Source organism: Klebsiella grimontii (assembly GCF_042137965.1).
Lineage (GTDB): Bacteria > Pseudomonadota > Gammaproteobacteria > Enterobacterales > Enterobacteriaceae > Klebsiella > Klebsiella grimontii.
Genome location: NZ_CP169721.1, coordinates 3,186,921 through 3,244,591 on the forward strand (window position 1 = coordinate 3,186,921; position 57,671 = coordinate 3,244,591).

A 57,671-nucleotide genomic window follows, 5' to 3' on the forward strand; every position below is an offset into this window, starting at 1 on the left:
TGGAAAGCGCAGCCGTAGCCCTAACCACCCCGCTGCCGCCGTCAGCAGCAGCGTGAGCGGTAGCTGCCAGCTTACCGGAGGAAACCAGGCGACCTGCTGAGTCATCTCCTGCGCTTCACCGCCGAGCGCGACGCGAACGACGAGCGCCGCCGCCCCCGCAACAAACAGCACCCGCAGATACTGCATCAGCGCCACCAGCCGGACATCGGCGCCGTACTCCTGGGCCATAATCACCATCGCCGAGGCGCCGCCCGGCGAGCTCCCCCACGCCCCGGTGGCGCCGGGCAGGTCGCTGTAGCGCACCAGCAGCCATCCCGCCAGCGCGCTGATAGCGAGTGTAGAAAAGAGAATCAACAGCACCAGCGCCCAGTTCGCCAGCAGAACGCCGAAAATGGATGGCGTCAGGCTGCGGGCGATCATGCAGCCGATAATCGCCTGGGCGGCAATAAAAAAGGGACGGGGTACGCGAATTTCCGCGCCGCGCAGGCTGAGGATGATTCCGGCAATCATCGGCCCCAGCAGCAGCGCGGCGGGAAGGTGAAACCAGAACAATACAAAAGAGAGCGCGCTGGAGAGTACCAGCAGTTTCATCCATTGAAAAAAATCACTACGCCAGATCCGCATGCGTATTCCTGCCAAAAAGAGGGTAAAGACGAAGTATATACAGAATCATTCTACACCTGGACCCCGCCCTTTTCTGGAAATACCAACCGCCTGCCCGGGCAGACGGTTGGTGAGCATTACTCGTCGCCTTTTTTCTGGCTCAGGCCATATTCGCGCAGCTTATTGGCGATCGCGGTGTGCGAGACGCCAAGACGCTTAGCCAGTTTACGCGTGCTGGGGAAGCTGCGATAAAGCTGGGTGAGCACCGAGCGTTCGAAACGGCGGGTAATATCATCCAGAGACCCCTCCATCGCTTCTTCGCCAACCGCCAGCGACGAGACGTCATGATCCGGCAGCAGGATATCCTGAGGACGCAGCTCAAACCCGTCCAGCTGAGTCAGCGCGCGATAGATCGCGTTTTTCAGCTGACGCACGTTGCCCGGCCAGCTGTAGCGCGTCAGCACGCTATTTAAATCGGCTGAGAGTTTCGGCCGCGGAATGCCCTGCTCATCGGCAAAGCGCGCCACGAACAGTTCGGTCAGCGGCATGATGTCCTGCGGGCAGTCGCGCAGCGGCGGCAGATACAGCGTCAGCACATTCAGGCGATAATAGAGATCTTCGCGGAACAGCCCCTTTTGCACCAGCTCCACCAGGTTTTTCTGGGTCGCGCAGATCACCCGCACATCAACGTGGACCTCATGATCTTCACCGACGCGGCGGAAGGTGCCGTCGTTGAGGAAGCGCAGCAGTTTGGTCTGCATGCGCGGCGACATTTCGCCAATTTCATCCAGCAAAACCGAGCCGCCGTTAGCTTGCTCGAAGAAGCCCTTTTTCCCCTGGATGGCGTCGCCGAACAGCTCGCTTTCCACCGCGTCTTCCGGGATGGAGCCGCAGTTCAGCGCCAGATAAGGTTTCCCTGCGCGCGGACTCGCCAGGTGGCAGGCGTGGGCCAGCAAATCTTTCCCTGTGCCGGTATCCCCGACGATTAGCAGCGGCGCGCTGAGCATGGCCAGCTTGCGGGCCTGCTCGACGACATGGCGCATTTTCGGACCAACGGCGAGGATCTGGCTAAAGGCGCTGGTATCCTGAATGGTCATGGTTTGCAGCTGGCGCCCCATGCGGACCGTCGAACGCAGCATCGCTACCGCGCCGGTTAGCACCTTCTCGCCGTGCTCGCCTTCCAGGTAGACCGGGGTGATCTCCAGCAGAAAGTTCTGCCCGTTGACCACCACGTGTTCCGCATGCGACTCCTGAGGATCGTTTTCCAGCCAGCGCTGGACGTTAAAATCGGTAATCAGCTGCGCGACCGGATGGCTGCGCAGCTTATCCTGACTCTGGCCAAACAGCTGGCAGCTGGCCGGGTTAGCCAGTTCGACTTTTCCTTTGGTATCCAGAGACAGCACCGGTTCCGGCATCGCCACCAGCAGCGCGCTGAGCGCCAGGTGCTCCCGCTCTGACGGCATCCACGCCACGGTGCGCACGTCGGTGACGCCGGCGATACGACGAATTTCCGCCATCAGGCTGCTGAAGCTAGCGAACTCCAGCTCGGCGAAATTGAGATAAATTCGGCCAATAGGGTCAATGTCGATACCCCGCAGGTCGATACCGCGCAGCACCAGTAAATCGAGTAATTCACGAGTCAGACCAAGACGGTCTTCACAAAAGACTTCAAGACGCATAGGAGTTTTCACCCTAAAGAGGCCAATGACGGATGAATAATAGGACAGTTATGTGCTGGCGTGAAGCCAGCTGTCAACAATTATTGACAGTATGGCGGAAAAATGGCCTTTCTGCCGTAAAGTTATGCGCTACAGGGAGAATTCCCGGCTTGCGGCGCGAACGCCTTAGCCGGGCTACCAACTTATCAGGGCAACCGGCCGTAGCCCGGCTAAGCGTAGCGCGAGCCGGGAATGCCCAAAAACGCTATTTCTGCGGCGCGTTTTTGCTCTTCTGCAGGGTATCTTTTAGCTGACCGATCAGCTCGCGACGAAAATCCCCCAGCCGCGGTTTATCGTCGGCGATCCACGGCAGCGGGCGGCAGAGTTCCATCGCCTTAATACCCAGCCGCGCGGTCAGCAGCCCGGCGCCAATCCCCTGCGCCGCGCGCGCCGATAGCCTGGCCGCCAGATCCTGCGACATCCAGTCCATCCCGACTTCCCGCACCAGCTCGCTGGCGCCGGCAAAAGCGATATTCAGCAGCACCAGACGGAACAGGCGCAGGCGGCTGTAGTAGCCCAGCTCAATACCGTAGAGGGTGGCGATGCGGTTGATCAGCCGTAAATTGCGCCAGGCGATAAACGCCATATCCACCAGCGCCAGCGGACTGACGGCGATCATCAGCGTCGACTCCGCCGCCGAACGGCTGATTTCACGCCGCGCCTGCGCATCCAGTACTGGCTGTACGATCTGCGCGTACAGGCTCACCACTTCACGATCGTTCTGCGTTTCGTGGATTGCCGCATACCAGCGCTGCAGGGCCGGGTGGGATTGATCGAGCCCCGCCTGCAGGGCCAGCTTCTCGCAAAAGGCGCGCCCTTTGCCGACCGCATGGCTGTGCATCAGATCCCGCGCCTCATCGCGCTCGTGGGCACGCTGGCGTAGCCGCCACAGCCGGCGCCACTCGGTGGCCACCGAACCGACGCCCGCGCCGACGATCAAGGCGCCGGCAGCGCAGCCGCCGAGGGCGATCCAGTCCTGCGTTTGCCAGGCGGTCATCGTCCACTGCACGCCCTGCGCCACCACGCTGACGCCAAAGATAGCCAGCCCGGCGCTAACCATTTTTCGCCACAGGCTGCGCTTAGGCCGCAGCGCTGACTCCACTACCGCTTCCGCCGCCCCCTCTTCTTCTTGCAGAACGTCAAGCCGCGCGGGAGCGAATTTCGCCGCGTCGGCGCCGTCAAACGCGCGCGCGGACTTGAGAGTTTGCGCCTTTTCCTCCTCCAGCGGGCCGTCGAAATCGATACGCGGTTTTAAGGGTTCGGTCATCGCAATTTATCTCCGATCAAAAATTCCAGCGCCGCGTCGAGGCGAATATGCGGCAGCGGTTTATCAACGTCCATCACCTGAGGGCGGAAGTTTTCAAACTGAAAGCCCTGCTGTTCCCAGAAGGCCTGGCCCGGCAGACGGGCGGGCACCTCGCCGGGGTAGACGGTCAGCGGCTGGCCGTCGCTCAGCCTGTGGCCTCGCAGCGCAGGGATCTTTTCGCCGTTCACCTCAATAAGCCCGCTCTGCGTCGCCTGAATCGACGCCAGCCCCAGGCAATCCATACTGATGCCTTCAAACGCCGCGTTCTGCCAGGCGTCCTGTATCAGTTGCTGCAGCAGCGACACCATATTGCTGTGCTGATCGACGGTCACGTGATCGGCTTTAGTCGCGGCGAACAGCAGCTTATCGATAACCGGTGAGAACAGGCGACGAAACAGCGTGCGCTGGCCATAGTGAAAACTTTGCATCAGCTGCGTCAGCGCCAGGCGCATATCGTTAAACGCCTGCGGCCCGCTGTTCAACGGCTGCAGGCAGTCCACCAGCACGATTTGCCGATCGAAGCGCAGGAAATGATCTTTATAGAAGCCCTTTACCACTTTCTCGCAGTAGTATTTAAAACGCTCGCGCAGCATTCCGGCATTGGTCTGTTTGTCCGCCTGCGCCAGCTTAGCCTCGCCGGCGGCATCCACATCCGGCCAGGGAAAGAACTGCAGCGCCGGGGCGCCGGCCATTTCACCGGGCAGCACAAAGCGCCCTGGCTGAATAAAGTGCATCCCTTCGCGCTTACAGGTGTGCAGATAGTCGGTCCACGCCGCGGCGATCTCCGCCAGACGGGTTTCATCGGCGGGCGCCAGCGGATCCAGACCTTCGCATAGCTGTCGCCAGCGCGCCGACCACTCCGCCCTCTGCCCCTGCAGTAGTCCGGTCATCTGCCGTGACCAGGTCAGATAGTCCTGGGCCAGCATCGGCAGATCCAGCAGCCACTCGCCGGGATAATCGACAATCTCCAGATACAGAGTTGAGGTCTCTTTAAAATGGCGCAGCAGCGAATCGTTAGAGCGATAGCGCAGAGCAAGGCGGATTTCGCTGACGCCGCGGGTGGGCGTCGGCCAGACCGGCGGCTGACCGTAGAGCTGGGCCAGCCCTTCATCATAGGTGAAGCGCGGAATACCAAAATCCCGCTGCGGTACGCGCTTGACGCCCAGCAGGCGCTCTTCTCTGGCCGCGCTAAGCAGCGGTAGCCGCGCGCCGGCGTGAATATTCAGCAGTTGATTGACCAGCGCGGTGATAAAGGCGGTCTTGCCGCTGCGGCTAAGGCCGGTGACGGCCAGACGAAGATGCCGATCAACCCCACGGTTGATCAGCGCGTTAAATTCTGTTTTGAGTCGCTTCATCGCCATCCTGTTGAGCCTGAAGAACGAGGGAAATAGACATGAGGGCTAAAGAGATAATTATCAATAGATTGCATTAGCCCCGCAGCGACGGGGCCAACGATTATTTGCTGGCGCTTTTCGGCCTGGCTATCTCACTGAGGCCGCCGGCGTTAACCACCTGCGTGTAGCCCATTTTGCTCAGCAGCTGCTGAGCCTGGCCCGATTGCCGGCCAACGTTGCAATAAACGTGAATGGTGTCGTTTTTATCCGGTACTTCCGCCGCAATCCGCGTTTTTAAATCCGCCAGCGGGATATTCACCGCCCCGACGACGTGCTCTTTTTGATACTGCTGCGGGACGCGGACATCGATCCAGTGCTCTGCCGCGAAGGCGGGTAAGGCCATCGCCAGCGCTAAACCCAGAAGGAGTTTTCGCATGTTATCATCCTGATAGTGTGAGTGTTTAGGCACTCATAACATACGCCATCCGCGACGTTTAGAAAACCGCTGCGCCGCCCGGCTGAGCATGGGTTCCAGAACAAGCATCAGCAGCATTTTCAGCGGCCGACGCGCGACGGATTTTACCGCCCAGCCAGCGACGCCCGCCGGGCCGTAGCGCAGCGCGGTGAGCAGCACCAGTTTGCCTGCGATTTTCAGACCCGGTTTGACTTTTTGTCCGGCCTGCTGCCATTTCATGTTCATCATTAACCTCAACTTTCAGTTATAGCTGGCGGAAACGACTGCGCAGCGAAAAGGTATCAGAGGTGACGTAGCGCTCCATTTCGCGCAGACGACGCTCCCCCGCTGCCAGTTCTTTATCCGCGGCGGCCAACAGCTCTCCGCAGCTCGGCGTTTTTTCACCATACAGCTCGCTTTCCGGCATCGGATCCAGCGCAAACGAGAGAATGATGTAGGCCACCACCACAAACAGGAACAGGCCAAAAATCATTGCCAGTACGGTAATCAGGCGCACCAGCTTTACCGGCACGTCCAGATACTGCGCGATACCGGCGCAAACCCCTTTCACCATGCCCTGCTGCGGAATGCGCCACAGTTTTTTACTCAGATCCAGTCCGCCCATTATTTCTCTCTCCAGTTCGGGTGCTCAGCGTCAAGAATCGCCTCCAGCGCCTGAATACGCTCGCGCATGCGCTTCGCGTCATCGGTCAGCTGCAGCAGGCGCTGCTGTTCATTCTGCGATAGGCTGCCGCTGGCGGTACGGTTGTTGTAGTGCAGCCAGAGCCAGACCGGCAACACAAACAGCACAAACAACGTCAAAGGGATGGCGAGAAAAAGCATGCTCATATGAACTCCTTGCAGATGGCGGCGGCACGTCTTGGTGCCGCCCGAATACGATTACTGATTATTTTGATTCATTTTGGCTTTTAACGCCGCCAGCTGCTCGCTGATTTCATCGTCCGCTTTCAGATCGGCGAACTGCTGATCCAACGACTTATCTTTGCCGAAGCGGTGGCTTTCCGCTTCTGCTTCCATATGGTCGATACGACGTTCAAATGATTCAAAACGCGCCATCGCCTCGTCAATCTTGCCGCTGTCCAGCTGACGACGAACGTCGCGGGAGGAGCTTGCGGCCTGATGACGCAGCATCAGCGCCTGCTGGCGGGCGCGGGTTTCGCTGAGTTTGTTTTCCAGCTCGCCAATCTCTTTTTTCATCCGCGCCAGCGTTTCATCAACTAGCTGCGCTTCGTTTTCCAGGCTGCCGATAAGGTCGGTCAGCTTTTGCTTTTCAATCAGCGCCGCACGGGCCAGATCCTCTTTCTCTTTGCGCAGCGCCAGTTCGGCTTTTTCCTGCCATTCCGCCTGCTGGGCAACGGCCTGTTCAATACGACGGCTCAGCTGTTTCTTTTCAGCCAACGCTCGCGCGGAGGTCGAACGCACTTCAACCAGCGTGTCTTCCATCTCCTGAATCATCAGTCGAACCAGCTTCTGCGGATCTTCCGCTTTCTCCAGCAGGGAGTTGATGTTGGCGTTCACGATGTCGGCAAAACGAGAAAAAATACCCATAATTTCAATCCTCATAGTTCTGGTGTCAGGCACCGGCCTGTGCCATGACTAATACAATTGTCGTGCCAAGTTTTTATCTTATTGATTTTAATGGAAGTGGTTGTTATCTGGCCAGCGCATTGCTAAAGTGACCTGGTGAATCACACTACTAAATGGCGAAATTCATCATGGCGGATTACAAGGACAACCTGCTCGGCGAGGCCAATAGCTTTCTTGAGGTGCTTGAGCAGGTCTCAAGACTGGCGCCGCTCGATAAACCGGTGCTGGTGATTGGCGAGCGCGGAACCGGCAAGGAGCTGATCGCCAGCCGTCTGCACTTCCTCTCTTCCCGCTGGCAGGGGCCATTTATCTCGCTCAACTGCGCGGCGCTCAATGAAAACCTGCTCGATTCGGAGCTGTTCGGGCATGAGGCCGGCGCCTTTACGGGGGCCAGTAAACGTCACCCGGGGCGCTTCGAGCGCGCCGACGGCGGTACCCTGTTTCTCGATGAGCTGGCCACCGCACCGATGCTGGTACAGGAAAAGCTGTTGCGCGTGATTGAGTATGGCGAACTCGAGCGCGTCGGCGGCAGCCAGCCGCTGCAGGTTAACGTCCGCCTGGTGTGCGCGACCAACGCCGACCTGCCGCAAATGGTGGAAGACGGGCTTTTTCGCGCCGACCTTCTCGACCGTCTGGCCTTTGATGTGGTGCAGCTGCCGCCGCTGCGCGAGCGCCAGAGCGATATCATGCTGCTCGCCACCCAGTTTGCCATCCAGATGTGCCGCGAGCTCGGATTACCACTGTTTCCCGGCTTTAGCGAACGCGCCGCCGAGACGCTGCAAAACTACCGCTGGCCGGGAAATATCCGTGAATTAAAAAACGTGGTTGAACGTTCGGTCTACCGCCACGGCAGCAGCGAACGCGAGCTGGATAATATTATTATTAACCCCTTCCGCCAGCAGCACACGGCGACGCCCGTCGAAGTGGAGAAGACGCCTGGCCCCACGCTGCCGCTCGATTTACGCGCTTTCCAGCAGGAGCAAGAAAAAAGCCTGCTCGAGAGAAGCCTCGAACAGGCGAAGTACAATCAAAAGCAGGCGGCCGAACTACTGGGCCTCACCTACCACCAGCTGCGGGCGCTGCTGAAAAAGCATCAGCTTTGACCTGTACGCGGAAGCAGCAGCGCGCTCAGCGCCATTGACCCAAGACAGAGCGCGGCGTTAAACCACAGCGCGTACTGCGCCGCGCTGGCCATCCCCAACGGTAAGAACAGCGCAAAAAGTGACGCTGTCACCGCTATCCCCATCGCCCCGCCGAGCGAACTCCCCATCTTATAGATGCCCGAGGCCACGCCGACCTTATTCTCAGGAGCGTTGACCACCGCGGTATCCGTTGACGGGGTGGCGTAGCAGCCCAGCCCAAAGCCAAACAGCACGTTGCTGAAAAAGACCGTGACGATATAGGTCGATTTATCGAGAAAGGTACAGGAGATAAGCAGAATGCCAACGGCGGTAAAGACCGGGCCGATCATCATCGGCAGACGCGCGCCGTAGCGTTGCAATAGCTTCTCGCCGACGCGGATCATCGCCAGCACGGTGACCAGGTAACCAAGCGTCATCATGCCGCTCTCCAGCGGGCTCAGATGATGTCCCTGCTGGAGCCAGATACTGGCAATCATCATGGTACCGATGGCGCCGTTGAGCATAAAGTTTGACAGCACCGCCGCGCTGTAGGCCCGGTTGCGAAACAGCGCGAAATCAATCAGCGCCGCGTCGCCCTTACGCTGGCCGCTGCGGATAAAAAACAGCCCCGAGGCCAGCGCGCCGGCCAGCATCGCCAGCGAGGTTGCGCTTGTCCAGCCCCAGCTGTGGCCTTTGCTGATAAACAGATTTAACAGCACCAGCGCAAGGATCAGGCTAATCAGGCCGCTGATGTCCAGCTTATGCTGCTGCGCGCTGGCGCTACGGCTTTCCGGCGTACCGCGCAGCAACAACAGCGCCGCCAGCGCTACCGCGATGGAGAAAACAAAGATCCAGCGCCAGCCCAGTCCGGTAGCAATCGCCCCGCCGACAAACGAGCACAGCCCGCTGCCGCCCCAGGAGCCGATGACCCAGAAGCTGACCGCCCGCTGGCGCGCTTTGCCCTCGTACCAGGTTTTAATTAACGCCAGCGTCGCCGGCATGATGCAGGCGGCCGACAGCCCCTGTAAAACGCGCCCGGCCAGGAACAGCGCGGGCCCCTGCGACAGCACCAGCATCGCGCTGCCGACAATGCTGAGGATCAGGCCGAGCGAGGTCATACGCATGCGGCCGAATTTATCCGCCAGACCGCCGCTGGCGACCACGAAGCAGCCACTGAATAAGGCGCTCAGGCTCACCGCCAGGGTCAGGGTTTCCAGCGAAATATCGAGGCTGCTTTTCATCGCCGGAACCACGTTAATCACCGACTGGGCAAACAGCCAAAAGGTCAGAACGCTCAATACAATACCCGCCAGCAGACGATCGGTGCCGACGAACTGCGCTTCGCTTAGCGATACAGAACTCATAGCAGGGTCCTCTTCGTTGCGGACATTAACGCAAGTAGTGTTCCGTCAGGGCGCACCACAGCGCGGCGCCTTTCAGCAACAGCGCATCGTTGAAGTCGTATCCGGGGTTATGCACCATGCAACGATCCGCTTCGTCCCCGGCCCCGAGGGTGAAATAGCAGCCGTTCGGATTGCGCTCAAGCATAAAAGCAAAGTCTTCGCTGCCCATAAACGGTTTCACCTCGCCGACCTGCGCCTCGCCAAACAGCGCGGTCGCCACCGTGCGTACCATCTCATTGGCTACCGGATCGTTCCTTAAAACCGGGCTACCGTTTACGTGGGTTAAGGCGGCGCTGGCGTTAAAGCTCTCGGCCTGAGCGACGGCGATATCGTGGATGCGCTGCAGGACGGTCTCGCGAACCTGTTCGTTCAAGGTGCGAACCGTGAGCTTCATTAACACCTTGTCGTTGATAATGTTCGGCGCGTGCCCGGCCTGAATGCTGCCCACGGTCACCACCGCCGGTTCAAACGGCGTGATGTTGCGGGAAACAATCGATTGCAGCGCCAGAGTGATATGACAGGCCACCAGCGTGGCGTCGACGGTATGCTCCGGCACTGCGCCGTGGCCGCCCACCCCTTTGACTTCAATATGGAGAGTGTCCGAGGAGGCCATCATCGCTCCATCGCGCAGGCCAACTCTACCTAACGGCTGCCCCGGCATATTATGCAGGCCAAAAATGGCATCGCAGGGAAACTGGTCAAACAGGCCGTCTTCGAGCATGACCCGACCGCCGTAGAGCAGCTCTTCGGCGGGCTGAAAAATAAGCTGTAGCGTGCCGTTAAACTGTCGGGTACGCGCCAGATATTCCGCGGCGTACAATAGCGTGGTGGTATGGCCGTCGTGGCCGCAGCCGTGAAAACGTCCATCGACCCGGCTGGCCCACGCCTTGCCGCTCATCTCCTGCATCGGCAGCGCGTCCATATCCGCCCTTAGCCCCAGGCGTTTTTTGCCGTCGCCCGCGCTTAAGGTAGCGACCACGCCGGTGCCCGCCAGACCGCGGTGAACCTGATAGCCCCATTCGCCGAGCAGGCGGGCAACCTCTTCGCTGGTTTTATGCTCTTCAAAACCGATTTCCGGCTGCTGATGGAAACGGCGGCGAAGCGCGACAAACTGCGCCTCGTTAACCTGTAATGCCTCAATAATCGGGTGTGTCATTTTTATTATTCCTGTGTTGTGTTTGCACGACACTTTCGAGTTTATGCATCCCTGACGGCTTTAAAATGCGCTTTTTTGTTTTATAGTGACGGATTATTAATGAGTGTTTTTCATACAAAACGGTTATGACAAAAAATGACGTGCTGTTTTTTGTCTCCAGGAGGCGACGGTGGACCATCATTCAGGCGACTTTCAGGTAGCGGTTCGTGATATCCGTCAGTGTCGCGAAGAGGAAACCGATGCGCTGACGTTGATATGGCTGCTGGAGGGCAGCGCCGAGCTCCACAATGAAGAGACGGGTCGATACCTTCAGCAGGATGAGCTGGCGATAGTCAACCGCAGCCACCGCTGGCGCCTGAGCAGCAAGACGGCGAATGTAGTGATGACGCTGTCGCTCAGCGCCGGGTGGCTAACGCGCCTTGATGGCGATTTTTTTGCGGCCGACTACCAGATCAGCAGCGAAACGCGCGATGCCGAGGACACGCTACGTTATCTGATGCGCCAGCTGCTGGTCCTCGGCCTGGTCAATCCGCAGGCCCACTATCGGCTGGAGGCCAACCGCTGGCTTAGCGAAATCGCCCTTCTGCTGGCGTCACGCTTCAGCCGTCCTCTGACCGCCCAGGCGCCTCGCGGCGCCGAACGCTGGAGTCAGCGAATTAACCGAGTGGTGGCGCGAATCGACGCCAACTATCAACGGCGCCTGTCGCTGCAGGAGATTGCCGCCGCGGAGTTTGTTTCCGAGGCCTGGCTGTCGCGTCTGTTCCGCAAAGAGGTAGGCGTCAGCTTTATGCAGTACATTACCGGGCTGCGCCTGCGCAAGGCCGCCGAGCAGCTGACGGCCACGCGCAGGTCGGTGCAGCAGATCGCCCAGCAGCATGGCTTCGCCAGCAGCCGGGTGATGAGCGACCTGTTTAAACGCGAGCACGGCCTGACGCCGCGCCAGTTCCGCCAGCAGCACCCGCAGAAGCCGGTCGAATCTCCCCGCCCGCACCTACAGCAGACCGAGCGATGGCAGCCGGTGTCAATCGATCGGCTGTACGCCCGGCTCAATGCGCCGCAAACCAACGGCCTGGACAGCCCGCCGCTGCGGCTCAATCCCCAGCAAACCCGCCATCTTGATGTGCGCGAACTGCCGGCGCGCGCCACGCCGCTGCGTCACACCCGCATGATCGTGACCGTTCGTGAACTGGACGATCTGCTGCGCGAGGATGTCCGCCGCGAGCTGGAACAGCTGCACGGCGCGCTGCCGATATTCGCCATCGATATTCACGATCCGTTTCTCAGCAGCCGTCTGTTCAGCACCGGCTGGGACGATCCGCAAATGGCCGGCTACGCCTGCTGGTATAATCTGCAGCGCATATTTAGCTGGCTGGCGACAATGGGCTGGGCGGTCATACTGCATACCGGGCTCACCACCCGCGGCGATCTGCTGCAACGCTTTCTGCGGCTCTCCGCCAACCATTTTCCGCCGACAACCCTGGCCAGCTGGCGCTTCGTCTGGCACTGGTCCCCCCAGGCCAGCGACGAGGCGCGCCAGCACGCCTGGCGGCAACAAAAAGCGATCCTGCAGAGGCTATCGCCGCAGTCGGCGCTGGGGATCTGGCACCGTTTTCCCCAACAGGTAGAGGACGATCCCCTTCTGCACTCACCGCTGCTGGCCGAGGCGGATTTTCTTGCCTGCCAGGCCGATGCCAACGAACTGCTGGATCTGGCGCAGATTGACAGCCAGAAGCTGGCCGCCAGCGAAAACTATCCGGTACACAAATTACGCAAGCTCCATAGCGCCCTACGTCAGCGGCATCTCCTGCTGCCGCTTTGGCTGCTCTCGTGGAATACCCTCACCGGTGATACCCGCGATACCAACGGCCGTTTCTTTCGCGGCGCGCTGCTGATGGATAATTTGCTGGGACTGGCGGATCGGGTTTGGCTGGCAGGGTTCTGGCTGAATTCCGGATTGCAGGGAGAAGCCCGGGCTAACGGCAAGCTGGATACCTCCAGTCTGGCACTGCACTATCTCCACGGTCTGCCGCGACCGGTCTACTGGGTATTGTGGCTATGGCGCAGACTGCGGGGCGAGGTGTTGATCAACGACAAGAACTTGCTGCTGTTGCGCCATCACGGCCATTATCAGCTGCTGCTGCGCAACACGGTGGTGTTCAACCCCTGGCTCTCCAGCGAGGAGGCGTTTACCCAGCGCTTCAGTCAGCCCTGGAGCGTGCGGCTCCTCGGCCTTGAGGGGCGCTGGCGAATCAAACAGCATCTGTTCGATCAGCACCATGGCGCGCTCTTCCCGCTATTCGAGGCCTTTCGCAGCCAAAGCGGGCCGGACGAGGAGGACTATCGCTGGCTGATGCACCGGGCGCGCCCGGCGCTGCGCGTCAGCGAAGAGACGCCGGATAGCGACCGCTGGCAGCTTGTCGACACGCTGGAGAGCAACGCGCTGGCGCTTTATGAATTCACGCCGCTCACGGACTAAAAGTGACAGCGTCACATTGAGATTTCTTCCCGCAAGCGACCTGTGCCGTGGAAAATGGCGTTTGACTGCGCGGGAGCCGGTTCCCATGTAGTTAAAAAATTGTAACTATCAAGATATCTTCATGTGAACTATCATCGGCGCATCATGACTCAATGGACTGAAAATAAAGATGATTCCGGTTAATCCTTCTACGCTTGGCCGCTATGCGGCGCACGTCAGCCTGGTCCATACCATGAAAAGCCACCGCGCGCCGGCGCTTTCGGTCATGATGATCTTTTCGGACCTGCTTATCCGCTCAACCGAAGATTCATATCGTCAACAGGGCTGGACAATTACGCCGCAGAACAGCGGCCTGGTCCTGCGTACCTATGTCGCCATCCATCACGATGGTGGAAAGCTGGAAATAAATCCCAAAGATTATATCGCCCGCTATAACCGCCTCCTTCCCCTCTAACGCCTCAACATCCAGCGAGCCGTGCGGATACGGCTCGCTGGAGAAACCGCAAATAAAAAGATACCATGTGGCGAAAATCGGGGCTGCGGCGCAAATAAGCGCCATGCTCAATACCCATAGCATTCTCAAGCCGTGCAGCAGATGAATCGAAAATACGCGTCGCTCAACCCCTTGCTTGCCTGATGCCAAACGTCGGGTGATTTACGAGGTATACTCGAAGTTAATAAGCGGTATGAACTTGAATCCGTTGGTCAAATAACCGACGCAACCATCGCTTATATTATCTCCATAAGCAATAAGGTGGTGGTAAATGTTATTTAATATTAATAAGATAGAGCCTTGCTCTATAATCAAAAAGAAACTATGCGCCTGAAATTGTCTTCTCTCCTGGCAGCGGTATCTATGCTGTGCGGGCAAGCTTTTGCCGCGCCCGCGCTGCCTGCGCACGCCGACATTCGCGATAGCGGCTTTGTGTATTGCGTCAGCGGTCAGGTCAACACCTTTAACCCACAAAAAGTCAGCAGCGGCCTGATCGTCGATACCCTGGCCGCCCAGCTCTACGACCGCCTGCTTGATGTCGATCCTTATACCTATCGTCTGGTCCCCGAACTGGCTGAAAGCTGGGAGGTGCTGGACAACGGCGCAACCTACCGCTTCCATCTGCGCAACAACGTGCCTTTCCAGACCACCGCCTGGTTCAAACCGACCCGCAATTTTAATGCCGATGACGTGATTTTCACCTTTGGCCGCATTTTTAATCGCGACCACCCGTGGCACAACGTTAACGGCAGCAGCTTCCCCTATTTCGATAGCTTACAGTTTGCCGACAGCGTGGAAAGCGTGCGGAAGCTGGATAGTCATAGCGTCGAGTTTCGCCTCAAACGCCCGGACGCCTCGTTCCTCTGGCACCTGGCCACCCACTACGCCTCGGTGATGTCGGCAGAGTATGCCGCGAAGCTGGCGCAGAGCGATCGTCAGGAAATGATCGATCGGCAACCGGTCGGCACCGGTCCGTTCCAGCTGGCGGAGTACCGCAGCGGTCAGTACATCCGCCTGCAGCGCCATCCGGCCTACTGGCGCGGTAAACCGCTGATGCCGCAGGTGGTGGTCGATCTCGGCTCCGGCGGCACCGGTCGCTTGTCGAAACTGCTGACCGGCGAGTGCGACGTGCTGGCCTGGCCCGCCGCAAGCCAGCTCTCTATTCTGCGCGATGACCCGCGCCTGCGCCTGACCCTGCGTCCGGGAATGAATATCGCCTGGCTGGCGTTTAACACCGCTAAGCCGCCGCTCGATAACCCGGAGGTACGCCACGCGCTGGCGCTGGCCATCAACAACCAGCGCCTGATGCAGTCGATCTACTACGGCACGGCGGAAACCGCGGCGTCCATGCTGCCTCGCGCTTCATGGGCCTACGATAACGAAGCCAGGATCACCGAATATAATCCCACCGAAGCCCGCGCCCGGCTGAAAGCCCTGGGGCTGGAAAAGCTCACGCTTAAGCTGTGGGTGCCCACCAGCTCGCAGGCCTGGAACCCCAGTCCGCTAAAAACCGCCGAGCTTATCCAGGCGGATATGGCGCAAATTGGCGTGAAGGTGATTATTATGCCGGTCGAAGGCCGTTTTCAGGAGGCCAGATTAATGGATATGAACCACGACCTGACGCTCTCCGGCTGGGCAACGGACAGTAACGATCCGGACAGTTTTTTCCGTCCGCTCTTGAGCTGCGCGGCGATTGCCTCGCAAACCAACTATGCTCACTGGTGTCATCGCGAATTCGACGAGGTGCTGCAAAAGGCGCTCACTTCGCAGCAGCTGGCCTCGCGCATCGAAGCCTATAAAGAGGCGCAGCGCATACTTGCCGATGAACTACCGGTGCTGCCGCTGGCCTCCTCCCTGCGTTTACAGGCCTATCGTTACGATATGAAAGGCCTGGTGCTGAGCCCGTTTGGCAACGCCTCTTTTGCAGGCGTCTCGCGGGAAAAAGAAGACGAGGTGAAAAAACCATGATTATTTTTACCCTGCGTCGCCTGCTGCTGCTGCTGATTACCCTCTTCCTGCTGACCTTTGTCGGTTTTAGCCTGAGCTACTTTACGCCCCACGCGCCGCTACAGGGCGCCTCCCTGTGGAACGCCTGGCTCTTCTGGTTTGAGGGGGTGCTGCACTGGGATTTCGGCGTTTCCAGCATCAACGGACAGCTGATTTCCGAACAGCTTAAAGAGGTCTTTCCCGCTACCATGGAGCTCTGTATCCTCGCCTTCGGTTTTGCGCTGGTGATCGGGATCCCCGTCGGTATGCTGGCGGGGATCATGCGCAATAAGTGGCCAGATACCCTGATCAGCGCCTTGGCGCTGCTGGGCTTTTCGATTCCCGTCTTCTGGCTAGCGCTGCTGCTGACCCTGTTCTTCTCCCTCACCTTGGGCTGGTTTCCGGTTTCCGGGCGCTTCGACCTGCTCTATGAAGTGAAATCGGTCACCGGCTTTGCGCTGATCGACGCATGGCTCTCTGATTCGCCGTGGCGTCATGAAATGATCGTCAGCGCGGCGCGGCACATGGTGCTGCCGGTACTGACCCTGGCGGTGGCACCGACGACGGAAGTGATCCGTCTGATGCGCATCAGCACCAGCGAAGTGTACGACACCAACTATGTCAAAGCCGCCGCCACCCGCGGCGTATCGCGGCGGACAATTTTACACCGCCACGTCCTGCACAACGCCCTACCGCCGGTGATCCCACGCCTGGGGCTGCAGTTCTCCACCATGCTAACGCTGGCGATGATTACCGAAATGGTCTTTAGCTGGCCGGGGCTCGGCCGCTGGCTCATCAACGCCATTCGTCAACAGGACTACGCCGCGATCTCGGCGGGCGTGATGGTCATCGGCGCGCTGGTGATTATTGTGAACGTGATATCCGATATTTTGGGTGCGATGGCAAACCCACTGAAACATAAGGAATGGTATGCCCTACGATAGCGTCTATCTGGAGAAGCGCCCGCCTGGCGCGCTGCGCACCGTATGGCGAAAATTCTACGGCGATACGACCGCGATGATCGGCCTGTACGGCTGCGCGGCGCTGGCGCTACTGTGCGTTTTCGGCGGCTGGTTCGCCCCTTACGGCATCGACCAGCAGTTCCTCGGCTATCAGCTGCTGCCGCCGTCATGGTCGCGGTACGGCGAAGTGTCGTTCTTTCTCGGTACTGACGATCTCGGTCGCGATGTCCTGAGCCGCCTGCTGAGCGGCGCGGCGCCAACGGTCGGCGGCGCATTTGTGGTAACGCTCGGCGCCGCCCTGCTGGGGCTGGTGCTCGGCGTGATTGCCGGGTCCACTCACGGCCTGCGGTCGGCGGTGATGAACCATATTCTTGACACGCTGCTGTCGATCCCGTCCCTGCTGCTGGCCATTATCGTGGTCGCCTTCGCCGGGCCGCACCTCAGCCACGCGATGTTCGCCGTCTGGCTGGCGCTTCTGCCGCGGATGGTGCGTTCGGTTTACAGCATGGTGCATGACGAACTGGAAAAAGAGTACGTTATCGCCGCCCGCCTTGACGGAGCCTCGACGCTAAATATTTTATGGTTCGCGGTGCTGCCGAACATTACCTCTGGCCTGGTCACTGAGATCACCCGCGCGCTGTCGATGGCGATCCTCGATATCGCCGCGCTGGGCTTCCTCGACCTCGGCGCGCAGCTTCCTTCTCCCGAATGGGGAGCGATGCTCGGCGACGCGCTGGAGCTGATTTACGTGGCGCCGTGGACGGTGATGCTGCCGGGCGCGGCAATCATGATAAGCGTTCTGCTGGTTAATCTGCTGGGCGACGGGATCCGCCGCGCCATCATCGCCGGGGTGGAATAATGCCGTTACTCGACATCCGAAATTTAACCATTGAGTTCAAGACCAGCGAAGGCTGGGTAAAAGCCGTCGATCGCGTCAGCCTGACTCTCGCCGAGGGGGAAATACGCGGCCTCGTCGGGGAGTCCGGCTCGGGTAAAAGCCTTATAGCTAAAGCGATTTGCGGCGTCACCAAGGACAACTGGCGGGTGACCGCCGACCGCATGCGCTTCGATGATATCGATCTGCTGCGTCTGTCGGTGCGCGAGCGGCGTAAGCTGGTGGGCCACAACGTCTCGATGATTTTTCAGGAGCCGCAATCCTGTCTAGACCCTTCCGAACGTATAGGCCAGCAGCTGACGCAGAATATCCCCGGCTGGACCTTTAAAGGACGCTGGTGGCAGCGCCTGGGCTGGCGCAAGCGGCGCGCCATCGAGCTTCTGCACCGCGTGGGGATTAAAGACCATAAAGATGCGATGCGCAGCTTCCCCTATGAGCTGACGGACGGAGAGTGCCAGAAGGTCATGATCGCCATCGCGCTGGCTAACCAGCCGCGGCTGCTGATCGCCGACGAGCCGACCAACGCCATGGAGCCCACAACGCAGGCGCAAATTATCCGCCTGCTAACGCGGTTAAACCAAAACAACAACACCACCATTTTGCTGATCAGTCACGATATGCAGATGCTCAGTAAATGGGCGGACAAAATCAACGTGATGTACTGCGGGCAGACGGTGGAAACCGCACCGAGCGAAGAGCTGGTGACAATTCCTCATCACCCCTACACCCAGGCGCTGATTCGGGCGATTCCCGATTTCGGTAGCGCCATGCCGCACAAGAGCCGGCTCAATACCCTGCCGGGGGCGATCCCACTGCTCGAACAACTGCCCATCGGCTGCCGGCTCGGGCCGCGCTGCCCTTATGCCCAGCGCGAATGTATCGAAACGCCCCGGCTGGTAGGCGCACGTAACCACCTCTATGCCTGTCATTTTCCGCTGAACATGGAGAAAGAGTGAAATGGTCGAAACATTGCTTGAAGTGCGCAATCTGAGTAAGACCTTTCGCTACCGCACCGGCTGGTTTCATCGGCAAACGGTGGAAGCGGTCAAGCCACTAAGCTTTACCCTGCGCGAGCGCCAGACCCTGGCGATTATCGGCGAGAACGGTTCCGGCAAGTCAACGCTGGCGAAAATGCTCGCCGGAATGGTCGAACCCAGCACCGGCGAACTGCTGATTGACGATCGCCCGCTGGCGTTTGGCGATTACTCTTTTCGCAGCCAGAAGATTCGCATGATCTTTCAGGATCCGTCGACCTCGCTCAATCCCCGGCAGCGCATTTCGCAAATCCTCGATTTTCCGCTGCGCCTGAATACCGACCTCGAACCCGAAGCGCGGCAGAAGCAGATTATCGAAACGTTGCGCATGGTCGGCCTGCTGCCGGACCACGTCAGCTACTACCCGCATATGCTGGCGCCGGGACAGAAACAACGTCTGGGCCTGGCGCGCGCGCTGATCCTGCGCCCGAAGGTCATCGTCTGCGATGAAGCGCTGGCGTCGCTGGATATGTCAATGCGCTCGCAGCTGATTAACCTGATGCTGGAGCTGCAGGAAAAACAAGGTATCTCCTATATTTACGTGACTCAGCATCTGGGCATGATGAAGCACATCAGCGATCAGGTGCTGGTGATGCATCAAGGGGAAGTGGTCGAACGCGGCAGTACAGCGGACGTACTGGCCTCTCCGCTGCACGACCTGACGAAACGCCTGATTGCCGGCCATTTCGGCGAGGCGCTCACTGCCGATGCCTGGCGTAAAGACGGCAAATAATCTGAGGCGTAAACTTCGATGATTGTTCCGGTTCAATTTTCTACCCTGCCCGTGACACCGTGGAAAAATGGCCGCGGGGAAACGCGCGAAATCGTCAGCATTGCCTCGCCGGACGCGCCGTTTCTCTGGCGCGCCAGTATCGCCACGCTGGAAAACGACGGTCCGTTCTCCCCTTTTCCCGACGTTGACCGGGTCATCACCCTGCTTGAGGGACAGCCGCTGTGGCTACGGGGCGATGATATCGCCCAGCGCCTTGAGCTCTGGCAACCGTGGGCGTTTGCCGGCGAGTGGCCTATTGCCAGCGAAGGCATCAGCGGACGCGGTCTGGACTTCAATATTATGACCCAGCGCACGCGCGCCGCGGCGCGCGTGAACGTCATCGCGGAAGGACAGCGGCCCGCCGCGGAGGGCATCGCATGGATTCTCCAGGGTAGCTGGCGGCTGGCTGACGCGGTTTATCAGGCCGGCTTCGGGATCTGGTGGCAGGACGAATCGCCAGGCGAGCTGTTACCGCAGTCTGCGGACGCCCGACTTTTACTGGCGGAAATCGTTCGCCGCTAGCGCCGCGTCGCCGCAATTTCAGATGGTATACTCTTGTATACACGGTAGCCAAAGCGCGATATGACGTGGCGAATGGCAGAAAAATATCGTGACACAAGGGGTCGTCAGTGGGATATAATTCCCGGCTAAATTTGAGTTATTTTGAAATGACAACGCTAACTTAATGATTGTTAAAGTAAAAATACGCAATAACGATAAGGATTAAAAGCTATGGGTTTTCTTTCCGGTAAGCGCATTCTGTTGACTGGCCTTGCCAGCAAACTGTCCATCGCCTACGGCATCGCGCAAGCCATGCACCGTGAAGGGGCTGAACTGGCGTTCACCTATCAGAACGACAAACTGAAAGGTCGTGTGGAAGAATTTGCCGCCGCGCTGGGCTCTAATATCGTCCTGCCGTGCGATGTCGCGGAAGATGAGAGCATCGAGTCTCTGTTCACCGAACTGGCAAAAGTATGGCCGAAGTTCGACGGTTTCGTTCACTCCATCGGCTTTGCGCCGGCAGACCAGTTGGACGGCGACTACGTTAACGCGGTGACCCGTGAAGGTTTCAAAATCGCTCACGATATCAGCGCCTACAGCTTTGTGGCGATGGCGAAAGCCTGCCGCGGGATGCTGAACCCGGGCTCCGCCCTGCTGACGCTCTCCTACCTGGGCGCAGAGCGCGCCATCCCGAACTACAACGTGATGGGCCTGGCGAAAGCCTCTCTTGAAGCTAACGTGCGCTACATGGCGAACGCCATGGGCCCGGAAGGCGTTCGCGTCAACGCTATCTCCGCCGGTCCGATCCGTACCCTGGCGGCATCCGGTATTAAAGATTTCCGTAAGATGCTGGCGCACTGCGAAGCGGTCACCCCGATCCGTCGCACCGTCACCACTGAAGACGTCGGCAACAGCGCAGCCTTCCTGTGCTCCGACCTGTCTGCCGGCATCTCCGGCGAAGTCGTTCACGTTGACGGCGGCTTCAGCATCGCCGCGATGAACGAGCTGGAACTGAAATAAGTTCTTCACCCTCCTCGCATCCGTGAGGAGGGTTCTTTCCCCCGCGCTTTCCTGCTGTTATTCCAATCCGCTATTTGTTAGCACGTATCAATATTTTCTCCCGCTCCAGGGTTAAGCCAGGATAGTTCCGCATAGCATGACCGCGAAACGGCGGTTTGCAACATACCGAACAAGGAACGCCCATGGAGCAACGCCGCGTTTACGGCAAAAACCACTGGTATCATGAGACCCAGTCAACAATCTGCCCGGTGGATGTATTGCCGCTCGTCCCAGAAGCCGCCCACGTCGAAGATCGTTTTCTACTCGATCTGACGCTCCCCGAAGAGCTGCTCGAGGCGCATGCGCGCTGGCTTACGCCCGCCCGGCGGCTGGCAGATGCCCTCTTCCCCACGTCAGTGACGGTTAATCGTCTGCAGACATTTAGCGCCTACGATCGGCTGAGTACGGCGCTGACCGTCGCCCAGGTTTATGGCGTACAGCGCCTGTGCAATCACTACGCCGCCCGGCTGGCGCCGCTTCCCGGTCCGGACTCCTCGCGCGAGAGCAACCGTCGCCTGGCGCAGATTACCCAGTACGCACGCCAGCTCGCGAGCTCTCCTTCGCTGATTAACGCACTCTCCCGCAGCCAGCTAGATGAAGTTGGGCTGACCAGTCGCGATATTATCCTCATCAATCAGATCATTGGCTTTATCAGCTTCCAGGCTCGCGCTATCGCCGCATTCCATGCCGCGCTGGGCTACCCGGTGCGCTGGATCCCCGGCATGCCGCAGCAGGAAGATGCTCCAGAAGCGCTTTTCGACACGAGGGGGAGTGATTGGCAGCCAGGGCTTGACGATTCCGACTTGCACTATGCCGACGATGATCGCCAGTCTCTTTTAGCGAACTGGCAAAAACATCCAGGCCTTTTCGAACTGGCTCCGCTGCTGGCGGCCCAGGAACCTCCGCTGGCGCTACAGGAACAGCTTCTGACCCATCTCAGCGGCCAGCAGCCGTTCGCCGCGCAGGTGGCGCTGATAGCCGCGCGGATTAATGGCAGCGTCAGCTGCTTTAACGCCTGGGCTTCGCGATGTCCAGATTTGGCCGATCTCACGGACGCTTTGCGCGGTAATGAATCCGGCGTCCAGGCATGGGGAGACACCCCGTCAATTGAGCGCCAGCTTTTACAATCTGTACAGCTTTTGACCCGCGCGCCCGACCGCTTCAGCGCCGCCCAGCTAACTCCCCTCACTGAATACGGGCTTTCCCGCAGCGAGGCTATCGATCTTCTCGCCTGGTGCGGGCTGTGCGGTTGGATGAATCGGCTGAAAATCGCCCTCGGCAATGTAGGTCAGGAGACGTAAATTGCTGAAACAGCGCTTGCTGCGGCAGGCATATTCGCGTAAAAATGTCAGCCGCTCTTTTAGCCACGAAAATACGAAATTATGTTTCAGGACAACCCGCTGCTAGCGCAGCTTAAACAGCAACTGCATTCCCAGACTCCGCGCGTTGAAGGGGTCGTTAAGGGGACGGAAAAAGGGTTTGGCTTCCTCGAAGTCGACTCGCAGAAAAGCTATTTCATTCCGCCGCCGCAAATGAAAAAAGTGATGCATGGCGATCGTATTATCGCCGTGGTCAATACTGAAAAAGAACGCGAAAGCGCTGAACCGGAAGAACTGGTTGAGCCGTTCCTGACGCGTTTTGTCGGCAAAGTTCATAAAAAAGACGATCGTCTTTCTATCGTTCCTGACCATCCGCTGCTGAAAGATGCCATTCCCTGCCGCGCCGCGCGCGGCGTAGAGCATGATTTTAAAGAGGGTGACTGGGCCGTTGCCGAAATGCGCCGTCATCCGCTGAAAGGCGACCGTGGTTTCTACGCTGAGCTCACCCAGTACATTACCTACGGCGACGATCATTTCGTACCATGGTGGGTCACCCTGGCGCGTCACAATCTGGAAAAAGAAGCGCCGGACGGCGTGGCGACCGAGATGCTTGATGAAGGTCTGGACCGCCGCGATTTAACGGAACTGGCTTTCGTGACCATCGATAGCGCCAGCACCGAAGATATGGACGATGCGCTGTACGTCGAGCAGAACGCTGACGGTAAACTGCACCTGACCGTCGCTATCGCCGATCCGACCGCCTGGATTGCCGAAGGCAGCAAGCTGGACAACACGGCGAAAATTCGCGCCTTTACCAACTATCTGCCTGGCTTCAACATTCCGATGCTGCCGCGCGAGCTCTCGGACGACCTCTGCTCTCTGCGCCCCAACGCGGTTCGCCCAGTGCTGGCCTGCCGCATGATCCTCGCTGATGACGGAACCATCGAAGACGATATTCAGTTCTTCGCGGCGACCATCGAGTCGAAAGCGAAGCTGGCCTACGATGATGTTTCCGACTGGCTGGAAAACAACGGCAGCTGGCAGCCGGACAGCGAGACCGTCGCCCGGCAAATTAAACTGCTGCAGGAGGTCTGCCTGCGTCGTAGCGAATGGCGTAAAAACCACGCGCTGGTGTTCAAAGACCGCCCGGATTATCGCTTTGTGTTGGGCGAAAAAGGCGAAGTGCTGGATATCGTTGCCGAACCGCGCCGCATCGCTAACCGTATCGTTGAAGAGTCAATGATCGCCGCCAACATCTGCGCCGCCCGCGTGCTGCGCGATAAGCTCGGTTTCGGCGTTTATAACGTGCATACCGGATTCGATCCGGCCAACACCGAACAGCTCGCGGCCTTACTGAAGACGCACGACGTGCACGTTGACCCGGTGGAAGTGATGACGCTGGAAGGCTTCTGCAAGCTGCGTCGCGAGCTGGACGCGCAGCCGTCCGGTTTCCTCGACAGCCGTATTCGCCGCTTCCAGTCGTTTGCAGAAATTAGCACCGAGCCGGGCCCGCACTTCGGCCTCGGTCTTGAGGCCTATGCGACCTGGACCTCCCCGATCCGTAAGTACGGCGATATGATCAACCATCGTCTGCTGAAAGCGATTATTAAAGGGGAAGCGATCTCCCGTCCGCAGGATGATGTTGCGATACAAATGGCTGAACGCCGCCGCCTCAACCGCATGGCGGAGCGCGATGTCGGAGACTGGCTGTACGCCCGCTATCTGAATCCGCAGGCCGGTACCACTACCCGCTTTACGGCTGAGATTATCGATGTCAGCCGCGGCGGCATGCGCGTGCGCCTGGTTGATAACGGCGCGGTTGCCTTTATCCCGGCGCCGTTCCTTCACGCCGTGCGCGATGAGCTGGTGTGCAGCCAGGAAAACGGCACCGTGCAGATTAAAGGCGAAGTCGTCTACAAAGTCACGGATGTTATCGATGTGACGATTGCCGAAGTCCGTATGGAAACCCGTAGCGTGATTGCGCGTCCTGCCGCCTGATAACTGCCCTGTGCGGCTCCCTTAAACGGAGCCGCATTTTTATCCCTTCCAGCTGTTTTTCTGCGCGTTGCCTACGAATCATCGTAGATGGATTAGTTTGTGCGTTTTTTTCGCTTCTCTTTTTCATCCGTTTTTAGCATCATTGATTTTATTCATATTTGTAACCAGGATAACGCCATGTCAGATCTGAATGCCCGCCTGCTCGCCCAACGAATCGATACCGTGTTGGATATTCTGGTTGCCGGGGATTATCACTCCGCGATCCATAATCTGGAAATCCTCAAAGCTGAGCTGCAGGCGCTTTCCAGCGACGAACAGGAAAATAAACCCGGTCAGCCTAAAGCCCCGTGGGAAATTTGATAATCTCCATCGCCGCAATCGGCCACCCAGGGCCGATCGCTCGCCCAAATAGCCCTTAACTGCGAAGTTGCTATGAACGCCCGACAACAAAGTATTTTGCAAATGGTCATCGACAAAGGCCGTATGAGCGTGGCCGATCTCGCGAAGATGACCGGTGTCTCTGAAGTCACCATTCGCCAGGATTTGAATTCACTCGAGAAGCAGAGCTATCTGCGCCGTACTCACGGCTTCGCCGTTCCGCTGGATAGCGAAGATGTGGAAACCCGCATGATGACCAACTTCGCCATTAAGCGAGAGCTGGCTGCGCGGGCCGCAACGCGCGTTTCGTCCGGAGAAACGGTGTTTATCGAGAACGGGAGCTGCAACGCCCTGCTCGCCCGTACGCTTGCCGAGCGCGGCGATATCACCATCATCACCGTCAGCAGCTATATTGCGCATCTGCTGAAAGAGACGCCCGGAGAAGTGATCCTGCTGGGCGGGATTTATCAAAAGCGCAGCGAAAGTATGGTTGGCCCACTGACCCGCCAGTTTATTCAGCAGGTCCACTTCAGCAAGGCCTTTATCGGCATTGACGGCTGGCAGGCTGAAACCGGATTTACCGGACGGGATATGATGCGCGCCGACGTGGTTAACGCGGTGCTGGAAAAGGGCTGTGAGGCGATTGTGCTGAGCGATAGCTCTAAATTTAACGTGGTTCATCCCTATCCGCTCGGGCCGATAGAACGGTTTAACCGTATTATCACCGACGATAATCTCAATGATGCCGTGCGCAGCCAGCTAATCGAATGCGGTTTAGCCGTCGATATCGTTAACCACCCCTGATCCTGCCCTCACTTTGCCGGGGCTGCCCGGCATCGCTATCGTCTGAGACTTTTCTGACACCTGAATTCAGACTTTTTACCTGCCTGAAAAATTTATAGAAAGTAGAATTAATGTTAGCGATATAACAGGGAGTAACTATCACCTGCGTGATTAGAGTAACACCTGCGCAACTAAAGCTTCATGGAATAACCCCTGAGCAAGAGTAACAAGCTATGCTTAAGGGAAGTTGTATCCATGAATAGATTATTCAGGAGAAAAAAAATGATGACTTCAATGAACAAAAAAATGGCCGCGGTAGTTCTGGCCGTCACTGTTGCAATGTCTCTGAGCGCTTGTTCTAACTGGTCTAAACGCGACCGCAACACCGCTATCGGCGCAGGCGCCGGTGCGCTGGGTGGCGCGGTATTAACTGACGGTAGCACCCTGGGCACCCTGGGCGGCGCGGCAGTCGGCGGTATTATCGGCCACCAGGTGGGTAAATAATATTAACCACGAACAATAATATGAAAGTTTATATTAGCTGACGAGTACACCAGCACAAAAATGAAGGCCACGATATTTATCGTGGCCTTATTATTAATTAACCGCCTGCCAGCTTAACTTTCATGCCTTTGGCTTCCAGAAGCGATTTGAGCAAGTCACGCTTATCGCCCTGAATCTCAATCACGCCATCCTTAACCGCTCCGCCGCAGCCGCATTTCTTTTTCAGCTCGGCAGCAAGCTTCGCCAGCGCGTCGTCACTTTCATCAATACCGCTAATCAGGCATACGCCCTTACCCTTACGCCCGCTGGTCTGCCGCTGAATACGTACGATACCGTCCCCTTTCGGGCGCGCTTGCGCCGGTTTGGGTTCATCAATACGGCCGCTGTCCGTTGAATACACCAGACGGCTGTTGGAATCGTTCATCATGCCCCCGTGTTCAACGATGCGTTAATGCCGCGCAGGGTGGCGGCAGGATCGGCAGACTGCGTTACCGGACGACCAATCACCATGTAATCAACCCCCGCCGCCTGCGCCTGTTCCGGCGTCATAATGCGCCGCTGGTCACCCGCATCGCTACCTTGTGGACGAATGCCGGGCGTCACCAGCCTGAACGCCTGGCCCAGCTCTTGCTTAAAGCGAACCGCTTCCTGCGCCGAGCAGACTACGCCATCCAGTCCGCAGCGCTGGGTCAGCGCCGCCAGCTTCGCGGCGTAGTCAGCCGGAGAAAGCGTAATGCCCAGATCCAGCAGATCGCTGGCTTCCATGCTGGTTAATACCGTGACCGCAATCAGCAGCGGCGCCTCTTTTCCGAATGGCTGCAGGGCTTCACGCGCGGCGGTCATCATACGCGCGCCGCCGGAGGCATGAACGTTGACCATCCAGACGCCCAGCTCTGCCGCAGCGGCGACCGCACGCGCCGTGGTATTCGGGATATCGTGGAACTTCAGATCGAGGAAAACCTCAAAACCGCGCTGGTGCAGGTCGCGAACAAACTGCGGCCCCAGCAGGGTAAACATCTCTTTGCCCACCTTCAGGCGGCAGTCGCGCGGGTCGATACGGTCGACAAACGCCAGCGCTTTATCACGGTTATCATAATCGAGAGCAACGACGATGGGAGAGGATGTGACAACGCGGGAAGAAGATGTAGCAGTAGACGTCATGACCGGACCTTAATTGTTGATGAGCGCCGGTTCGGCGCAAAAAAGGTAAACGGGCAGCATTCTACCTGCGATAAGCCGAAAATAACAGGCTGCATTTCCCTTCCTGCCGGACGACGTGTGCGCCATAGCTGGAAGAGATGACGCAAATACCCCCAAGTATGTTGTAACTAAAGTGCGGTTTTTTTTAAATTTACTGCCCGTCCAGTCCGCGAATGGGCTTAATCGTTGACCACGACCGGCAGGACGGACAGTGCCAGTACAGCGTATGAGCGGTAAAACCACACTTCTGGCAGCGGTAGCGCGGTTTGCTGCGGACCTGCTCGCCCACCATATGGCGCAGAACGCCCAAGCTCTCCTTCGCGCGCCCCTCTTCGGCTTCATTGATATGGTAGTCGATGAGCTTATGGAACACGCGCATCGTCGGATGGCGCTCCAGCTGGCGAGTCACGTAGTTTTGCGCGGACTCGGCACCTTCCCGCTGTTCAAGGATCTGCGCCAGCATCAGGTCCGCTGTCGCGCCGGTATTTTCCTCTGCGCAGCGGCGTAAAAAGGCTTCCCACTCGTCGATTTTACCCAACTGCTGGTAGCAGGTTTGCAGCATCTCCAGGGTTTCACCCACCAGCTCTTTATCCTGCTCAATCACCCGCTCAAGGCTCTCTACGGCTTTCGCATAGTCGCCCTTTTCCATCCAGACCCGGCCCATCATGATCGAGACGCGAGCGCTATTGCGGTCCGCGGCGGCGCCCTTCCTCAGCAGCGCCATCGCTTTGTCGAGATCGTTACCCGCCATTTGCTGCAGCGCCAGTTCACACCAGAAATTGGCGATTTCACCGCGATGCTTATCTTTGCCCAGCTTAACCAGACGTTCGGCCACTTCTATCGCCGACTGCCAGTCGCTGGTCGCCTGATAAATTTGCAGCAGCTGCTGCAGCGCGCTCAGGCGAAAATCCGTCTCGTCTACCAGCTGTTTAAACATCCCCTCAGCCCGGTCATAGAGCCCGGCGGCCATATAATCTCGCCCCAGCTGCTGGACGGCCAGCAGGCGCTGGTCGTAGGTTAACGAGGCGCTTTCCATTAAGCTCTGATGGATGCGAATAGCGCGGTCAACCTCACCGCGCGAGCGGAAGAGATTGCCCAGCGTAAGGTGGGCTTCGACGGTGCCGGTGTCCTCTTTCAGCATATCGAGGAACAGATCGACGGCTTTATCCTGCTGATTGCTCAGCAGGAAGTTAACCCCTGTTACGTAATCACGCGACAGACGGCTCGCATCGTCCTGTTTGGACTGTTGTGCACTTCTGCGCCCCATATACCAGCCATAGGCTGCGGCCACGGGCAAAAGCAGAAACAACAACTCCAGCATAAATGATTATTCCTTCACCGCAGGAACGCCGGCTTCGGCAGGCGTTGCGCTGGCTGGCGCGATCTGGTGCTCCAGACGTTTAATTTTACGCTCGGCGCGCGCCAGAGAGACGCGAACGCGCAGCCAGAAAAGGCCGCATATCAGCCAGCCGATAGCAAAACCGGCAGCAAAAAGCACGGCCAGCAGCGTCGAAATACGGAACTCACCCTGCGCGAGGAGATAGTTGAACGTGACCAACTGGTCATTCTGCGCGCCCAGGGTCACCGAAATGACGAAGATGGCTAACACCAGTAAGAAAATAAGAAAATATTTCACATGACTTCCCGTTCTGTGGGTTGCGCGAAAAAATCCCGCGTTCAGCCCTATAAAGTATCATTTTCGCCGCAGCGGTGAAATGGAAATGCATGACACCCGTAAAGGATATGCGGCCTGATACGGCTAATATCAACATTATTCCGGCGCTGCCGCCCTTTTTTTAATATCCTGCGCCTCTTCTCCCGGCGGCGATAGCGGCCCGCAGAACCGCTGGGCAAGCCAGGTCGCCAGGGTCACCAGCAGCCAGGAGATCAGCGTCGCGACGATCAGGTCCTGCGGCCAGTGCATGCCCAGCGCCAGGCGGCTTCCCATCACCGCCGTCGCCCACGTCAGCAGCAGCGCAATGGTGACCCAGCGACGGCGCGGCCACAGTAAGCCCACGCCGAGCAGCGCCCAGCTGGCGGCGAACATCGTATGGCCAGAAGGGAAAGCGAAGCCGGTCTCTTTTTGCCAGTGCTTACGCAAAAATTTAGGAATCTGCTGCTCTTGCGCCAGCTGTTCATGCACCAGTTTAGCGCGATCTTTGCGTTTCAACGCGTAGAATTGCGTGACCGGCACCTGCCGCGTCTGTTCCAGCCAGATAACAAAGGGACGAGGCTCCTGTACGCGGTCTTTGAGCCACGACTTCATCCCCTGCCCAACCAGTATCGCTGCGGCCAAAATGAGAAACAGCACTATCGCCGCTCGCAGACGAAAACGCAGGCACCACAGAAACCAGGCACATAAGATAACGTGCGTGATAATCCCCCAGGGTTGCGTCACCGTTTCAGTTATCCAGTACAGCAGCTTCATCGCTCCTGCCGACAGCCCCGGATGCCATTTCCAGCCGGTAATCCAAATCACAGCGGGCATGATTAATAACAGGGCCGCGCCAACGGCGGTTCGTCTGGCAATCAACAGCATCTCGTCTCCTTTTCATTGACCTCAATATCATAACGGAAAGTAGTTCGTTTGTGCGCTTTGCGCGCAGGTAACCCTACGCAATTAGGAGAACGTCGCGCCATTGTGGCAAAATAGCGGCAAACAGAAGCACAGTCAGGTGCTGATAGAATCTGGAGAATCACATGCAGCTTAAACGTGTGGCAGAAGCCAAACTGCCAACCCCATGGGGCGATTTTCTCATGGTGGGTTTTGAAGAACTGGCAACCGGGCAGGATCACGTCGCGCTGGTATTTGGCGATATTTCGGGGCAATCCCCGGTTTTGGCTCGCGTACACTCTGAGTGTTTAACGGGCGACGCCCTTTTCAGCCTGCGCTGTGATTGCGGATTTCAACTGGAAGCGGCGCTGTCGCATATTGCCGAAGAGGGACGCGGCATCCTGCTGTACCACCGTCAGGAAGGGCGCAATATCGGCCTGCTGAACAAAATCCGCGCCTACGCTTTACAGGATCAAGGCTATGACACCGTTGAAGCCAACCATCAGCTGGGCTTTGCCGCCGATGAGCGCGATTTCACGCTGTGCGCAGATATGTTTAAGCTGCTCAACGTCGACCAGGTACGCCTGCTGACCAACAACCCGAAGAAGGTCGAGATCCTCACTGAAGCGGGAATCAATATTGTGGAGCGCGTGCCGCTGATTGTGGGGCGCAACCCGAAAAATGCCCACTATCTGGACACCAAGGCCGCCAAAATGGGGCACCTGCTGAGTCAGTAATGCCGTTGAAAATGAAGGGCCAGCCTGTGCTGGCCCTTTTTATATCAGACGCGACTTTACAGCATATTGCGGATCACATAGTGCAAAATACCGTCGTTCTGATAGTAGGTCAGCTCCGTCGCGGTATCGATACGGCAGCGGCAATCAATCACTTCCTGCCGACCATCCGCGCGGGTCAGCGTGACCGGCACCGTCATACCTGGCTGCAAAGCCTGCAGGTTGCTGATATCTATCCGCTCCTCGCCGTTTAGCCCCAGCGTTTTGCGCGTCATCCCCTGCGGAAACTCCAGCGGCAGGATCCCCATGCCAATCAGGTTGGAGCGGTGGATACGCTCGAAGGACTCGGCAATCACCACCCTGACGCCGAGCAGACGCGGTCCTTTAGCCGCCCAGTCGCGGCTGGAGCCGGAACCGTACTCTTTGCCTGCGATCACCGCCAGCGGCGTCCCCTCTTCTTTGTAGAGCATGGCGGCATCGTAAATAGCGATCGGCTGAGTATCCGGAAGATGACGAGTCATCCCCCCTTCCACGCCGGGGACCATTTCGTTACGAATACGAATATTGGCAAACGTCCCGCGCATCATGACTTCGTGGTTGCCGCGACGGGAGCCGTAGGAGTTAAAATCAATACGTTCGACGCCGTGATTTTGCAGATAACGGCCCGCAGGGCTATCGGCTTTGATGCTGCCCGCCGGGGAGATATGGTCGGTGGTAACCGAGTCGCCCAACATGGCGAGAATGCGCGCGCCGTGAATATCCTCTACCGGTTTAGGCTCAACGCCCATTTCATCAAAGAATGGCGACAGGCGGATGTAGGTGGAATCATTCTGCCAGTCGTAGGTATCAGAGCGATCCACTTTTATCGCCTTCCACTCGGCGGTCCCTTCAAACACTTCGGCATACTCTTTGCGGAACATCTCCGTTGATACCTGCTCAACCGCTTGCGCCACTTCGATTCCGCTCGGCCAGATATCTTTCAGATACACCGGCTGGCCGTCTTTCCCCGTGCCTAACGGCTCACGGGTCAGGTCGAGATTCATATTCCCCGCCAGGGCGTAGGCGACCACCAGCGGCGGCGAAGCCAGCCAGTTGGTTTTTACCAGCGGATGAATGCGTCCCTCAAAGTTGCGGTTCCCGGAGAGCACCGCCCCGACGGTCAGATCGCCCTGCTTGATGGCACGCTCAATCGGGTCAGGTAATGGGCCTGAGTTACCGATACAGGTGGTACAGCCATAACCGACCAGGTTAAAGCCCAGCTCATCCAGCCAGGGCGTCAGCTTTGCGTGGGCCAGATAGTCGGAAACGACCTTCGATCCGGGCGCCAGCGACGCTTTCACCCACGGCTGCGGTTTCAGACCCCGCTCAACGGCTTTTTTGGCCAGCAAGCCGGCGGCCATCAGGACGCTGGGGTTTGACGTGTTAGTACAGGAGGTGATAGCGGCAATCACCACCGCCCCGTCAGGCAGCGAATACTGCTGTCCGTTGAGCGTATAGTCGATTGGCCGTTTATCTTTCTGCGCGTGGTTGACTTCAAGCTCGGTGCTGGCGGCAAAGGCCTGGGGAACATCACCGAGCGCTACGCGGTCCTGCGGGCGCTTCGGTCCGGCAAGGCTCGCTTCGACGCTGCTCATATCCAGCGCCAGGGTGCTGGTGAATACCGGCTCATCTCCGGGCTGACGCCACATACCCTGCGCTTTCGCATAGGCCTCCACCAGCGCCACCTGCTCTTCGCTGCGCCCGGTAAGGCGCATATAGTCAAGCGTAACCGCGTCAATCGGAAAGAAGCCGCAGGTCGCGCCATACTCCGGCGACATATTGGCGATCGTCGCGCGGTCCGCCAGCGGCAGCGAATCAAGGCCGTCGCCGTAGAATTCAACAAACTTACCAACGACGCCGTGTTTGCGCAGCATCTGGGTCACCGTCAGGACCAGGTCAGTCGCGGTAATGCCTTCACGAAGCTTGCCGCTCAGTTTAAAGCCGACGACGTCCGGTATTAGCATGGATACCGGCTGCCCCAGCATCGCGGCTTCTGCTTCAATACCGCCGACGCCCCAGCCCAGGACGCCTAAACCGTTAATCATCGTGGTATGGGAATCGGTGCCGACCAGGGTGTCGGGAAAAGCCACCCACTCGCCGTTTTGCTGTTCGCTCCACACCGCCCGTCCAAGGTATTCGAGGTTTACCTGGTGGCAAATACCGGTACCCGGCGGTACCACGCTGAAGCGGCTAAATGCCTGCTGCCCCCAGCGCAAAAAGACGTAGCGCTCATGGTTGCGCTCCATCTCCAGTCGGACGTTCTCTTCAAAAGCATCATCGTCGCCAAAGCGGTCGACGGTGACCGAGTGGTCAATCACCAGGTCGACGGGCGAAAGCGGGTTCACTTTAGCGGTATCGCCGCCCAGGCGTTTGACCGCTTCGCGCATCGCCGCCAGGTCCACCACGGCGGGAACCCCGGTAAAGTCCTGCATCAGAACGCGCGCCGGACGGTAGGCGATCTCCCTGTCAGCATGGGCATGCTTCAGCCATCCGGCCAGGGCATGAATATCTTCGGCGGTCACGGAATCACCGTCTTGCCAGCGCAGCAGGTTTTCCAGTAGCACTTTGAGCGATTTGGGCAAGCGCGAGAGATCGCCCAGTTGTTTGGCGGCCAGCGGTAAGCTGTAGTAATGCCAGGTTTTATCTTTAACCTGTAGCGTATCCTTGCTGGCTGCTCGTAGGGTTGACGACATAGCTCCTCCTTTACCTTAGGGATAGCATCCCCTGATCCTCCTCAGGGTCATTATTAAAGATAACACATCTTTGATGTAACATTTTGATAACAACCCAAATTGCTAAAATAGGCTTAACGCATAAAGACAGGAAATTTGAATAATGAGGGCGGATATATTGAGAAGGATTGAAGAAGACAGGTGTGTATCGGCGACCGTGGCGTATTAGTACACAAGTACAAAGAAGAACTAATCGCCATTATTCTGGCGATTAGTTCAATAGCGTAAATTTATCGAGCGAGTGTAAAAAGGGAAAAATTATATCCTCCTTATTGCCGCTATTTTATCCGATAGAATATTACTCAATATTTCACTTGTCATAAAAATGACACAACCATTTTGACTGGAAGGTGCTCTAGCTTAGAAACCAAACGTTGCAGACAACCAGAGCAATGACGCTCCAGAACATCGCAAGCCCAAGGATAACGGCGCTCCAGGCCTTACTTCTCAAAACCGGATCTATCTCAGTCTTGTCACGTTCCTGTGACATCGCAAACTTCATATAATCGATATCACTAATCATTTTTTCACCACCAATCGCTAAGAATTTCTAACCACAGATAAATCTTAATTATGGATTGGCTATTAATCCAGTGAATTCGCTTCCCGGAAGATATCTTTGCTCATTAATTTGATCGCGGCAGGTATATTTGCAAATGTGGTACGAGGAGTTAACGAAAATTGTGATTCAGACGAGGTTTAGATATTCATTTTCAGGTCATTATAGGTTTTGGCATCCCCGAGAGGATGCCATTATTTTTTCTGCGGTTATTTTTCCGGTAATTTAATATCTTTGAACATCGCTTCGATATCTTCATTTGAGCGCAAAGCGACGGCGGTATCGACTACATCCCGCGTCAGATGCGGCGCAAATCGTTGAATAAAATCATACATATAGCTTCGCAAGAAGGTGCTGCGCCGGAAACCTATTTTCGTGGTGCTGTGGCTGAAAATACCGTTGGCGTCGAGCTTGACCAGGTCCGGGTCGGAAACCGGATCCACCGCCATACTGGCAATCACCCCTACCCCAAGGCCCAGACGCACGTAGGTTTTAATCACATCGGCGTCGGTGGCGGTGAAAACGATGCGCGGCGTTAAGCCGGCGCGATTAAAGGCGGTATCCAGCTCGGAACGACCGGTGAAGCCGAAGGTGTAAGTCACCAACGGATACTGCGCCAGCTCCTCAATCGATACCGACTCGCGCGAGGCCAGCGGGTGCTCTGGCGTGACGACCACGGAGCGGTTCCAGTGATAGCACGGCAGCATGACCAAATCATCATAGAGATGGAGCGCTTCGGTCGCGATAGCGAAGTCGGCATTGCCTTTCGACACCGCCTCGGCGATTTGCGTTGGCGACCCCTGATGCATGTGCAAGGAGACGCGGGGGTAGCGTTCGATAAAGCCTTTAATCACGCCCGGCAACGCGTAGCGGGCCTGAGTGTGGGTAGTCGCAACGTACAGGGAGCCCTTGTCTGGCCAGGTATGCTCACCCGCCACCGACTTGATCGCATCCACCTTCGATAAGACCTCGCGAGCGATGCGTATGATCTCCTGGCCTGCGGGAGTCACCTGGGTGAGATGTTTGCCGCTGCGGGCGAAAATCTGAATGCCCAGCTCATCCTCCAGCATGCGAACCTGCTTGCTGATGCCCGGCTGTGAGGTATACAGACCTTCGGCAGTCGAGGAGACGTTCAGATTATGGTTAACAACCTCAACGATATAGCGGAGCTGCTGTAGTTTCATGGCTGATATCCGATAGCACGTAAAATAAACCCGCTTAATACATTTTACGCTCAGGTCACTTGCCGGCGGGCGGATTGCCCCCCCAAGCCTGCGACTCGCCGTGTCGGCGCCACAACGTATCCTGAAGACGATGATGTATAAGACGATAAGATAATAAAAAAGAGATTAGCTATAACCACTATATCATTTATATCTACAGTGTATAGATACTAACAAAAAATAATAAGTCGGTTATAAGGCGAGAGACGATACAGAATAAATCTTGGATATCAGCAACATGCAGTGTTAAAAAAGGGCCGCGACGCGGCCCTTATTTCCGGTGATAGCAGTTACTTCTTCGCTTCAGTCCATTTGCCGTCAATATAGAAAGCTGACCAGCCGGTGGCTTTACCCTCTTTCTCTGACGCAACGTACTGCTGCTTAGTTTTACGACTAAAACGCACCATCGTTTTGTTGCCTTCCGGATCCTGCTGCGGCGCATCGGCCAGATAGCGCAGCTTCTCGGCCAGGCGGTCGCGGAAGCGGTACAGCTCTTCCACGAGCGGCGCGCGGGTTTCGCGCGATTTCGGGAAGGTGTTCGCGGCCAGGAAAACGCCCGCCGCGCCATCGCGCAGAACAAAGTAGGCGTCCGATTTCTCGCACGGCAGCTCCGGCAGCGGCACAGGATCTTCTTTCGGCGGCGCCACTTCCCCGTTACGCAGGATCTTACGGGTGTTTTTACACTCGTCGTTGGTGCAGGCCATATACTTACCAAAACGCCCCATCTTCAGGTGCATTTCAGAGCCACATTTCTCACACTCAACGATCGGGCCATCATAGCCCTTAATGCGGAACTCGCCCTCTTCAATCTCGTAGCCATCGCAGGTCGGGTTATTACCGCAGACGTGCAGCTTGCGCTTAGGATCGATGAGATAGCTGTCCATCGCCGTGCCGCATTTTTTACAGCGGCGTTTGGCGCGCAGCGCGTTGGTTTCAGCGTCCTCGCCTTCAAGCACGTTGAGAACTTCGTTTTCCGGCACCAGGTTAATGGTAGTTTTGCAGCGCTCTTTTGGCGACAGCGCATAGCCCGAACAGCCGAGGAAGACGCCGGTGCTGGCGGTGCGGATCCCCATCTTGCGCCCGCAGGTTGGGCAGTCGATGGTGGTCAGAACCATTGGGTTCGGCTGCATGCCGCCCTCTTCCGGATCTTTCTCCGCCGTTTGCAGCTGCGAGGTGAAGTCTCCGAAGAAGTTATCGAGAACCTGTTTCCATTCGGCCTGATGGTTGGCCACCTGGTCGAGGCGGTCTTCCATCTGCGCGGTGAAATCGTAGTTCATCAGATCGCGGAAGTTCTCTTCCAGACGATCGGTGACGATCTCGCCCATTTTTTCCGCATAAAAACGACGGTTTTCCACCCGCACATAGCCGCGATCCTGAATGGTCGAAATGATCGACGCATAGGTGGACGGGCGGCCGATGCCGCGTTTTTCCAGCTCTTTAACCAGCGAGGCTTCGCTAAAACGCGCCGGCGGCTTGGTAAAGTGCTGCGCGGGCGTCAGCTCGACCAGGCTCAGGCTTTCGCCCTTGTTGACCAGCGGTAAAGTACGATCTTCATCGCCTTTACGCAGGGCTGGCATCACTTTGGTCCAGCCGTCAAAGCGCAGCGTACGACCGCGCGCTTTCAGTTTGAAATCGCCGGCTTTCACCGTCAGGGTGGTGGAGTCGTACTGCGCTGGCGTCATCTGACAGGCGACAAACTGGCGCCAGATCAGCTGATACAGTTTCTGCGCATCAGATTCCATATCTTTTAACGTTTCGGCCAGCACGTTGACATCGGAAGGACGAATCGCTTCGTGCGCTTCCTGGGAGTTTTCTTTGCTGGCGTACTGGTTAGCGCTTTCCGGCAGATATTTCTTACCGAAGTTATCGCCAATATAGCCGCGCACCATATTCAGCGCGTCCTGGCTCAGGTTCGTGGAATCGGTACGCATATAGGTAATATGCCCCGCTTCGTAGAGGCGCTGCGCCATCATCATGGTTTTCTTCACGCCGAAGCCAAGACGCGTGCTGGCGGCCTGCTGGAGCGTGGAGGTGATAAACGGCGCGCCCGGCTTGCTGCTGGTCGGCTTGTCTTCACGCTCCAGCACGCTGTAGCTGGCTTTCTCAAGCAGCGCAACCGCTGCCATGGTTTCATCACGGCTCACCGGACGGAACGGCTTATCGCCGCTGTGGGTCACCTGCAGCGGTAACGCATCGCCGCCTGGCGTCGTAGTGCTGGCGTCAACTTCCCAGTACTCTTCCGGAACAAACGCCTTAATCTCACGCTCGCGTTCAACCACCAGACGTACGGCAACCGACTGGACGCGGCCTGCGGACAGACCACGGGCAATTTTTTTCCACAGCAGCGGAGAAACCATGTAACCCACCACGCGGTCCATAAAACGGCGCGCCTGCTGAGCGTTAACACGGTCAATATTCAGTTCGCCCGGCTTTTCGAAAGCCTGACGGATAGCATTCTTGGTGATCTCATTGAACACTACGCGGCTATAGCGCTGTTCATCACCGCCGATAACTTCCCGCAGGTGCCATGCGATGGCCTCCCCTTCGCGGTCAAGGTCGGTTGCGAGATAGATGTGGTCAGCTTTTTCCGCCAACTGTTTGAGTTCGGAAACAACCTTTTCTTTACCCGGGAGTATTTCATAGTGCGCATCCCAGTCATGCCATGGGTCCACGCCCATACGGTTGACCAGAGCGCCGCGTTCATCCTTCTTAGGCTTTTTAGCCCCTTTGGTGGAGGTAGAGTCGGCGCTCTTTTTGGAAGCTGAGCCACTGGTCGGCAAATCGCGGATATGACCGACGCTGGACTTAACCACGTAGTCATTACCCAGATACTTATTGATCGTTTTGGCTTTTGCCGGGGACTCAACGATAACGAGAGCTTTACCCATATTCACCTTTACCTAATTTGATTCATCCAGGAATACATCGCACATTGATTCACCATCCACTGGCGACACGTCACAACCTATGTTGCGTCGTTATCGATGGATATCAACCCTTTGCACCGGTTTCAGGTCCATAAAACCAGATAGCTGAGTTTGCTGGCTTTTTCTTGCCAGGCGACATAGCACGAATAATTTTTGGCCGAATGTCAAGCAAATCTGTTGCCAGATCGCTGAAAGCGTCACACTGTACCTGATAAAATTCGTTACGCAACTTTATTAGCATGCAAAAGCAAATCCCGCCACTAAACTGATGTTTATTAAGCTCCTGCGATTACCCCCGTAAGATCCATGGAAAATTTGCCCCTCGTCGCCGCGCGGCGTAGACTAGCCGCGAAGAATCACAGGAGGCATTTATGCAAGGTACAACCCAACCCATCGATCGCCAGACGCTTCTGGAAAAAGCCAACAAACTCATTCGCGAACATGAAGATACGTTAGCCGGGATCGAGGCCACCGACGTCGTTCAGCGTAACGGCGTGCTGGTGTTCAGCGGCGAGTTTTATCTTGATGAGCAGGGTCTGCCAACGGCGAAGAGTACGGCGGTATTCAATATGTTTAAATATCTCGCGCACGAGCTGTCTGATAAGTATCACCTGGCGGATTAACCGCCGCGCGCAGGGCCAATACGACAACGCGAGGCCCGTGCCTCGCGTTGTTTTGTTTACATCAGCGGCTTTTGCCCGCGCTGCCACCAGCGCAGCAGCAGTTTATCGGCGCTTTCCGCCGCGCTGCCGGTAAACCGGTCGAGCATTTTCTTACGCTGCTGGTAGCGCACGCTGATAACCTCATGCTTGTCCATCAGGCCCAGCAGAAGTTCATCGCTGGTTTCCACCGCGTCAACAAGGCCTTTTTCCAGCGCCTGAACGCCATACCAGTGTTCACCCGTCGCTACCTGCTCGATATCCAGCTCAGGGCGCATCCGGTGGACAAAGTCTTTGAAGAGTCGATGGGTATCGTTGAGATCTTCGCGGAATTTCTGGCGCCCTTCTTCGGTATTTTCGCCCAGCATCGTCAGGGTACGTTTGTACTGCCCGGCCGTATGCAGCTCAATGTCGATGTCCTTGTTCTTAAGAAAACGATTGATGTTGGGGATCTGCGCCACAACGCCAATAGAGCCAAGGATAGCGAACGGCGCGCTGACGATTCTGTTCGCCACGCAGGCCATCATATAGCCGCCGCTGGCCGCAACTTTATCTACCGCGACCGTTAACGGGATTTGTTTGTCGCGCAGACGCTGCAGCTGTGAAGCGGCAAGGCCGTAGCCGTGGACCACGCCGCCGGGGCTTTCAAGGCGAATCACCACCTGGTCGCGCGCTTTTGCCGCCGCCAGAACGGCGGTGATCTCTTCGCGCAGGCTGCTGACTTCGTGGGCATCCATACTGCCTTTAAAATCCAGCACCCAGGCGCGCGGTTTAGCGTCCGGCTCGGGAGTTCCCAGCTTTGCCCGCGCCTTTGCCGCTTTTGCTTCCTGCTTGAGCTTTTTCTTTTGCGCTTTATGCCACAGCTTCTGCTGCGGCCCATCGAGCAACGAAGCCGCCAGCTCTTCCTTCATCTCCTTATATTGCTCGCTAAGATTGGTTACCCGCAGCTCGCCGCGCTGTTTTTTGCGCTGAGTCAGGTTAACAATAATGGCGACGATAACCGCAATTGCGACAACGATGGTCGCGATTTTGGCCAAAAACAGGCCATATTGAGCAAGTAATTCCACGTTTTCACCTTGTGTAAACCGCTGACGTTGGCGCACAGTGTACATCAGCCGTCGGCGAGAAGTCTTTGTGCTCTGTGTCGCGCGCGAGGCGCCTTCCTGTTTTTTTCAGCGACGATGAAATCGTTGCAAGATATTAATTCCGCGAAGAGTTTCCGTTTCGCCGATTGCAATAGCGGGCGCTTTCAGGCATAAAGCGCAAAAGTGAAATACCGAATAGCAAGCGCGATCGCCTGCCGATCGCCCGAGGAGTCGCCGTGCACTATCAACCGCAACGTCACCTGTTACAGGATCGCATCATCCTGGTTACCGGCGCCAGCGATGGCATAGGCCGTGAAGCCGCCCTGACCTATTCCCGCTATAGCGCCAGCGTTATCCTGGTCGGCCGTAATGAAGAGAAGCTGCGCAGCGTTGCGCACGAGATTCAGCAAGCGGGTGGCATTCCCGCCCGCTGGTTCACTCTCGACCTGTTAACCTGCACGCCGCAGGAGTGCCAACAGCTGGCGCAGAAGATCGCCATCCACTATCCGCGCCTCGACGGTGTACTACACAACGCGGGTCTGCTGGGCGATGTCTGCCCGATGGATCGGCAAAAGCCGGAAGTATGGCAGCAGGTCATGCAGGTAAACGTGAACGGCACCTTTATGCTCACCCAGGCGCTGCTTCCTTTATTACTTAAATCCGAATCGGGTTCGCTGGTCTTTACCTCCTCCAGCGTCGGCCGTCAGGGGCGCGCCAACTGGGGCGCTTATGCCGCATCTAAATTCGCCACCGAAGGCATGATGCAGGTGCTGGCCGAAGAGTATCAGAGCCGTCATCTGCGGGTTAACTGCATCAACCCCGGCGGCACGCGCACCAAAATGCGCGCCAATGCCTTCCCAACGGAAGATCCGCAAAAATTGAAAACCCCCGCTGATATCATGCCGGTTTACCTGTGGCTGATGGGCGACGACAGCCGCCGTAAGACGGGAATGACTTTTGACGCCCAGCCGGGCCGCAAACCAGGAATCGCACAATGAGTGATGAACGCCACCGCGAACGCCAGCAGCGGGTAAAAGAGAAAGTTGACGCTCGCGTCGCCGCCGCGCAGGAAGAACGCGGCATCGTGATCGTGTTTACCGGTAACGGTAAAGGCAAAACCACCGCCGCTTTTGGCACCGTTACCCGCGCCGTCGGGCACGGTAAAAAGGCCGGCGTCGTGCAGTTTATAAAAGGCACCTGGCCAAACGGCGAGCGCAACCTGCTCGAGCCGCACGGCGTCGAATTTCAGGTGATGGCGACCGGTTTTACCTGGAATACGCAGGATCGCGAAAGCGACACCGCCGCCTGCCTTTCAGTCTGGGAGCACGGGCGCCGAATGCTGGCCGATGAAAGCCTCGACCTCGTTTTGCTGGACGAGCTCACCTATATGGTGGCCTACGACTACCTGCCTCTGGAAGAGGTGCTTACCGCGCTGCGCAACCGCCCGGCGCACCAGACGGTCATTATCACCGGCCGCGGCTGCCACCGTGAAATTACCGAACTGGCCGATACCGTTAGCGAACTGCGTCCGGTTAAGCACGCCTTCGATGCCGGGATCAAGGCGCAGATAGGGATCGACTACTAGCCGCCAGCCGCTCGAGCAGCCCATGATTGAGCGGCAGGCACAGGCAATCCTCCCCCAGCGCCAGCTCGCTTTCGGGAATATTTTGCCGCGAGACGAAGCGCTTACGGTATTCGGTTGGCGTGACGCCGCAGTATTTATTAAAGGCGGCAATTAGAGACTTGTGCTCCTGAAAGCCGCAGCTGTGGCTGATCTCAGTGATTGGCGTGCGCGTATCGCGCAGCAGAGTGCGGGCTTTGTTTAGCCGCACCAGCGTCAGGTACTCTTTAAAATTATAGCGGCTCACTTTTTTGAACAACCGCGAAAACCAGGAGTAGCTCATCCCGCTATGGCAGGCGACCTCGCTCAGGGTCAGCGGCTGATCAAAGTGTTGATTGATAAAATCAATGCCTTTTTTGATCATCGCCTCGTCGCGCAGCGAGCTTTCGCCGCGCCGCGTCGGCTTTCCGGCGCAGACGACCGCATCCAGCAGCAGATAAATCGCCGCGATGCGCTGAAACGGCGCGTGGTTATCGATTAGCTGTTCCAGTAGCCTCGCCAGCCGGAGGTGCACCTCACTGTCTGCCGTAGAGTAAGATCGTCCGCAGGTATTCCAGTCCAGCTGCGGCGAGGGATGAAGCTCATCAAACAGGCCGGGTGAAAACTGGACGGTGACCAGCTGGCTGCCCGCCTCCTCCGCGCTAAGCGAATGGACCTCTTCGGCATTGATGTACAGCATATCCCCCTGCGTAAGCTCCAGGCTCTGCTGGCCGACAGAGAGCGTAAATCGCCCCGCCAGCACGGTAATCAGCTCCGGAGCCGGATGCCAGTGAGGCTCGCAGTAGCGAACCTCCGCGGCAAACACGTTCAGCTTCTCCGCATCAAAGGCAATCAGCTCGTAGCCGCTGTTCACCGTCTGTCGGCCGGTCTGGCTGACCGAACGAGGATGAGTCACTGAAAAAGGGAACATGCGCACTCTCCTGTCATTAGCAATGATGAGCGCCCGCCAGCACCGCGTTAAGCTCGTCGCGCTCAATATCCAGCGCCAGGAACTCGGTCAGCGCAATCAGCAGTCCGCAGAACAGATCCGGCGCCAGGCGAATCAATTTTTCACGCACCTGCTCCGCTGGTATCTGACTCTTATCGGCAATCAGCGTCACGACGCGGGCAAAGGCCTCCGGCTGCTGGATCAGCTGTTGCAGAGAGTTATCATCGCGCAGCGGGACGTACCGCTGCGGGCAATCTACCTCCATTTCCGCCGTTAACGGCAGATCGCGGGATGAGGCGCCGACGCGGATCTGCCAGATGCCCGGCGTCACCATCCAGTCGCCAAGACCCGGATGGTAGCAGGCTAGTTCGGCAATGGGCAGCTGCAGGCTTACGCGCCGGGATTCTCCGGCGGCCAGCGCCACTTTGCTGAACGCTTTTAATGACTGTACTTCGCGAATCAGCTCCCCCTTCGGCGCGCTGACGTACAGTTGGACGATCTCTTTACCCGCATACTCCCCGCAGTTGGTCAGGTCGAACGACACCGTAAGCGTCTCGTCTGCGCCTAATCGGGAGGCTGACAGCGCGATATTATCGTAGGCAAACCGGGTATAGCTTAAGCCAAAACCAAACGGAAACTGAGGCATCAGGCGACGTTTGTCATAATAGCGATAGCCGACAAAAAGCCCTTCTCCGTAGTAGTGGCGCAGGTTTTCGCCCGGATAGTGTAGCCAGGCCGGGGTTTCCTCCAGGGAATTAGGCACCGTTACCGTCAGCTTGCCGCAGGGGTTACGCTTGCCGAAGAGGATTTCCGCCACCGCGCGCCCCATCCCCTGACCGGCAAAAAACGTTTCCAGCAGCGCTTTGCATTCGCCAAGCCACGGCATCACCACCGCATCGCTATTCGCCAGCACCACCACGATATTTGGCTGGACCGCGGCGACTTCACGAATCAACCGCTCGTGCACCGGCAGAATATGCAGATCCTGACGATCGCCGTTTTCGCCATCTTCGCCTACGGCGGTACTGACGAAGAGTACCGCCACGTCAGCCTCTTGTGCCACGCTGCAGGCCTGCGCCAGCGCCTGTTCATCATCGCGCAGATCGTCCGGCGCGCCTACGGCCCAGGTAACGCTAAAATCGTCCCCGGCGAGGTCGAAAATTTCATCCAGCGGGCGATCGAGAAGATACGGTACCGTGGTCGCGCATCCGGATCCCTGAATCACCGGCTCCTGCGCCGGTTTACCCAGCACCGCGATGCGCGGTGTTTTCTCCGAACGCAGCGGCAGCAGAGCCTCTTCATTTTTCAGCAGGACGATAGATTCACCGGCAAGCCGCTGCGCCAGCGCGTGGTGCGCCGTAAAATCGGCTCGCGTTTGCGGGCGGCGATGGCGCTGAACCTTGTCGAGCAGTTCCAGCATGCGTAGACAGGCGCGATCCACCACCGCCATCGGCACCTCTTCGGCTTCGATAGCCGCCAGCAGGGTTTGTTTATCGCGGCGGGTTTCCGGCATCGCCAGGTCGTTGCCCGCCATCAACGAAGCGGGACGATCTTTAATGCCGTACCAGTCGGACATCACCAGGCCGTCATATCCCCACTCATCGCGCAATACCTGAGTGAGTAAAAACGGATCCTGCGAAGTTTGTACGCCGTTAAGACGATTGTAGGAGGACATCACCGTCCACGGCCGGGATTTTGCAATCGCCCGCTGGAAACCCGCCAGGTAAATTTCCCGCAGCGCCCGCTCTTCAATGATCGAATCCATCTCCGTGCGGCGAAATTCCGAGTTATTGGCCGCAAAATGCTTCAGGCTGGCGCCGACGCCCTCCTGCTGCAGACCGTTGATCAACGCTGCGGCAATGTCACCGCTGACCACCGGGTCTTCGGCGTAATATTCATAGCCGCGCCCGGCCAGCGGCGTGCGGCGAATATTAATGCCGGGCCCGAGCAGGATCCCGACGCCCATTTGCTGACACTCTCGCCCCAGCGCTTGCCCCATCTGATGCACCAGTTCCACATCCCAACTGCAGGCCAGGCTGGAGCCGTTTGGAAAGCAGGTCGCCGGTAGCGAAGTGCTGAACAGCGCTTCACTGCCCCCTTTCGCGGCGGGCTCTTCCACGCTGGCCTGGTCTGCGGTTTGGGTGATGACCGAGATAAAATCATCCATGCTCCACTTTTCCCGGCCATCAATCTGCGCGCTGCTGTAGCGCACGCCATAAGTGCCGTCGGTCATAATGATATCTTCGATACCGTGCTGCGGCAGCGAGGCGGTGCGCCAAAGGCCGCTGCCGGTCAACAGCGCCACTTTCTCTTCCGCGCTCATCGCGGCAAGGGTGGTGTTAAAATCGTTACTCATCTCTCTGGCTCCCTGAGGTTAAAGCGCGTTCTGTTTACGCAGGCTGATCTTTTGCACAATATCGCGATAGGTTTTTTCATCCAGCGAATAGCAGGCGACAAACAGGGCGCTGAGGGCAAACATCGCGCCGGGAAATAGCGTCATCAGTACGTTAATGCCGTTAATCGCGCTGGCGGTGATATTGCCCGCGTCATAGTGATAATAGTCCAGCATCCATCCCGCGCAGCCGCCGCCGATGGCCATCGCTATTTTAGTGATGAAATTAAAAAAGCCGTAAATTGCGCCTTCGGTACGCACCCCATGGTGCCACTCGGCATATTCCACGGTATCGGCAATCATTGACCACATTGAAACGAAACCCATCCCCAGCGTAATACTATACAGACACACGCCGGTCATGATCAGCCAGATATTGTCGCCGGCGATAAAATATTGCATCAGTACGCCCACCACGCCGATTAACAGGGCCACCAGCGTCATTTTCTTTTTACCTATCAACGCAATAATTTTTTCCGAAATAACGGTACCGACAATATAAGCCGCCGACTGAATCATAAAGAAGGTGGAGGTAAAACCTTCGCTACCAATGATATATTTGATAAAGTAAATAGCGATCGCCATCCACACGGTATAGGCAATATAAAAAAAGACGGTGAACATGGAGAGGTTAATTAGCGGCGCGTTCCCTGCCACCGCCTTCAACATTTCCCGCAGCGTCGGCGCCGGAGTCTGTTCCTCTTCTTCGCCAACGCGCTCTTTGGTCATCCCGAAACAGGCAAGGAACAAAAACGTCGCCAGCAGCGCAAAGCAAGAGACGGCGAAGACATAGCCCAGCTGTTTATCGCTAAACGGGGAAATCAGCCTATCCGCGGTGGTGGACACAATCAGATAGCCAACAATCGCCAGTACAAACCGGTATACCGACAGCGATGAACGGGAGGCTTCATGCTGGGTTAAACGGTTGGTCAGCGCCGAGTAAGGCGTATTCACCGCCGTATAGGCCAGGCAATAAATAGTATATGAAATCAGTGCGAAGTAGAATTTGGCCTCACCGCCGAAAGGCACAAAGCAGAGCACCGTCAGAAAGCCCAGCGGAATGGAACCATACAATAACCATGGACGAAGTTTACCGTAACGGCTGTGGGTTTTATCGATAGCAAAACCAATCACAATATTAAAGGCCGCATCAACCACGCGGGCAATAACAAAGATCAGGCTCGCCTGTACGGCGCTAATCCCGTAAATATTGGTATAGAAAAAAAGTAAGAATAGAGAAACAAAGCCGAAGGATAAATTAGAGGCGAAATCGCCAAATCCATAACCTATTTTTTCTTTAACGCCGATAACCACATAGCTTGCCGATAGTTTTCCTGCTGTTTCCATTTTAGGCTACCTGTTAATGTAATCAGTGGCGTCAGTATATGGCGTAGCCAGGCGCATCGCTTTGCGTTATTTGTCCGGGGATTTCCCGTTTTTTGTCTTTATGCAGAAGTGTGAAAGGAGTCACAAGAGAGAAAATTCCGGCGGCGACCGCCGGAACTGGAATAATTAACCGTTACCGTTATTACGGCTGCTGGAACGACGGTTGTTATTATTATTGCTCACCTGGCTGTGGCGCTTAACCGCGCGGCGAATCTGATTTGCCTTCATGCGACGGCGATCTTTTTCGACGGCGACCTTAGAGGTGGTTTCCGGCGTAAGCTCGACCAGCTCACGCAGGTAGTTGGTTTGCGCCAGGTCCAGCTCGGTGTAGCCGCCGCGCGGCAGGCCTTTCGGCAGCAAAATATCGCCGTAGCGCACGCGGATCAGGCGGCTGACCTGTACGCCAACGGCTTCCCACAGGCGACGGACTTCGCGGTTACGCCCTTCGGTCAGCGTGACGTTGTACCACTGGTTAATCCCTTCACCACCGGTAAACTTGATGGTTTTGAACGCCGCCGGGCCGTCTTCCAGCTGTACGCCGCGAGAAAGCTGGCGCAGCTTGTCATCGTCAATCTGGCCAAACACGCGCACCGCGTATTCACGTTCCACTTCGCGGCTCGGGTGCATCAGGCGGTTCGCCAGTTCACCGTCGGTGGTAAACAGCAGCAGGCCGCAGGTGTTCACGTCCAGACGACCGACGGCAATCCAGCGCGCGCCGCGCAGCTTTGGCAGACGATCGAACACCGTCGGACGCCCTTCCGGGTCGTTGCGGGTACAGAGTTCGCCTTCCGGCTTGTAGTAGGCCAGCACGCGGCAAATCTGTTCCGCAGACTCTTTCACAGAGATCAGGTGGCCGTCGATGCGAATTTTTAAACCCGGGACAATTTCAACGCGATCGCCAAGGGTGGCGATTTTGCCATCGACGCTGACGCGGCCAGCTTCGATTTTGGCTTCGATTTCACGGCGGGAGCCGTGGCCAGCGCGGGCCAGCACTTTTTGTAATTTCTCGCTCATTGAGCTTCCTTAAGGTGTCGCCTTCCCAGGCGTCTGGTATACTTCGAAAAACAGGGCGTTAGCAAAATAATATTCTAACACCATGTTCTGTATATATATTTTGCATCAAGGCGTATCATGTTTTGCGCCATTTTAGCGACCACAGTAGAGACACGTCTTCTCGCGTGGGCGAACATGGTACACGAACTTTAAGATCAATGCTTCTTCGCATTACGAGGATAGCACAACTTACCATCCGCCTCCGCCGCCGCCTCCTGCTCCGCCGCCGGAAAATCCCCCGCCGCTGCCGCCGAGACCAAAAGCGCTGGCGGATCCACTATTCAGATGCGCCTGCAAGGTCAAAAACGCCCCGGATCGGGCTATCTCCGGCGCCTTAATCGCCGCCGCCAGGGATGGAGCCAGGCGATTGGCCCACGCCTTACCCAACCCTGCGGCTACCGCCCAGCTAAGCAATGAAATATCCAGGTAACGGGATTCGCCTTTGCGCCGTGGGCCGCTGTGCGTTGCTGCCTCCAGCCGTCCAAGATAACGGATGACCCCTTCAGCTCTGGCAAAGCGCTGCTGGCCCAATTGCGTAAGCTGCGGGAGCAGGCAAAAGCCCAGCGCGGTGATATAACCGGACAGGCACCAGGCGCTGAAGTATCCGGCGGGCATATACCATTGAAAGAGTGAAAAACCCATTTTCGCCCATAGAAACAGAAAAATCAGGCCGCCGCCGATAAGCGGCCACAACACCGTCGCCATTAGACGCTTGCGAATTGGTTTGCCGGGATCGCTATCGCTCAGTAAAAATACGCTGCTAAAGAGAAGCGGAATAACGAAGAAAAGACCCGCAAACCAATCCGCAGTTAAGGTTCTGGCCGTCCAGCCCAGACTCTGCGCATTAGCGAGAATCTGAGTCGCAAACATCGCCACAATACCGCATAACAGGAAGCTCAAAGGCCGATAGCCCGCGCCCTTATGCTGCTGACGATAGTATTTATCCATTCGCTTAAACGCTTTGCGCAGCGTTCTGTTGTAGCGCCCCTTGAGCTCCACTTTATCGCTCTTATGAAACAGCAGATCCATCAATAGCTGCTCTTCCTGGGTCGGAATATCGCCTGTGTGAATTGCGCCAGAACGTACCCGAACCAACGAGCATAGCATTTCATCGCCCGGCACATTCTCCAGCGCCACCCGCCCCTTCACAATCAGGTTGGTCACATCGGCGCAAAAACCTTTATCGTCGTACGTTTGCTTCGCCGCCATACGCAAATAGCCTGGAGAAAATTCCCTAGACATTGACGTCAGCACCGGCACGTCAACCGGAGTAAAACGCGGCCTGCGCAGCCATAAAAACAAGAAATAACCCGCCATTAATCCACAGGGGATCCACACGCTTAAAGACGATAACGTGGGGATAAAAAGATGCGGGAGTAGATGAGTCGCCTGCGGCTCTGCGGCATCAGGCAACAGCGCACGAGGCCAGCGATAGAGTACGGTAAAATCCTGCTGGTAGAAGGGTTCGCGGGACTCAATGCACCCATCCGGCAGAAGGTGGCCATTTTTTAACCTTTCGCCATCATCGCCGGTAAAAAAGTCGATCTGCCTGAACGGGTCCCCTTGCGCATCCGCTAGTTGCAGCGCGAAGCGAACCTGGAATATTTCGAACGACCAGCTGGCGCCGGTGACATTCCAAATAAGCACATCATCTTCGTCATCGCGGATAAACGCGTTGCTGACCTGATAGTGCACCTGGTAGCGATAATCGCCTTCCGGCAGAAAAGTTTGCTCATCGCCGACTACGATCCTCATCGTCCCCCGGTGCCAGAGCAGATGCCAGGGCTCGGGTTTGCCATCGCGGGTCACGCCGATCACATGGTACGTCAGCAGGGCCGCGTTGCCGTCCGGCCGCACCCACATACGCGGAAGATCGCGAAAGAAACCGTGTTTGATCTGCCTGTTGCGCGCCTGGAAGTGAAGGTTTTCTCGCACGTCCAGCACGCCGTCCTGGCGCATGGTAGCCTGAACGTCAAACAGAGCGATAGCTTCTTGCCAGGGGGATAAAACCTCAGAATGCGCAGGGCTGAACGGCACGCTGAACAGCCACAGCAGAAGAAAAAAGCGACAGATTAATGTCCATTTCACGACGATTCCTTCCTTGGAATAAAAAACAATTACAGGAACGGCGTCACGTCCCCGACGCCTTCACGCACTACGACCGGCGCGTCTTCGGTAAGATCGATAACCGTGGTCGGCTGCTGGCCCAGATAGCCGCCGTGAATAATCAGGTCCACCTGCTTCTCCAGACGATCCTTAATCTCTTCCGGATCGGATTCGGTAAAGTCGCTTCCCGGCAGCATCAAGGAAGTGGAAAGCATCGGCTCACCCAATGTTTCCAGCAGCATTTGCGCAATCGGGTTCGACGGCACGCGCATCCCGATAGTCTTACGCTTCTCCTGCAACAGGCGGCGCGGGACTTCTTTGGTGCCCTTGAGGATAAAGGTATAGTTACCCGGCGTATTGTTTTTAATCAGACGAAAGGCCACGTTATCGACGAATGAATAGGTCGATAGCTCGGACAGATCGCGGCACATCAGGGTAAAGTTGTGGCCGTTTGGCAAATTACGGATCCGACAAATCCGCTCCATCGCGCCTTTATCTTCAATTTTACAGCCTAAAGCGTAACCGGAGTCGGTCGGATAGACGATGACTCCGCCTTTACGCACAATGTCCACCGCCTGGTTAATTAACCGCGCCTGGGGGTTTTCCGGATGGATATAAAAAAACTGACTCATACTTCCCTCTCAATTTTGTTCTACGGCCACTTCCCAACTGCGCCAGATCCCTTCAACGCCCGCGGGCAGCCAAAGTTTGCGGCCCAGTTCGATCCATGGGCAGGGCTGATGAAAATCAGACCCCTGCGAGGCATCCAGGCCATACTGCACGGCGTAAGCGGCAAGCTGAGCGCGCTCGTGCGGCGCCTGTTGACACTGCGCCACCTCCATCGCATCGCCGCCCTGTTCGCTAAAGTGGGCCAACAGACGTTTTAACCACTTGGCGGAAAGGTCATAGCGCCCGGGATGGGCAATGACCGCCTTACCGCCAGAATGATGAATGACATCAATCGCTTGTTTTATTGTACACCACTGAGGCGGAACGTAACCGGTTTTCCCGCGCGCCAGATACTTCTTAAAGACGTCAGCCATATTGTTGGCATAGCCGGCCTCCACCAGAAAACGGGCAAAATGGCCGCGCGTCACCGCACCGCCGTCCGCCAGCTTCAGCGCCCCTTCCCAGGCCCCCGGGATCCGCGCTTTTTCCAGCCGTTCAGCAATCTGCTGGCCCCGCATCTGGCGACGCGCTTTCTGTTCATCGAGCAGCGCGGTCATTGCCGGATGGCCGATATCGATATTCAGTCCGACAATGTGAATTTCATGATTTTCCCACAGCGTGGAAATCTCCACCCCGGTAATCAGCGCCAGCGGTAAACCGGCGCGTTCAATTTCAGCCTGAGCCGCGGGAATCGCCGCCACGGTATCGTGATCGGTAATCGCCAGGGTGCCGACGCGCATCTGGTGCGCGCGATGGACAAGTTCTTCTGGAGTCAGTCGCCCGTCAGAGGCAATGGTATGGCTGTGCAGGTCGTAAATCACTGCGTAATTGGTGTTGCTCAAGATGACTCCTGCTGGACATGAACCTGTACCCGTCATACTTTAAGTCACAGGCAGATTGACTGTGATTCTGCAGCTTAAGTGATTAAGGATATCAATAAGCGCATCATCATACCGACAGAGAGAGAAAATCTGCAAACAGGGGTTGACATTAATCTCTCGGACTAGTTAACTAGTACGCAAGTTCACATGAAGGGGTATCAACGATGAAAACGCAATTTATCACTCTGCACGGCTGGTGGCGCACCTCCTGTTATCGGGCGGCGTGATCGCGTTTTGCACTCAGCATACAGATACCCGGCCCGCCAATGAGCGGGCTTTTTATTGGACAAATTATTATAGCGAACAGGCGACAACAATAATGCAAACATCAAAACCGGCACTCGAGCTTCTCACCAGCGACGCCATCTATCGGGAAAACCCCACCGCATTGTTCCACCAGATCTGCGGCGCGCGTCCAGCCACCCTGCTGCTGGAATCCGCTGATATTGACAGCAAGGATGATTTAAAGAGCCTGCTGCTGGTGGATAGCGCCCTGCGCATTACCGCACTTGGTGACACCGTCACTATTCACGCATTGTCCGCCAACGGTACGGCGCTGCTGGAACTGTTGGATAGCGCCCTGCCCTCCGGCATCAATAATCAGCGTCAGCCCAATAGCCGGGTATTAACCTTTCCCCCGGTCAGCGCGCTGCTAGATGAAGACGCCCGCCTGTGTTCACTCTCGGTATTCGACGCTTTTCGCCTGCTGCAGGAACTGGTTACCGTTCCGCAGGACGAGCGCGAAGCCATGTTCTTCGGCGGCCTGTTCGCCTATGACCTGGTCGCCGGTTTTGAAGACCTGCCATCGCTGGAAAGCGACACCGCCTGCCCGGATTACTGCTTCTATCTGGCGGAAACGCTGCTGGTTATCGATCATCAGACCAAAAACACCCGTATCCAGGCGAGCCTGTTTACGCCGCTGGAAAGCGAAAAGCAGCGTCTGCTGCAGCGCATCGCTCAGCTTCGCCAGCAGCTGAACGAGCCGCCGCTGCCGCTGCCGGTAACCACGGTAGCCGAGATGCGCTGCGACTGCGACCAGAGCGACGAAGAGTATGGCGCCGTGGTGCGTAAAATGCAGCGCGCCATTCGCGCGGGCGAGATTTTCCAGGTCGTGCCGTCGCGCCGCTTCTCGCTGCCCTGCCCATCGCCGCTCGCCGCTTATGATGTGCTGAAGAAGAGCAACCCGAGCCCGTACATGTTCTTTATGCAGGACAACGATTTCACCCTGTTCGGCGCGTCGCCGGAGAGCTCTCTCAAGTATGATGCCACCAATCGCCAGATTGAAATCTACCCGATCGCCGGTACCCGACCGCGCGGCCGCCGCGCGGATGGTTCGCTGGATCGCGATCTCGACAGCCGCATTGAGCTGGAGATGCGCACCGACCATAAAGAGCTTTCCGAGCATCTGATGCTGGTCGACCTTGCGCGTAACGACCTCGCGCGCATCTGTACGCCGGGCAGCCGCTACGTCGCCGACCTGACCAAAGTCGACCGCTACTCCTTTGTGATGCACCTCGTCTCCCGCGTGGTTGGCGAGCTGCGCCGCGATCTTGACGTGCTGCATGCCTACCGCGCCTGTATGAATATGGGCACCCTCAGCGGGGCGCCGAAAGTGCGCGCCATGCAGCTTATCGCCGCCGCTGAAGGCAAGCGTCGCGGCAGCTACGGCGGCGCGGTGGGCTATTTTACCGCCCACGGCGACCTCGATACCTGCATCGTTATCCGTTCCGCCTACGTGCAGGATGGCGTCGCCACCGTCCAGGCGGGCGCCGGTATCGTGCTCGACTCCGTTCCCCAGTCAGAAGCGGATGAAACCCGTAATAAAGCTCGCGCGGTGCTGCGCGCTATCGCCCAGGCCCACCACGCGAAGGAGATTTTCTAATGGCCGACATTCTGCTGCTCGATAATATCGATTCTTTTACCTATAACCTGGCAGACCAGCTGCGTTCGAACGGCCATAACGTGGTGATTTACCGCAACTCCGTCCCGGCGCAGGCGCTGATTGAGCGCATCGGCACGATGAAAAACCCGGTACTGATGCTCTCTCCAGGGCCGGGGACGCCGAGCGAAGCGGGCTGCATGCCGGAGCTGCTGATCCGCATGCGCGGCAAACTGCCGATTATCGGTATCTGCCTCGGACACCAGGCGATTGTCGAAGCCTACGGCGGCTACGTCGGCCAGGCCGGCGAAATCCTCCACGGTAAGGCTTCGAGTATTGAACATGACGGACAGGCGATGTTTGCCGGTCTGAGCAACCCGCTGCCGGTGGCCCGCTACCACTCGCTGGTGGGTAGCAACATTCCGGCGGGGCTGACCATCAATGCCCACTTCAACGGCATGGTCATGGCGGTGCGTCACGATGCGGATCGCGTCTGCGGCTTCCAGTTCCACCCGGAGTCGATTCTGACCACCCAGGGCGCGCGCCTGCTAGAGCAAACCCTGGCCTGGGCGTTGCAGAAGCTGGAGCAGACCAACACCCTCCAGCCAATTCTGGAAAAACTGTATCAGGCCGAAACCCTGAGCCAGCAGGAGAGCCATCAGCTGTTCTCAGCGGTGGTGCGCGGGGAAGTGAAACCCGAGCAGCTGGCCGCCGCGCTGGTGAGCATGAAGGTGCGCGGTGAGCATCCGCAGGAAATCGCCGGCGCCGCCACCGCGCTGCTGGAAAACGCCGCGCCGTTCCCGCGCCCTGATTATCTGTTTGCCGATATCGTCGGTACCGGCGGCGACGGCAGCAACAGTATCAATATTTCGACCGCCAGCGCGTTTGTGGCCGCCGCCTGCGGCCTGAAGGTCGCGAAACACGGCAACCGCAGCGTATCGAGTAAATCAGGATCTTCCGACCTGCTGGCGGCGTTCGGTATCAATCTGGATATGAATGCCGATAAATCTCGCCAGGCGCTGGATGAACTGGGCGTTTGCTTCCTGTTCGCCCCGAAGTATCACACCGGTTTCCGCCACGCGATGCCGGTCCGTCAGCAGTTGAAAACTCGCACCCTGTTTAACGTGCTTGGGCCGCTGATCAACCCGGCCCACCCGCCTCTGGCGCTGATTGGCGTTTATAGCCCGGAGCTGGTGCTGCCGATTGCGGAAACCCTGCGCGTGCTGGGCTACCAGCGCGCCGCGGTGGTGCATAGCGGCGGAATGGACGAGGTGTCGCTGCACGCGCCGACGGTGGTCGCGGAGCTGAACAATGGCGAAATCAAGAGCTACCAGCTGACCGCCGCCGACTTTGGCCTGACGCCTTACCATCAGGAGCAGCTGGCAGGCGGCACGCCGGAAGAAAACCGTGACATTCTTACGCGCTTACTACAAGGTAAAGGCGAGGCCGCTCACGAAGCCGCCGTTGCCGCCAACGTCGCCATGCTGATGCGTTTACATGGATACGAAGATCTGAAGGCCAACGCGCAGCAGGTCATCGATGTGCTGCACAGCGGAGCGGCCTATGACAGAGTGACCGCATTAGCGGCAAGAGGGTAAATAATGCAGACCGTTTTAGCAAAAATCGTGGCCGACAAAGCGATTTGGGTAGAAGCCCGCAAACAACAACAACCGTTAGCCAGTTTTCAAAATGAAGTGGTACCGACGCAGCGCAATTTTTACGACGCCCTCGCCGGAACCCGCACCGCGTTTATTCTCGAGTGCAAAAAGGCCTCGCCATCAAAGGGGCTGATCCGCGATGATTTTGACCCGGCGGCCATCGCCGGCGTCTACAAGCACTACGCCTCGGCGATCTCGGTACTGTGCGATGAGAAATATTTCCAGGGCAGCTTCGACTTTCTGCCGATCGTCAGCAAGGTCGCGCCGCAGCCGATTTTGTGTAAGGACTTCACCATCGATCCTTACCAGATTTATCTGGCGCGCTACTACCAGGCCGACGCCTGCCTGCTAATGCTTTCGGTGCTGGATGACGAACAGTATCGCCAGCTCTCCGCCGTCGCGCATAGCCTGAACATGGGCGTGCTGACCGAAGTGAGCAATGAAGAGGAGCTGGAGCGCGCGATTGCGCTGAAGGCGAAAGTGGTCGGCATCAACAACCGCGATCTGCGCGATATGTCGATTGACCTCAACCGTACCCGCACCCTGGCGCCTAAGCTCGGTCATGAGGTCACGGTGATCAGCGAGTCCGGTATCCATACCTACGCAGAAGTGCGTGAACTAAGCCACTTCGCCAACGGTTTCCTGATTGGCTCGGCGCTGATGGAGCACGCCGATCTGAACGCCGCCGTGAAGCGCGTGCTGCTCGGCGAGAATAAGGTCTGCGGCCTGACCCGCCCCCAGGATGCCCAGGTGGCGTATGAATCCGGCGCGATCTACGGCGGCCTGATTTTTGTCCCGACGTCGCCGCGAGCGGTGAATGACGCTCAGGCGAAAGCCGTCATCGATAGCGCGCCGCTGAGCTACGTCGGCGTGTTCCGCAATACGCCGGTGGCGGAAGTGGTCGCCCGCGTGGAAAATCTGAGCTTAGCCGCGGTGCAGCTGCACGGCAGCGAAGACCAGGCCTATATTGATACCCTGCGCGCCGAACTTCCGGCGACGGTGCAAATCTGGAAGGCCCTCAGCGTCGGCGAAACCCTACCGCAGCGCAATCTGCATCACGTCGATAAATATGTATTCGACAACGGTCAAGGCGGCACCGGCCAGCGTTTCGACTGGTCGCTGCTGCAAGGTCAGGACCTGCGTAACGTTCTGCTGGCAGGCGGCCTCGGCGCCGATAACTGTGTGGAAGCCGCCAAAAGCGGCTGTGCCGGACTCGATTTTAATTCAGGCGTAGAGTCGCAGCCGGGTATTAAAGATGCCAGCAAGCTGTCCTCTGTATTTCAAACGCTGCGCGCATATTAAGGAGCAATAATGAGTACTTTACTGAACCCCTACTTTGGCGAATTCGGCGGGATGTACGTTCCGCAGATCCTGATGCCCGCCCTGCGCCAGCTGGAAGAAGCGTTCGTCAGCGCGCAGAAAGACCCGGCATTCCAGGCTGAATTTACCGACCTGCTGAAAAACTACGCCGGTCGCCCGACGGCGCTGACCAAATGCCGTAACCTTACCGAAGGCACCCGTACCACGCTGTATCTCAAGCGTGAAGACCTGCTGCACGGCGGCGCGCATAAAACCAACCAGGTGCTCGGCCAGGCGCTGCTGGCGAAACGGATGGGCAAAACGGAAATTATCGCCGAAACCGGCGCCGGCCAGCACGGCGTGGCCTCTGCGCTCGCCAGCGCCCTGCTCGGCCTGAAGTGCCGTATCTATATGGGCGCTAAGGACATCGAACGCCAGTCGCCGAACGTTTTCCGCATGCGCCTGATGGGTGCGGAAGTAATCCCGGTACATAGCGGTTCTTCTACCCTGAAAGACGCCTGCAATGAAGCCCTGCGCGACTGGTCCGGCAGCTACGAAACAGCCCATTATATGCTCGGCACCGCTGCCGGTCCGCACCCGTTCCCGACCATCGTGCGTGAATTCCAGCGCATGATTGGCGAAGAGACCAAAGCGCAGATTCTGGAGAAAGAAGGTCGTCTGCCGGATGCGGTTATCGCCTGCGTCGGCGGCGGATCGAACGCCATCGGCATGTTCGCCGACTTTATCGACGAAACCACCGTTGGCCTGATTGGCGTGGAGCCCGCGGGTCACGGTATTGAGTCCGGCGAGCACGGCGCGCCGCTGAAGCACGGTCGGGTGGGTATCTACTTCGGTATGAAATCGCCGATGATGCAAACGGAAGAGGGACAGATTGAGGAGTCCTACTCCATCTCCGCCGGGCTGGACTTCCCGTCAGTGGGGCCGCAGCATGCGTATCTGAACAGCATTGGCCGCGCCGATTATGTGTCGATTACCGATGACGAAGCGCTGGATGCCTTTAAAGAACTCTCCCGCCATGAGGGGATTATCCCGGCGCTGGAGTCCTCCCATGCCCTGGCGCACGCGCTGAAGATGATGCGTGAAAACCCGGAAAAAGAGCAGCTGCTGGTGGTTAACCTCTCCGGCCGCGGCGATAAAGACATCTTCACCGTACACGATATTTTAAAAGCGCGAGGGGAAATCTGATGGAACGTTATGAGACGCTGTTTGCACAACTTAAAGCTCGCCGGGAAGGCGCGTTTGTTCCCTTCGTCACCCTCGGCGATCCGAATCCGGAACAGTCGCTGAAAATTATCGATACCCTGATTGAAGCGGGCGCCGACGCGCTGGAGCTGGGCATCCCCTTCTCCGACCCGCTGGCTGACGGCCCGACGATTCAGGACGCCACCCTGCGCGCTTTTGCCGCAGGCGTCACGCCCGCCCAGTGCTTTGAAATGCTGACGGCGATTCGTCAAAAGCATCCGACCATCCCAATCGGCCTGCTGATGTACGCCAACCTGGTCTTCAGCCCGGGCATTGATGAATTCTACGCCGCGTGCGAACGCGCGGGCGTCGATTCAGTGCTGGTCGCCGATGTCCCCGTGGAAGAGTCCGCGCCGTTCCGCCAGGCCGCGTTGCGCCATAACATCGCGCCGATTTTCATCTGTCCGCCGAATGCCGATGACGATCTGCTGCGCCAGATCGCCTCTTACGGTCGCGGTTATACCTACCTGCTGTCGCGGGCGGGCGTGACCGGCGCGGAGAACCGCGCCGCGCTGCCGCTGCATCATCTGATTGAAAAACTGGCCGAGTACCACGCCGCGCCGCCGCTGCAGGGTTTTGGCATCTCGGCGCCGGAGCAGGTGACCGCGGCGATTGACGCAGGCGCGGCCGGCGCGATTTCCGGCTCTGCCATCGTCAAAATCATTGAGCGTAACGTGAACGACCCGCAGGCTATGCTCGCCGAACTGAAAGCCTTTGCGCAAAGTCTGAAGGCCGCCACCAAAGCAGCCTAAGCGCGTCCGCCGCCCGGTCCCGCGCCGGGCGGCTATTTCTGCTGCAAGCAGTCGGCATATTTGCGCGTCAGACGAAACAGCGCCAGCACATCATCTTGCGACCACCCTGCCAGCACCTCGTTCATCAGCCGCGTTCTTGCTTGCGCAATGCGTGTAATCATCGCCTGGCCCGCTTCGCTGAGCGTCACTTCGCTAATCCGCCGGTCTTT

General features: G+C 57.5%; 53 protein-coding genes and 1 other annotated feature (2 of these 54 cut by a window edge). Of the genes, 24 read left to right on the plus strand and 29 right to left on the minus strand.

Features of this window, described 5'->3' with window-relative positions:
• The 9 genes from ACE3MN_RS15025 to pspA form a co-directional block, all read right to left on the minus strand.
• Positions 1-624, minus strand: partial view of an AbrB family transcriptional regulator gene (locus tag ACE3MN_RS15025; RefSeq protein WP_180971304.1) — the 5' portion only. Its footprint begins 432 nt before the window's first position; the window shows 624 of its 1,056 coding nt (coding positions 1-624); the start codon lies at positions 622-624; its stop codon lies beyond the left edge, outside the window.
• Between the two features lie 116 nt (positions 625-740).
• Positions 741-2,282, minus strand: coding sequence for a transcriptional regulator TyrR (tyrR, locus tag ACE3MN_RS15030; RefSeq protein WP_004121199.1), 1,542 nt, complete (start codon positions 2,280-2,282; stop codon positions 741-743).
• 244 nt (positions 2,283-2,526) lie between these two features.
• Positions 2,527-3,588: a YcjF family protein gene (locus ACE3MN_RS15035; protein WP_024360669.1), complete on the minus strand. Its 1,062-nt coding sequence runs from the start codon at positions 3,586-3,588 to the stop codon at positions 2,527-2,529.
• The gene (locus tag ACE3MN_RS15040; RefSeq protein WP_024360670.1) at positions 3,585-4,982 is read right to left on the minus strand and encodes a YcjX family protein; all 1,398 of its coding nucleotides are present in this window, start codon (positions 4,980-4,982) and stop codon (positions 3,585-3,587) included. The genes ACE3MN_RS15035 and ACE3MN_RS15040 overlap by 4 nt, the downstream gene beginning before the upstream one ends.
• Before the next feature lie 100 nt (positions 4,983-5,082).
• Positions 5,083-5,397: a thiosulfate sulfurtransferase PspE gene (gene pspE / locus ACE3MN_RS15045; protein ID WP_024360671.1), complete on the minus strand. Its 315-nt coding sequence runs from the start codon at positions 5,395-5,397 to the stop codon at positions 5,083-5,085.
• Positions 5,398-5,430: 33 nt separating this feature from the next.
• Complete coding sequence (gene pspD, locus ACE3MN_RS15050) at positions 5,431-5,661, minus strand: phage shock protein PspD (protein ID WP_004101464.1); 231 nt, start codon at positions 5,659-5,661, stop codon at positions 5,431-5,433.
• 19 nt (positions 5,662-5,680) lie between these two features.
• Positions 5,681-6,040, minus strand: a complete 360-nt coding sequence (gene pspC / locus ACE3MN_RS15055; protein ID WP_024360672.1) for an envelope stress response membrane protein PspC — start codon at positions 6,038-6,040, stop codon at positions 5,681-5,683.
• The gene (pspB, locus tag ACE3MN_RS15060; protein ID WP_004101459.1) at positions 6,040-6,264 is read right to left on the minus strand and encodes an envelope stress response membrane protein PspB; all 225 of its coding nucleotides are present in this window, start codon (positions 6,262-6,264) and stop codon (positions 6,040-6,042) included. The genes pspC and pspB overlap by 1 nt, the downstream gene beginning before the upstream one ends.
• A gap of 51 nt (positions 6,265-6,315) precedes the next feature.
• A complete protein-coding gene (pspA, locus tag ACE3MN_RS15065; protein ID WP_004121203.1) occupies positions 6,316-6,984 on the minus strand; it encodes a phage shock protein PspA in 669 nt (222 codons plus the stop codon).
• 152 nt (positions 6,985-7,136) lie between these two features.
• Between pspA and pspF the strand changes: the two genes are divergently transcribed.
• Positions 7,137-8,126 carry a phage shock protein operon transcriptional activator gene (pspF, locus tag ACE3MN_RS15070; protein WP_024360673.1) on the plus strand — a complete coding sequence of 330 codons (990 nt, stop codon included), beginning with the start codon at positions 7,137-7,139 and terminating at the stop codon, positions 8,124-8,126.
• Here the strand turns inward: pspF and ACE3MN_RS15075 are convergent.
• Entirely contained in the window at positions 8,117-9,508 is a 1,392-nt protein-coding gene (locus ACE3MN_RS15075; protein ID WP_024360674.1) for an MFS transporter, read from the minus strand. The two genes, pspF and ACE3MN_RS15075, sit on opposite strands and share 10 nt — an antisense overlap.
• A 25-nt stretch (positions 9,509-9,533) precedes the next feature.
• On the minus strand, positions 9,534-10,703 hold the full coding sequence (locus tag ACE3MN_RS15080; protein WP_024360675.1) for a M20 aminoacylase family protein: 1,170 nt from the start codon (positions 10,701-10,703) through the stop codon (positions 9,534-9,536).
• A gap of 169 nt (positions 10,704-10,872) precedes the next feature.
• Between ACE3MN_RS15080 and ACE3MN_RS15085 the strand changes: the two genes are divergently transcribed.
• From ACE3MN_RS15085 to osmB, 14 genes are all read left to right on the plus strand, one after another.
• Positions 10,873-13,179: a helix-turn-helix domain-containing protein gene (locus ACE3MN_RS15085; protein ID WP_102650163.1), complete on the plus strand. Its 2,307-nt coding sequence runs from the start codon at positions 10,873-10,875 to the stop codon at positions 13,177-13,179.
• A 169-nt stretch (positions 13,180-13,348) separates the two neighbouring features.
• Complete coding sequence (locus tag ACE3MN_RS15090; protein WP_004139305.1) at positions 13,349-13,633, plus strand: hypothetical protein; 285 nt, start codon at positions 13,349-13,351, stop codon at positions 13,631-13,633.
• A gap of 363 nt (positions 13,634-13,996) precedes the next feature.
• Positions 13,997-15,640, plus strand: a complete 1,644-nt coding sequence (sapA, locus tag ACE3MN_RS15095; RefSeq protein ID WP_004139307.1) for an ABC transporter substrate-binding protein SapA — start codon at positions 13,997-13,999, stop codon at positions 15,638-15,640.
• Positions 15,637-16,602, plus strand: a complete 966-nt coding sequence (gene sapB / locus ACE3MN_RS15100; protein WP_004121215.1) for a putrescine export ABC transporter permease SapB — start codon at positions 15,637-15,639, stop codon at positions 16,600-16,602. Before sapA ends, sapB begins: the two co-directional genes overlap by 4 nt.
• Positions 16,589-17,479, plus strand: coding sequence for a putrescine export ABC transporter permease SapC (gene sapC, locus ACE3MN_RS15105; RefSeq protein ID WP_004139490.1), 891 nt, complete (start codon positions 16,589-16,591; stop codon positions 17,477-17,479). The genes sapB and sapC overlap by 14 nt, the downstream gene beginning before the upstream one ends.
• Positions 17,479-18,471, plus strand: coding sequence for a putrescine export ABC transporter ATP-binding protein SapD (gene sapD, locus ACE3MN_RS15110; protein WP_004121219.1), 993 nt, complete (start codon positions 17,479-17,481; stop codon positions 18,469-18,471). Before sapC ends, sapD begins: the two co-directional genes overlap by 1 nt.
• 1 nt (position 18,472) lies before the next feature.
• Positions 18,473-19,282 carry a putrescine export ABC transporter ATP-binding protein SapF gene (gene sapF / locus ACE3MN_RS15115; RefSeq protein ID WP_004139492.1) on the plus strand — a complete coding sequence of 270 codons (810 nt, stop codon included), beginning with the start codon at positions 18,473-18,475 and terminating at the stop codon, positions 19,280-19,282.
• A gap of 18 nt (positions 19,283-19,300) precedes the next feature.
• Complete coding sequence (locus ACE3MN_RS15120; protein ID WP_102650162.1) at positions 19,301-19,843, plus strand: HutD family protein; 543 nt, start codon at positions 19,301-19,303, stop codon at positions 19,841-19,843.
• Between the two features lie 210 nt (positions 19,844-20,053).
• The gene (gene fabI / locus ACE3MN_RS15125) at positions 20,054-20,842 is read left to right on the plus strand and encodes an enoyl-ACP reductase FabI (protein ID WP_004139494.1); all 789 of its coding nucleotides are present in this window, start codon (positions 20,054-20,056) and stop codon (positions 20,840-20,842) included.
• A 182-nt stretch (positions 20,843-21,024) separates the two neighbouring features.
• The gene (locus ACE3MN_RS15130) at positions 21,025-22,182 is read left to right on the plus strand and encodes a carboxymuconolactone decarboxylase family protein (protein ID WP_102650161.1); all 1,158 of its coding nucleotides are present in this window, start codon (positions 21,025-21,027) and stop codon (positions 22,180-22,182) included.
• Between the two features lie 81 nt (positions 22,183-22,263).
• Complete coding sequence (locus tag ACE3MN_RS15135; protein WP_375364088.1) at positions 22,264-24,198, plus strand: exoribonuclease II; 1,935 nt, start codon at positions 22,264-22,266, stop codon at positions 24,196-24,198.
• 177 nt (positions 24,199-24,375) lie between these two features.
• Entirely contained in the window at positions 24,376-24,558 is a 183-nt protein-coding gene (locus ACE3MN_RS15140; RefSeq protein WP_004121231.1) for a hypothetical protein, read from the plus strand.
• A gap of 72 nt (positions 24,559-24,630) precedes the next feature.
• Positions 24,631-25,380, plus strand: a complete 750-nt coding sequence (locus ACE3MN_RS15145; protein WP_024359422.1) for a DNA-binding transcriptional regulator YciT — start codon at positions 24,631-24,633, stop codon at positions 25,378-25,380.
• A 264-nt stretch (positions 25,381-25,644) separates the two neighbouring features.
• Positions 25,645-25,863 carry an osmotically-inducible lipoprotein OsmB gene (gene osmB / locus ACE3MN_RS15150; protein ID WP_004139496.1) on the plus strand — a complete coding sequence of 73 codons (219 nt, stop codon included), beginning with the start codon at positions 25,645-25,647 and terminating at the stop codon, positions 25,861-25,863.
• A gap of 97 nt (positions 25,864-25,960) precedes the next feature.
• On the opposite strand, the gene yciH is transcribed toward osmB, so the two are convergent.
• The 5 genes from yciH to pgpB form a co-directional block, all read right to left on the minus strand.
• Positions 25,961-26,287, minus strand: coding sequence for a stress response translation initiation inhibitor YciH (gene yciH / locus ACE3MN_RS15155; protein ID WP_004139508.1), 327 nt, complete (start codon positions 26,285-26,287; stop codon positions 25,961-25,963).
• Complete coding sequence (gene pyrF, locus ACE3MN_RS15160; protein WP_049130011.1) at positions 26,287-27,024, minus strand: orotidine-5'-phosphate decarboxylase; 738 nt, start codon at positions 27,022-27,024, stop codon at positions 26,287-26,289. The genes yciH and pyrF overlap by 1 nt, the downstream gene beginning before the upstream one ends.
• 190 nt (positions 27,025-27,214) lie before the next feature.
• Positions 27,215-28,384, minus strand: a complete 1,170-nt coding sequence (gene lapB, locus ACE3MN_RS15165; RefSeq protein ID WP_004139516.1) for a lipopolysaccharide assembly protein LapB — start codon at positions 28,382-28,384, stop codon at positions 27,215-27,217.
• Positions 28,385-28,390: 6 nt separating this feature from the next.
• Positions 28,391-28,699, minus strand: coding sequence for a LapA family protein (locus ACE3MN_RS15170; protein WP_004139517.1), 309 nt, complete (start codon positions 28,697-28,699; stop codon positions 28,391-28,393).
• Positions 28,700-28,834: 135 nt separating this feature from the next.
• Positions 28,835-29,602 carry a phosphatidylglycerophosphatase B gene (gene pgpB / locus ACE3MN_RS15175; RefSeq protein WP_049086276.1) on the minus strand — a complete coding sequence of 256 codons (768 nt, stop codon included), beginning with the start codon at positions 29,600-29,602 and terminating at the stop codon, positions 28,835-28,837.
• Between the two features lie 161 nt (positions 29,603-29,763).
• On the opposite strand from pgpB, the gene ribA reads away from it, so the two are divergent.
• Complete coding sequence (gene ribA / locus ACE3MN_RS15180) at positions 29,764-30,354, plus strand: GTP cyclohydrolase II (RefSeq protein ID WP_004139521.1); 591 nt, start codon at positions 29,764-29,766, stop codon at positions 30,352-30,354.
• A 56-nt stretch (positions 30,355-30,410) separates the two neighbouring features.
• Here ribA and acnA read toward each other — a convergent pair whose 3' ends face one another.
• The 4 genes from acnA to topA all read right to left on the minus strand — a co-directional run bounded on the left by acnA (position 30,411) and on the right by topA (position 37,792).
• Positions 30,411-33,083, minus strand: coding sequence for an aconitate hydratase AcnA (gene acnA, locus ACE3MN_RS15185; RefSeq protein ID WP_154063230.1), 2,673 nt, complete (start codon positions 33,081-33,083; stop codon positions 30,411-30,413).
• Positions 33,084-33,477: 394 nt separating this feature from the next.
• A complete protein-coding gene (locus tag ACE3MN_RS15190) occupies positions 33,478-33,645 on the minus strand; it encodes a YmiA family putative membrane protein (protein WP_004139526.1) in 168 nt (55 codons plus the stop codon).
• A 245-nt stretch (positions 33,646-33,890) separates the two neighbouring features.
• Positions 33,891-34,865: an HTH-type transcriptional regulator CysB gene (gene cysB, locus ACE3MN_RS15195; protein WP_004121248.1), complete on the minus strand. Its 975-nt coding sequence runs from the start codon at positions 34,863-34,865 to the stop codon at positions 33,891-33,893.
• Between the two features lie 329 nt (positions 34,866-35,194).
• Positions 35,195-37,792 carry a type I DNA topoisomerase gene (topA, locus tag ACE3MN_RS15200; RefSeq protein ID WP_024359426.1) on the minus strand — a complete coding sequence of 866 codons (2,598 nt, stop codon included), beginning with the start codon at positions 37,790-37,792 and terminating at the stop codon, positions 35,195-35,197.
• A 410-nt stretch (positions 37,793-38,202) separates the two neighbouring features.
• On the opposite strand from topA, the gene ACE3MN_RS15205 reads away from it, so the two are divergent.
• A complete protein-coding gene (locus ACE3MN_RS15205) occupies positions 38,203-38,454 on the plus strand; it encodes a YciN family protein (RefSeq protein ID WP_004101388.1) in 252 nt (83 codons plus the stop codon).
• Between the two features lie 56 nt (positions 38,455-38,510).
• Here the strand turns inward: ACE3MN_RS15205 and sohB are convergent, their stop codons facing one another.
• Positions 38,511-39,557, minus strand: coding sequence for a protease SohB (gene sohB / locus ACE3MN_RS15210; protein WP_024359427.1), 1,047 nt, complete (start codon positions 39,555-39,557; stop codon positions 38,511-38,513).
• A 254-nt stretch (positions 39,558-39,811) separates the two neighbouring features.
• Between sohB and ACE3MN_RS15215 the strand changes: the two genes are divergently transcribed.
• Together ACE3MN_RS15215 and cobO are read left to right on the plus strand one after the other, a co-directional pair.
• Complete coding sequence (locus ACE3MN_RS15215) at positions 39,812-40,573, plus strand: YciK family oxidoreductase (protein WP_004121257.1); 762 nt, start codon at positions 39,812-39,814, stop codon at positions 40,571-40,573.
• Positions 40,570-41,160, plus strand: coding sequence for a cob(I)yrinic acid a,c-diamide adenosyltransferase (gene cobO, locus ACE3MN_RS15220; protein WP_049086326.1), 591 nt, complete (start codon positions 40,570-40,572; stop codon positions 41,158-41,160). The genes ACE3MN_RS15215 and cobO overlap by 4 nt, the downstream gene beginning before the upstream one ends.
• Here cobO and ACE3MN_RS15225 read toward each other — a convergent pair.
• The 7 genes from ACE3MN_RS15225 to rnm form a co-directional block, all read right to left on the minus strand.
• On the minus strand, positions 41,132-42,106 hold the full coding sequence (locus tag ACE3MN_RS15225) for an AraC family transcriptional regulator (RefSeq protein ID WP_024359429.1): 975 nt from the start codon (positions 42,104-42,106) through the stop codon (positions 41,132-41,134). The two genes, cobO and ACE3MN_RS15225, sit on opposite strands and share 29 nt — an antisense overlap.
• Positions 42,107-42,122: 16 nt before the next feature.
• Entirely contained in the window at positions 42,123-44,480 is a 2,358-nt protein-coding gene (locus tag ACE3MN_RS15230; RefSeq protein WP_064342505.1) for a glycoside hydrolase family 3 C-terminal domain-containing protein, read from the minus strand.
• An 18-nt stretch (positions 44,481-44,498) separates the two neighbouring features.
• The gene (locus tag ACE3MN_RS15235; RefSeq protein WP_004139545.1) at positions 44,499-45,863 is read right to left on the minus strand and encodes an MFS transporter; all 1,365 of its coding nucleotides are present in this window, start codon (positions 45,861-45,863) and stop codon (positions 44,499-44,501) included.
• 165 nt (positions 45,864-46,028) lie between these two features.
• Positions 46,029-46,916: a 23S rRNA pseudouridine(2605) synthase RluB gene (gene rluB / locus ACE3MN_RS15240; RefSeq protein ID WP_004121268.1), complete on the minus strand. Its 888-nt coding sequence runs from the start codon at positions 46,914-46,916 to the stop codon at positions 46,029-46,031.
• Between the two features lie 228 nt (positions 46,917-47,144).
• Positions 47,145-49,043, minus strand: coding sequence for a DUF2207 domain-containing protein (locus ACE3MN_RS15245; RefSeq protein WP_375364089.1), 1,899 nt, complete (start codon positions 49,041-49,043; stop codon positions 47,145-47,147).
• Between the two features lie 29 nt (positions 49,044-49,072).
• The gene (locus ACE3MN_RS15250; RefSeq protein ID WP_004121270.1) at positions 49,073-49,693 is read right to left on the minus strand and encodes an L-threonylcarbamoyladenylate synthase; all 621 of its coding nucleotides are present in this window, start codon (positions 49,691-49,693) and stop codon (positions 49,073-49,075) included.
• A gap of 9 nt (positions 49,694-49,702) precedes the next feature.
• Complete coding sequence (gene rnm / locus ACE3MN_RS15255) at positions 49,703-50,572, minus strand: RNase RNM (RefSeq protein WP_004121271.1); 870 nt, start codon at positions 50,570-50,572, stop codon at positions 49,703-49,705.
• 227 nt (positions 50,573-50,799) lie between these two features.
• Positions 50,800-50,895, plus strand: a sequence feature (Trp leader region).
• A gap of 35 nt (positions 50,896-50,930) precedes the next feature.
• On the opposite strand from rnm, the gene ACE3MN_RS15260 reads away from it, so the two are divergent.
• From ACE3MN_RS15260 to trpA, 5 genes are read left to right on the plus strand one after another with little or no spacing between them, the layout of a single operon-like run.
• On the plus strand, positions 50,931-52,493 hold the full coding sequence (locus ACE3MN_RS15260; RefSeq protein WP_004139552.1) for an anthranilate synthase component 1: 1,563 nt from the start codon (positions 50,931-50,933) through the stop codon (positions 52,491-52,493).
• Positions 52,493-54,088 carry a bifunctional anthranilate synthase glutamate amidotransferase component TrpG/anthranilate phosphoribosyltransferase TrpD gene (gene trpD, locus ACE3MN_RS15265; RefSeq protein WP_024359433.1) on the plus strand — a complete coding sequence of 532 codons (1,596 nt, stop codon included), beginning with the start codon at positions 52,493-52,495 and terminating at the stop codon, positions 54,086-54,088. Before ACE3MN_RS15260 ends, trpD begins: the two co-directional genes overlap by 1 nt.
• 3 nt (positions 54,089-54,091) lie before the next feature.
• On the plus strand, positions 54,092-55,450 hold the full coding sequence (gene trpCF, locus ACE3MN_RS15270; RefSeq protein ID WP_049085461.1) for a bifunctional indole-3-glycerol-phosphate synthase TrpC/phosphoribosylanthranilate isomerase TrpF: 1,359 nt from the start codon (positions 54,092-54,094) through the stop codon (positions 55,448-55,450).
• A 9-nt stretch (positions 55,451-55,459) separates the two neighbouring features.
• Positions 55,460-56,653 (plus strand): tryptophan synthase subunit beta, encoded by a 1,194-nt coding sequence (gene trpB / locus ACE3MN_RS15275; RefSeq protein ID WP_004139553.1) that lies wholly within the window; start codon positions 55,460-55,462, stop codon positions 56,651-56,653.
• Entirely contained in the window at positions 56,653-57,462 is an 810-nt protein-coding gene (trpA, locus tag ACE3MN_RS15280) for a tryptophan synthase subunit alpha (RefSeq protein WP_004121283.1), read from the plus strand. The genes trpB and trpA overlap by 1 nt, the downstream gene beginning before the upstream one ends.
• Before the next feature lie 32 nt (positions 57,463-57,494).
• On the opposite strand, the gene ACE3MN_RS15285 is transcribed toward trpA, so the two are convergent.
• Positions 57,495-57,671: the 3' portion of a MarR family winged helix-turn-helix transcriptional regulator gene (locus tag ACE3MN_RS15285; RefSeq protein ID WP_082237252.1), read on the minus strand. It continues 279 nt past the right edge of the window; 177 of the gene's 456 nt are visible here — the last part of the coding sequence; its start codon lies beyond the right edge, outside the window; it ends in the stop codon at positions 57,495-57,497.

Bases quoted from the DNA above. Each gene is read 5' to 3' on its own strand.
- tyrR (WP_004121199.1), bottom strand. From the start codon at position 2,282: ATGCGTCTTGAAGTCTTTTGTGAAGACCGTCTTGGTCTGACTCGTGAA.
- ACE3MN_RS15035 (WP_024360669.1), bottom strand. From the start codon at position 3,588: ATGACCGAACCCTTAAAACCGCGTATCGATTTCGACGGCCCGCTGGAG.
- ACE3MN_RS15040 (WP_024360670.1), bottom strand. From the start codon at position 4,982: ATGAAGCGACTCAAAACAGAATTTAACGCGCTGATCAACCGTGGGGTT.
- pspE (WP_024360671.1), bottom strand. From the start codon at position 5,397: ATGCGAAAACTCCTTCTGGGTTTAGCGCTGGCGATGGCCTTACCCGCC.
- pspD (WP_004101464.1), bottom strand. From the start codon at position 5,661: ATGAACATGAAATGGCAGCAGGCCGGACAAAAAGTCAAACCGGGTCTG.
- pspC (WP_024360672.1), bottom strand. From the start codon at position 6,040: ATGGGCGGACTGGATCTGAGTAAAAAACTGTGGCGCATTCCGCAGCAG.
- pspB (WP_004101459.1), bottom strand. From the start codon at position 6,264: ATGAGCATGCTTTTTCTCGCCATCCCTTTGACGTTGTTTGTGCTGTTT.
- pspA (WP_004121203.1), bottom strand. From the start codon at position 6,984: ATGGGTATTTTTTCTCGTTTTGCCGACATCGTGAACGCCAACATCAAC.
- pspF (WP_024360673.1), top strand. From the start codon at position 7,137: ATGGCGAAATTCATCATGGCGGATTACAAGGACAACCTGCTCGGCGAG.
- ACE3MN_RS15075 (WP_024360674.1), bottom strand. From the start codon at position 9,508: ATGAGTTCTGTATCGCTAAGCGAAGCGCAGTTCGTCGGCACCGATCGT.
- ACE3MN_RS15080 (WP_024360675.1), bottom strand. From the start codon at position 10,703: ATGACACACCCGATTATTGAGGCATTACAGGTTAACGAGGCGCAGTTT.
- ACE3MN_RS15090 (WP_004139305.1), top strand. From the start codon at position 13,349: ATGATTCCGGTTAATCCTTCTACGCTTGGCCGCTATGCGGCGCACGTC.
- sapA (WP_004139307.1), top strand. From the start codon at position 13,997: ATGCGCCTGAAATTGTCTTCTCTCCTGGCAGCGGTATCTATGCTGTGC.
- sapB (WP_004121215.1), top strand. From the start codon at position 15,637: ATGATTATTTTTACCCTGCGTCGCCTGCTGCTGCTGCTGATTACCCTC.
- sapC (WP_004139490.1), top strand. From the start codon at position 16,589: ATGCCCTACGATAGCGTCTATCTGGAGAAGCGCCCGCCTGGCGCGCTG.
- sapD (WP_004121219.1), top strand. From the start codon at position 17,479: ATGCCGTTACTCGACATCCGAAATTTAACCATTGAGTTCAAGACCAGC.
- sapF (WP_004139492.1), top strand. From the start codon at position 18,473: ATGGTCGAAACATTGCTTGAAGTGCGCAATCTGAGTAAGACCTTTCGC.
- ACE3MN_RS15120 (WP_102650162.1), top strand. From the start codon at position 19,301: ATGATTGTTCCGGTTCAATTTTCTACCCTGCCCGTGACACCGTGGAAA.
- fabI (WP_004139494.1), top strand. From the start codon at position 20,054: ATGGGTTTTCTTTCCGGTAAGCGCATTCTGTTGACTGGCCTTGCCAGC.
- ACE3MN_RS15130 (WP_102650161.1), top strand. From the start codon at position 21,025: ATGGAGCAACGCCGCGTTTACGGCAAAAACCACTGGTATCATGAGACC.
- ACE3MN_RS15135 (WP_375364088.1), top strand. From the start codon at position 22,264: ATGTTTCAGGACAACCCGCTGCTAGCGCAGCTTAAACAGCAACTGCAT.
- ACE3MN_RS15140 (WP_004121231.1), top strand. From the start codon at position 24,376: ATGTCAGATCTGAATGCCCGCCTGCTCGCCCAACGAATCGATACCGTG.
- ACE3MN_RS15145 (WP_024359422.1), top strand. From the start codon at position 24,631: ATGAACGCCCGACAACAAAGTATTTTGCAAATGGTCATCGACAAAGGC.
- osmB (WP_004139496.1), top strand. From the start codon at position 25,645: ATGACTTCAATGAACAAAAAAATGGCCGCGGTAGTTCTGGCCGTCACT.
- yciH (WP_004139508.1), bottom strand. From the start codon at position 26,287: ATGAACGATTCCAACAGCCGTCTGGTGTATTCAACGGACAGCGGCCGT.
- pyrF (WP_049130011.1), bottom strand. From the start codon at position 27,024: ATGACGTCTACTGCTACATCTTCTTCCCGCGTTGTCACATCCTCTCCC.
- lapB (WP_004139516.1), bottom strand. From the start codon at position 28,384: ATGCTGGAGTTGTTGTTTCTGCTTTTGCCCGTGGCCGCAGCCTATGGC.
- pgpB (WP_049086276.1), bottom strand. From the start codon at position 29,602: ATGCTGTTGATTGCCAGACGAACCGCCGTTGGCGCGGCCCTGTTATTA.
- ribA (WP_004139521.1), top strand. From the start codon at position 29,764: ATGCAGCTTAAACGTGTGGCAGAAGCCAAACTGCCAACCCCATGGGGC.
- acnA (WP_154063230.1), bottom strand. From the start codon at position 33,083: ATGTCGTCAACCCTACGAGCAGCCAGCAAGGATACGCTACAGGTTAAA.
- ACE3MN_RS15190 (WP_004139526.1), bottom strand. From the start codon at position 33,645: ATGATTAGTGATATCGATTATATGAAGTTTGCGATGTCACAGGAACGT.
- cysB (WP_004121248.1), bottom strand. From the start codon at position 34,865: ATGAAACTACAGCAGCTCCGCTATATCGTTGAGGTTGTTAACCATAAT.
- topA (WP_024359426.1), bottom strand. From the start codon at position 37,792: ATGGGTAAAGCTCTCGTTATCGTTGAGTCCCCGGCAAAAGCCAAAACG.
- ACE3MN_RS15205 (WP_004101388.1), top strand. From the start codon at position 38,203: ATGCAAGGTACAACCCAACCCATCGATCGCCAGACGCTTCTGGAAAAA.
- cobO (WP_049086326.1), top strand. From the start codon at position 40,570: ATGAGTGATGAACGCCACCGCGAACGCCAGCAGCGGGTAAAAGAGAAA.
- ACE3MN_RS15225 (WP_024359429.1), bottom strand. From the start codon at position 42,106: ATGTTCCCTTTTTCAGTGACTCATCCTCGTTCGGTCAGCCAGACCGGC.
- ACE3MN_RS15230 (WP_064342505.1), bottom strand. From the start codon at position 44,480: ATGAGTAACGATTTTAACACCACCCTTGCCGCGATGAGCGCGGAAGAG.
- ACE3MN_RS15235 (WP_004139545.1), bottom strand. From the start codon at position 45,863: ATGGAAACAGCAGGAAAACTATCGGCAAGCTATGTGGTTATCGGCGTT.
- rluB (WP_004121268.1), bottom strand. From the start codon at position 46,916: ATGAGCGAGAAATTACAAAAAGTGCTGGCCCGCGCTGGCCACGGCTCC.
- ACE3MN_RS15250 (WP_004121270.1), bottom strand. From the start codon at position 49,693: ATGAGTCAGTTTTTTTATATCCATCCGGAAAACCCCCAGGCGCGGTTA.
- ACE3MN_RS15260 (WP_004139552.1), top strand. From the start codon at position 50,931: ATGCAAACATCAAAACCGGCACTCGAGCTTCTCACCAGCGACGCCATC.
- trpD (WP_024359433.1), top strand. From the start codon at position 52,493: ATGGCCGACATTCTGCTGCTCGATAATATCGATTCTTTTACCTATAAC.
- trpCF (WP_049085461.1), top strand. From the start codon at position 54,092: ATGCAGACCGTTTTAGCAAAAATCGTGGCCGACAAAGCGATTTGGGTA.
- trpB (WP_004139553.1), top strand. From the start codon at position 55,460: ATGAGTACTTTACTGAACCCCTACTTTGGCGAATTCGGCGGGATGTAC.
- trpA (WP_004121283.1), top strand. From the start codon at position 56,653: ATGGAACGTTATGAGACGCTGTTTGCACAACTTAAAGCTCGCCGGGAA.